The sequence below is a fragment of the Chryseobacterium daecheongense genome, from assembly GCA_027920525.1.
Lineage (GTDB): Bacteria > Bacteroidota > Bacteroidia > Flavobacteriales > Weeksellaceae > Chryseobacterium > Chryseobacterium proteolyticum.
This window is the reverse complement of record CP115858.1, coordinates 57672-115342: the sequence shown is the minus strand read 5'-3', so window position 1 is coordinate 115342 and position 57671 is coordinate 57672. Positions and strand designations below refer to the sequence as shown.

Sequence of the window (57671 nt, the reverse complement as noted above, 5' to 3'; positions counted from 1 at the left end):
ATGCATATGTTTTTCCTGTAACCGGATTCATAATTTCATCCAGCGTAAGTCCTACTGCAATTTTAGCCGCAATTTTAGCGATAGGATATCCTGTTGCCTTACTTGCTAAAGCTGATGATCTGGAAACCCTAGGGTTTACCTCGATGATATAATAATTGAATGAGTGAGGATCCAGGGCCAGCTGCACGTTACATCCCCCCTCAATTCCTAATGCTCTGATGATTTTCAGTGATGCATTTCTCAATAGTTGATACTCTCTGTCCGAAAGTGTCTGTGAAGGCGCCACAACAATTGAGTCTCCCGTGTGAACTCCTACAGGATCGATATTCTCCATGTTACAAACCACAATGGCATTGTCGTTCGCATCACGCATTACCTCATATTCAATCTCCTTGAAACCGGCAATTGATTTTTCGATAAGACACTGGGTAACCGGGCTGTATTTCAATCCTAATTCAGCAATCTCCTTCAATTCAGTCTCATTGGAAGCGATTCCACCTCCTGTTCCTCCCATCGTAAAGGCAGGACGAACAATTACAGGATATCCGATTTCTTCTGCAAAATTAAGGGCTCCTTCCACTGTATTTACAATATCAGATTCCGGAACCGGCTCGTTCAGCTCTCTCATCAACTCACGGAACAGATCTCTGTCCTCCGCTCTGTTGATCGCTGAAAGCTTAGTTCCAAGTACCTCAACTTTACATTCTTCAAGAATCCCTGATTTCTCTAATTCTACCGCCATATTCAATCCGGTTTGTCCTCCCAAAGTAGGAAGCAACGCATCCGGACGCTCTTTTCTGATGATATGACTTACAAACTGAAGGGATATCGGCTCGATATATACTTTATCAGCGATCTCCACATCCGTCATAATCGTTGCAGGATTTGAGTTGATCAAAATTACCCTGTAGCCTTCTTCTCTCAAAGACAAACAAGCCTGCGTTCCTGCGTAATCGAATTCGGCTGCCTGCCCAATGATGATAGGCCCGGAACCAATTACTAAAATTGTTTTTATATCTGTACGTTTTGCCATTTTCTTTTTTTAGATACAAGATGTTAGATGTCAGATTTCAGACTTCCAACATTGTGTTTTACTTTTTTAAATTAGATTTGAATGTATAAATCATTCTTTGAATTTCATTCAGTTGTGATATTAGACTGTCGACTTTTTCCACACTTAGCAATTCCAGTTCTCTTGTTAATATTAGCTGTGTCTGTAGCTCAAAAGAAGAGGCATTTGCAATACCCAGAAAATGATAAAATTCTCTATCATTATTTCTTCCCGCTCCCTCCGCAATATTAGATGGAATTGAGACTACAGATCTTTTAATTTGAGAAATCAAACCAAATTTCTCATCCTTCGGTAAATCAACACAAACCAGGTAAACTTCTTTTGCAAGTTGAATTGATTTCTGCCAGAAAAGTAATTTTTCAAAGTTGTGCATATTTACTTTATTAAAGTCTGAAGTCTAGTGTCTGATATCTGATGTCTATATTATTACTTCTTAAATTTCTCCATTAAATCAATAAACTCATCAAACAAGTAGTTCGCATCTTCCGGGCCTGGGCTTGCTTCCGGGTGATACTGAACAGAGAAACAAGGGTGGATTTTGTGTTTTAATCCTTCATTTGTTCTGTCGTTCAGGGCGATGTGTGTTTCGATAAGATCGGTTCCTTTAAGGCTTTCCTGATCCACTGCATAACCGTGGTTCTGAGAAGTGATTGAAACTTTGTTTTTCTCTAAATCTAACACCGGGTGGTTACCTCCTCTGTGTCCGAACTTCAATTTGAATGTTTTGGCTCCGCAGGCTAATCCGATCAATTGGTGTCCGAGACAGATTCCAAAGATGGGAACTTTTCCTAAAAGGCCACGGATCATTTCCAAAGCTTTAGGATTATCTTCAGGGTCACCAGGACCGTTTGAAAGCATAATTCCATCCGGATTCATTAATAAAATTTCTTCGGCTGTAGTATCGTGTGATACAACAATAATATCACAGTTTCTTTGGGAAAGTTCTCTGATGATTCCCAGTTTGGAACCGAAATCTACCAGCACCACTTTAAACCCTCTTCCCGGATTAGCATATGGTGTTTTTGTAGAAACCGTTTCTACCTGGTTGGTAGGGAAAGTTGTTGATTTTAATTCCTGTACGATTGTGTTTTCATCTGCATCGGCGTTCACGATTTTCCCTTTTACAACTCCTGAATTACGAAGAATCCTTGTCAGTCTTCTTGTGTCAATTCCTGAAATTCCTGAAAGGTTTTTCTTTTTGAATAATTCATCTAAAGTAATCTGCGTACGGAAATTTGATGGTAAATCGCAAATTTCTTTTACAATAAGTCCTTTAATAGCCGGCTCAATACTTTCATAATCATCACGGTTGATCCCGTAATTTCCGATCAGCGGATACGTCATACATACAATCTGACCACAATAAGATGGGTCGGAAATCAATTCTTGATATCCCGTCATTCCGGTATTGAAAACCACTTCTCCTGCAGTTTCCAATTCTGCTCCGAAACCTTCTCCGTAAAAAACCTCTCCGGATTCTAATATTAATTTCTTTTTCATTTTTATTTTTGTTGTATAATGTATTCATGTATTAACGTATTAACGATTTTCATGAATACCTTTTACATTAATACTTTTTACAATAATTATTTAAATTTAAATCCTTTTTCTTCCAATGCATTTTTCAGTATGGCCATCCTTGCAAAAACCCCGTTCTGCATTTGTTTGAAGATCCTTGAACGTTCACATTCCACAAGATCTGTGTCAATCTCCACTCCTCTGTTGATCGGTGCCGGATGCATAATAATAGCTCCTTTCTTCATTGCCTGCTCCCTTTCTTTTGTTAATCCGTATTTTCTATGGTACTCGGATGCTGAAAAGCTCATTTTAGCATCGTGTCTTTCGTGCTGAATTCTCAACAGCATCAGGACATCCACTTCATGGATCAGCTCGTCTACCGATTGGTATGTTCCGTTGATTAAGGCTCCCTCATCAAACCATTGCTCAGGCCCAGAAAAATATACTTTGGCACCTAACCTTCTTAATGCCTCAGCATTCGAGTTGGCTACCCTGCTGTGTTTCACATCTCCTACGATTCCTATTTTCAGTCCTTCGAATTTCCCAAACTCCTGGTAGATGGTCATGAGATCCAGCATACATTGTGACGGATGGTTTCCGGTTCCGTCTCCCCCGTTGATCACAGGGATGTTGATATTTTTCAATTCTTCGAAGAACCCGTCTTTTTTGTCTCTTATTACGACTAAGTTTACTCCTATACTTTCGATCGTCTTCACAGTGTCATATAAACTTTCGCCTTTATTTACTGAACTGTGAGAAGCATCAAAAGGAACCACCTGCAATCCCAGTTTTCTTTCAGCCACATCGAAGCTTGTTTTTGTTCTGGTGCTGTCTTCAAAAAACAGATTTGAGCAAAAAACCTCACCGTCAATTTTAGCTGTTTTTCCTTCAGCAAAAGCCAGCGCTTCTGTTAGTATACTGTTGATTTTCTCTGTACTTAGTTCTGCAATCGTAAACATAATATCTTATTTTTTTTACATAAAAAAAGCGAAGACAAAATCTTCGCTTAATAACAATAAATATCGTAAAGGGCGCTTTCGCCCGGTAAATCTAATGATATAAATACTCTTTTATTCATTAGGTGCAAAGATATAACAATTAACCGAATTGACAAAACTAAAGTTCTAAAAAAATTAAAAAACTTTAATCACACCTTATTCTCATTTTTTCTTAATATTTTTGTTAAAATTCAAATTGCTCATATGGACGCCAAAGACAAAATGATTCTCAGTATTATCCAGGAAGACTCTACCTTATCTGTAAAAGAAATCTCCGAGAAGATAGGTCTTACTTTTACTCCTACTTATGAGCGTATCAAACAGCTGGAGAAACAGGGTGTCATTGAAAAATACGTAGGCCTTCTGAATCGTGAAAAACTAGGCCTTAATATTGTGGTGTATTGTAATGTCCGACTCAAAGAGCAATCCAAGAAAGTATTGGAGACTTTTGAGAAAAACATCAGCAAATATGACGAGGTTCAGGAAATCATAAGTCTTTCCGGAGAATATGATTATATGTTAAAGATCATCGCTAAAGACATCAACTCTTATAATGATTTTGCCGTAAGCGTGATTTCAAACATTCCTAATATTGGTCAGTACCACAGCTCCATCGTTCTGCATGAGGTTAAAAAATCCACCAAATTTAAAATTGACCTGGACTAATTTCTTTTAGCAGAAAGGCATAATGACCATTATACGATTGGGCAATTCAGCTATTCTACCTTTTTGCCGGATTGGAAATCCAATGTACTGATTTACCCTACTATCTTATTCTTTAATTTATTGAACTGGTAGCTTACTTTATCCAGACAAAGGTTTCCAATACTTCCCTGGTGAGAATGATGAAGGTCTGTAATTTCATAATCAAACTCATTATTCTCAATTTCCTGTCCTACCTTTATATATGCATCACGGAAAGAACTTCCTTTTTTAACCTCTTCATTGATCTTCTCTACACTGAACAGATATTTATATTTCTCGTCTTCAAGAATACCATCCTTTACTTTAATATGTGGTAAAGTGTAGTTCAGGATTTCAAGACATTCCTTCAAAGAGTCAATCGCAGGAAATAAGATTTCTTTTGTGAGCTGCACATCTCTGTGATATCCCGACGGAAGATTATTCGTTAATAAGATAAGCTCATTGGGTAGCGATTGAATTCTGTTGCATCGTGCCCGTACCAGTTCGAAAATATCGGGATTCTTTTTATGAGGCATAATACTGCTTCCGGTAGTAAATTCTTTAGGAAAGCTTATGAAATCAAAATTCTGACTTAAATACAAACATACATCATACGAAAATTTCCCAAGGGTCCCAGCCATTGTTGCCATTGCCATTGCAAGCATTTTTTCAGATTTACCACGGGTCATCTGTGCATATACTGCATTGTAATTCATTGTCTGGAAACCCAAATTATAGGTGGTACTTTCGCGATCTATAGGAAAAGAGGAACCATAACCCGCAGCAGACCCTAACGGATTTTTATTAATGATGTTTTTTACTGAAAATAACATTTCAAGGTCGTCCAATAAAGCTTCTGCATAGGCTCCGAACCATAGTCCGAAGGAAGATGGCATTGCAATCTGTAAATGGGTATACCCGGGAAGCAATACATTTTTATGCTGGTCTGCCAGCTGGATAAGCAATTGGAAAAACCCATCCGTAAGACCTGCTATTTCACGGATCTCATCCAAAAGGTATAGTTTTATATCCAGTAAAACCTGGTCATTACGGGATCTTGCCGTATGAATTTTTTTACCGGTATCTCCTAATTTTTCAATCAGGATGGCTTCAACCTGTGAGTGGATATCTTCTGCCTGGGTATCGATTTCGAAATCTCCGTTTTCTATATCTTTTAATATCATCGACAGAACAGAGGTCATCTGTTCAGCTTCTTCATGGGAAATAATTCCAACCTCTGCAAGCATCTTACAATGCGCCAAAGAACCTTTAACATCATATTTCGCCAGACGTTCATCAAAATCAAGGTCTTTACCGACAGTAAACTTATTGACTAATATATTGGTGGCAAGATCATCTTTCTGCCATATCTTTTTCATAATTGTTTGTTTAAAATATTATTAATTGATTTTAGGTTGTTTTTTTACCCAGCATGCTCTTTCCGTCTTCCTGAACTGAACATCTTCCACATTCAACAAAGTCTTTTATTTTTAATTGTCATTTTGCATAAATCTTATTAAAAACGATACTCTTCATTATGATCATGCTGGGTGTCAAAACATTTTCTTTAGATTTCAGATGTCAGATATTTAATGCTTTCAAATAATTCTGATACCTGCTGTCTTTTACAAAACCCTTTCTAAAATCCGGATATAAATATCAATCCCTTCTTTTATCTCATGGAGTTCTATAAATTCATCAGCCGTATGAGAGCGCCTACTGTCTCCGGGACCGATCTTAACAGAAGTACATGGGATAATTGCCTGATCCGAAGATGTCGGGGAACCGTAAGTCGACCTTCCAATAGCCAGTCCTGCCTGTACAAAAGGATGGTCAGGTTCTATTTTTGAAGAATTCAGCCTGAAAGACCTTGCCGTAAGGTTGGATTTCATTTGGGACTGAATGATATCAAAAGCCTCTTCATTCGTATACTCATCCGTCACCCTCACATCCAATGTAAACTGGCAGGATTCGGGAACTACATTGTGCTGAACTCCTGCATGAATACCGGATAGGGTAATTTTAACCTCTCCGAGATAATCAGATACCTTTGGGAATTTAAAATGGGTGATATGCTGCAGATCCTCCATACATTTTACAATGGCATTATCATCATTGGGATGGGCAGCATGGGAAGCAGTTCCTTTCATTTCACCGTCAATGACCAGAAGTCCTTTTTCTGCTATCGCCAGATTCATCTGTGTGGGTTCTCCAACAATAGCCAGCTCCACATTAGGTAATTGTGGAAAAAGAGCTTCAATTCCATCAAATCCTGAAATTTCCTCCTCTGCCGTCAGGGCAATAATTAAATTATATTTTAAATCGTCTCTATTATAAAAATGTAAAAAGGTTTGTGCTAAAGAAACCAAGGATGCTCCTGCGTCATTGCTTCCCAAACCATACAGTTTTCCATCTTTTTCAATCGCCGTAAATGGATCCAGTGTATACGCTTTATTAGGTTTCACCGTATCATGATGGGTGTTCAATAACACAGAAGGTTTGGATGCGTCAAAATATTTATTGACAGCCCAGATGTTATTTTTAAAACGTTTTACCGGGATCAGATGCTTCTGAAAAAAGTTTTCAATAGCTACAGATGTATTGTACTCATCCTTGCTGAATGAAGGAATTTCAATCAGTTTTTTCAGCAGTTCAGTCGCATTATCGAACAATTCTTCTTGACTATAAACAGATTTCAGTGCCTCCATGATGGTTTTCTATATGGTTTTTTAATTGAGTTTCTTTTATTAAGAATACCTTATTTACATTGTTTTTAATCGCACCCAGTGCGTTTTCAAGTTTTGGCAATATGCCTTTATGCAGTTTTCCTTCTTCTTTCAGGGTTGAAAAATCTTCGGACGATACACTTTTAATTACAGAATCAGGATCATCCACATTTTCCAATACTCCTTCTTTATCAAAACAATAGAGCAATTCCACATCGTATTTCTTCGATAAGGCCTGTGCAATCACCGAAGCTATTGTATCTGCATTGGTATTGAAAAGATTTCCTTTTTTATCATGCGTAATAGCCGAAAATACAGGAACAAGCTCAAGCTTAATTAATTTGGATATCAATTTATTATTGACGCTTTTCTTCTCAATGTCTCCTACAAATCCAAAATCAATTTCTGCATGTTCTCTTTTCTTGGCTTTAATCAAATTGGCATCAGCTCCTGAAAACCCTATTGCCTTACATTTTTTCTGCTGAAGTTTTGCGACAATATTTTTATTAATTCCACCTGCATACACCATTGCCACAATATCAAGAGTCTCCTTATCAGTAATTCTACGCCCGTTGACGAGCTTCTGCTCAACTCCCAATTTATCAGCCAAATCAGTAGCAAGTTTTCCGCCACCATGAACAAGAATTTTCTTTTCTTTGATTTGAGAAAATTGCTCTAAAAACTGATCCAATAACTCTTCGTCATCAATTAAGGCACCTCCTATTTTTACAACAAAAAGCTTGTCCATAATCTCCTGTTATTTACTTTGGTTAATTTCATCCAGGATTTCACTGAATACTGCCTGAGCAGAAAAAATCCGGTTTTTAGCCTGTTGGTAAATAATAGAATTTTCACCATCCATCACTTCGTCACTCAATTCTACATTCCGGCGAACCGGAAGACAATGCATTACTTTTCCGTTATTGGTTTGCGCTAACTTCTCAGCTGTCAACATCCAGTTTTCCTTCACTTCAGGCATTGCAGCATATTCATCAAAAGATGACCAGTTTTTAACATAGATAAAATCCGCATCTTTTAAAGCTTCATCCTGGTTATGAATGATTTTCGTCTGTTTTGTGAAGTTTGAGTCCAAATCATACCCTTCAGGATTGGTAATAACAAAATCCACATCCATTTCCTGCATCCATTCCGTAAAGGAATTCGCAACTGCCTGAGCGATCGGCTTGATATGAGGAGCCCAAGTAAGGACTACTTTAGGCTTACGTTCTTCTTTCCAGTTTTCACTAATGGTTATACAATCCGCTAAACTCTGCAGAGGATGACGTGTTGCCGACTCCAAAGAAATTACAGGAACCTTCGCGTGTTGCTGAAACTGGCTTAGAATACTTTCATTCACATCATCTTCTTTACTTTTCATTCCCGCAAAGCAACGAACCGCAATGATATCGCAGTATTGATTCAATACTTCTATCGCATCTTTAATATGTTCTACAGTATCTCCGTTCATTACAGCTCCGTCGGCAAATTCAAGATTCCAGGCTTCTTGTGCAGCATTTAATGTTAAGATATTAAGTCCCAGGTTCTGTGCAGCGATCTGGCTGCTTAAACGGGTTCTCAGACTTGAGTTAAGAAATACCAATCCAATGGTTTTTCCCTTTCCTTTTTCGGTTTCAGAATGGGGATTTTCTTTTATATATAAGGCTTTTTTTATAATTTCCTGTAAGTTTTCAATATCGCTTACAGCAGTAAAGTTTTTCATTGTATAAATTTTATTTAATGGTCAACAGACTCTTATTTCTATATTTTTAAAACCATTAGAGACATCTCTATAGTTCTACCCTTTTACGATCCTGCAATTTTACGCTTAGCAATCTATCATTTTCGTTTTTGCAATTCCGCAATTTTCACTCTTACAATTTCGTCAGTACTTCCCTCAATGCACCAATGAAAAGATCTGTTTCCTCTTTCCTGATATTGAGTGCAGGAAGGATCCTCAGCACCGTTTTATCATTAGAATTTCCGGTAAAAATATGATGATCGTAAAGCAGGCTTTTCCTTACCTCTGCACAATCCCTGTCCAGCTCTATCCCTATCATCAGACCCTTCCTTCGTATAGAGTTGATATGTGGTAAATCTTCAATTTCTTTTTCGATATAGCTTCCCATATGCTCAGCATTATCAATAAGGCTTTCATCCCTGATAACATCTAAAACAGCAATTGCTGCAGCACATGCCAGATGATTACCTCCAAAAGTAGTTCCCAGCAAACCATGGCTTGCTTCAAATGTAGGATGGATCAGGACTCCACCAATCGGAAAGCCATTTCCCATTCCTTTTGCGGTTGTAATTATATCAGGCTGGATACCGAACTCCTGGTGAGCAAAGAAATAACCCGTTCTACCATATCCTGACTGAACCTCATCTAAGATCAAAACAGCATTATATTGATCGCATAGCCCTTTAATTTTAGATAAAAACTCCGGCGTTGGAATCATAATTCCACCCACTCCCTGAATCCCTTCAATAATCACCGAAGAAATTGAATCTCCCTGAGTTCTGAAAACTTCATCTAATTGCTCTACATTATTCCACTCCGACTTTATGAAACGTTCGGAATAATTGACAGGTGCTAAAATTTTCGGATTATCCGTTACGGAAACTGCCGCAGAGGTTCTTCCATGAAAAGAGCCGGAAAAATAAAGCACTTTACTTTTTCCATTATGAAAAGAAGCAAGTTTTAACGCATTTTCATTGGCTTCAGCTCCGGAATTACACAGGAAAAGATCATAGTCTTCGTATCCTGATATCTCTCCAAGTTTCGATGCCAGTTCAGTTTGCAATTCGTTTTGTACTGAATTGGAGTAAAAAGAAATTTTTTCTAACTGATCCCTTAATTTCTCCTGATAATAAGGATGATTATGACCTATAGAGATCACTGCATGGCCTCCATAAAAATCAAGGTACTTTTCTCCCTTATCATCCCAAAGAAATGATCCCTTTGCTTTGACAGGATTTATATTGAATAATGGATATACGTTAAATAAGTTCATTTTTTTTAATTGAAGTTGAAAATTTTTAGTTACCGGTTTCGGGTTATTGTTTTACAATTCCACCCTTCCCCATTTTACTTTTATAAGAATGTATTTAAAAACCTATTGGTTTCAAATCCAGTCCCAGGTTTTCCTCCCATCCCATAGCAATATTCATATTCTGAACAGCCTGTCCGGAAGCTCCTTTTAACAAATTATCAATCGCTGAGTGAATAACAACAACATTATTATTCTTTTCAATATGAATCACACAGCGATTGGTATTGATAACCTGTTTGAGATCAATTGCTTTCTCACTCACCTTTACAAAAGGTGCATCTTCATAAAACTTCCTGTACAATGTCTCAATATCTGAAAGCTCCAGGTCTGATTTAACCGTTGAGCTGGTAAAAATCCCTCTTGTAAAATCTCCCCTCCAGGGAACAAAATTCAGGCTTACGTCTTTATTGTTAAAAGAATTCACTTGTTGCAAAATTTCATCTACATGCTGATGGGTAAGTGTTTTATATGCAGAAATATTATCATTTCTCCAGGTAAAATGAGTGGTTGCCTGTAAAGACTGCCCGGCTCCTGTCGATCCGGTAATTCCTGTTGTATACACATCATGCAAAAGTCCTTTTTCAGCCAATGGCAATAGAGCCAGCTGGATAGCAGTTGCAAAACATCCCGGGTTGGCAATACTTTTTACCCCTAAAAGATTTTTTTTATTGATTTCCGGAAGCCCGTAGATAAAATTTCTGTTTCCGAAAGCACCTTCCAAACGAAAATCATTTCCCAGGTCAATCACCAACGTCTCATCTGTAGCAGCATTCTGACTCAGCCAATTCTGGCTTTCCTTATGAGGAAGACACAAAAAAAGAATATCTACAGCCGACGGCTTGTCCGTTAAAACCATTTCACAAACCGTCGCTAAATCCGGGTACAGATCAGAAATCTTTGTACCCGAATTAGAACGACTATATAAAAAACTCAATTCAATATTGGGATGAAAAGCCAACAGGCGCACCAATTCACTACCGGTATATCCGTTAGCTCCTACAATTCCTACCGTTTTCATATTTTCACGCCGTTAATCTGGTGATAAATATTCAGGGAATTGCTTACAATTTTTGTGTACCCTTTTACATCGTCTCCGCTCCATGCTCTGTTTGCCTCTCCGTAACTTCCAAATTGATCAGACATCAGATCATGTTCAGATTCAATACCGTTCAAAACAAATCTGTAAGGATAAAGAGTAATGAAAACTTTTCCTGTTACCATTTTCTGAGAGTCAGTAAGGAAAGATTCTATATTTCTCATCACAGGATCTAAAAACAATGCCTCATGCAACCAGTTCCCATACCAGTCGGACAATTGTGACTTCATCATTTGCTGGTATTTCGATAAAGTATGTTTTTCCAATAAATGATGGGACTTGATGATCACAGATGCAGCCGCCGCCTCGAATCCTACTCTTCCTTTAATTCCGACAATAGTATCTCCTACGTGAATATCCCTTCCGATACCGTAAGCAGAAGCCAATTGTTCTATTTTCTGGATAGCATACACAGGATGGTTGAAGTCCTCCCCATTTACTGCTGTAATTTCACCGTTTTTAAATTCGATTTCCAGTTCAGATGACTGAGTTTCTTTGATCTGCGACGGAAAGGCCTCTTCCGGAAGGTTATTTCTGGAAGTCAGCGTCTCCTTTCCACCCACAGAAGTCCCCCACAACCCCTTATTAACAGAATACTGAGCCTTTTGAAACTCCATATCATATCCGTGGCTTTTCAGGAATTCAATCTCCTCTTCTCTCGAAAGTGCCATATCACGGATCGGCGTGATAATCTCAACATGCGGAGCCATTACCTGGAAAATCAGATCAAAACGAACCTGGTCATTTCCCGCTCCTGTGCTTCCATGAGCAATAGCATCCGCCCCTTTTTCCAGTGCATATTTTGCAATTTCCTGAGCCTGAATGGTACGCTCAGCGCTTACGGAAAGCGGATAAGTATTATTTTTCAATACATTTCCGAAGATCAGATACTTCACACATGAATTATAGTAATCTTCCTGAGCGTCAATACACCTGTATTCCTTTACCCCTAATTTCAGGGCTCTGTTTTCAAGTTCTTTTTCTTCTTCTTTTGAAAAACCTCCTGTATTCACAGTTACTGCATACACCTCATATCCCAGACTTTCACTAAGATATTTGGCACAGTAAGAGGTATCCAAACCACCACTAAACGCTAAGATTACTTTCTTTTTCATCGATCTTCTTTTTCGTATTATTGTTCGTATAATGTAATCCACCGGATGTAATCTGCCCCGAAGACAAAAGCCCATCCTGATTTACTTCATCATTATCCTTATTTTGAGGTTCATTATTTTTCACCTCCTTTATATCATTGTTGGAAGGAATAAAAAGCATTGCTGTACATAAGCAGTTCTTTCTTTCCTTTTTCATTAAAATTTCGTAATTCACACAGTTTTTACAACCATTCCAAAATTCCTCATCCTGGGTAAGCTCAGAATAAATAACGGGCTTATAACCTAAATCGCTGTTGATTTTCATGACAGCCAACCCGGTTGTTAATCCAAAAACCTTAGCCGCAGGAAATTTATCCCTTGATAACTGGAAAACTTTATTTTTAATCAGGGTCGCAACACCCCTGTTCCTGTATTTTGGCGAAACGATCAGCCCCGAATTGGCCACAAACTGACCGTGGGACCAGGTCTCTATATAGCAGAAACCTACCCATTCCCCGTTTTCAGTAGCAACAACGGCATTGCCTTCTGAAATCTTCTTACTTAAATATTCTATGGAACGTTTTGCGATCCCCGTTCCTCTCCGTTGTGCAGAATCATACATTTCCTGCTGTATTTCACTCACATACATTAAATGTTCGCATGAGGAAATTTCTATTTCCATTTATTTATCTGAATTTTTTGGCAAATTTAAAGCATAATAACTTTAATAACCAAATTAAAAAGATATTTTTTTTGTTTAAATGATTATTACAAGATAATATATCTTATTTGAAATATATAATTTTGCTAAATTATTATATATTTGCTAAAATATTATATATGGAAAATAAATGCCCTAAATGCAATAGCTCCTATCTTGTAAAAAGTGGGGTGATCAACCAGAAACAAAGATTTCATTGCAAATCCTGCAATTATTATTTCACCGTAAAAAAAATAGGCAAGCAGATCGATGACTACTACGTTACCAAAGCCCTTCAGCTTTACCTCGAAGGATTAAGCTTCCGCGAAATAGAAAGGATTATCGGGGTCTCACATGTAACCATAAGCTCATGGATCAAGAAATACAATATCACCCGGCCGCCGCATTCAGAATTCCATCCCGTATATAAAATCCTGAAGCAAAACGAATTGATCGAATACATGTCCAATGAAGACAATATTAAAAACTCAGGATTGATCATCACACAGTTCGCAGATAAATACATGTTGATCAAGTGGGAACGTTTTAAAAAGTAAACAGACAGAAAGAAGGAATCATAAAATCACCTATTTGCAAAATCAGGAAATGAAACTCTCTATTCCGAGCTTCAGCTTCAACTAACAAACAGGTACTTATAACAAAACTATATACTTACCATTAATATATATTAAATTTCTCTAAATAAATTATTAATTCCAATTTGGCTTTCACAAAATTAACGCCAAAAAATTGATAATTTATGAAGAAAATACTCACTTTTATTGGATTAGCTTTAATCAGCAATACATTATACTCCCAGGGATCTCCCGACTACGGAAACGGATTAAAAATAAACCTTAATCCTGAAGGAGATAAATTCGTCAGATTTATTTTATGGGATCAGTTCTGGTTAAGGAACTCACAAATGAATCCGGGAAGTATGGTCGGAGGAGAACCCACAGACAATACCTGGAATGTAGGGAACCGCAGACTCCGTGCTTTAACGTACGCCCAGGTTACTAAGCGATATATGATCCTCCTTCACTTCGGCATCAATAACCAAACCTTCATCAATGGAGGAGCGCCTGGTACAACAGGAACAGGAGGAAACGGAAATGGCAAAAAAACACAGCTTTTTTTCCATGATGCATGGAATGAATATGCAGTACTGATGCCGGGAGAAGCAGGAAAATTCACTTTAACATTAGGTGCTGGACTGCATTATTATATGGGACTCTCCAGAATGACTATGGCCTCCACCCTCAATTTTTTAACCCTCGATTCTCCCATATTTTCGTGGCCATTAATCGATAGCTCTGATCAGTTCGCAAGACAACTGGGTATGTTTGCCAAAGGAAAGTATGGAAAACTTGAATACCGCCTCAGCTTAAACAAACCCTTCGCTACAGATCTGGCTCCTGTAAATGTAACCGATCCCTCAAAAGCTGTTGCTGTGGATAATAACGGAAATCCAAGTTTTTCCAAAGCCGGATACGTAGAATATCAGTTTCTGGACGAAGAGTCCAATACTCTTCCTTTCAAAGTTGGATCATATCTGGGAACAAAGAAAGTGTTTAATGTAGGAGCCGGCTTTTATCATCAGGCGGACGGAACCAGAACTTCCGTAAACTCAAATATCGAAAAGCACGACATTACTCTTCTAGCTGTTGATGCTTTTGCAGATATCCCTTTGGGAAATGCCAAACATAAAATGGCAGTTTCTGCCTACGCAGGATATTATAATTATCAGTTCGGCCCCAATTATATCCGAAATCTGGGGACTATGAATATCGCAGCAGCTGATCCTAACTTTACAGGACAAAAGGCAATTGCCGGACCTGGAAACTTACAGCCAACGATCGGAACAGGTAATATTATCTATGCACAAGCCGGATTATTACTTCCTAACGAAGCAGAAAAACCTAAAATCAGAATTCAGCCGTTTGCAGCATATACCCATAAAAACTTTGAAGCCTTCGACAAGTCGTCTTCACAGTTTGACGTTGGAGCCAACTGGTTTATAGACGGACATCACGCCAAAATAACAACCCAATACTCCACCAGACCGGTTTATACCAACCCTACCGAGCGTCCAAAATCCAAAGGCGAGTTCATTGTTCAGTTTCAGATTTATTTATAATGACAGACTCGTTTAAACCCGTATAAAAAAAATTAATTAACATCAAAATCAAGTGATATGAGCGAAAACCATCATGAAAGCTATGAAAATATGACCGACAAGCAGAAGAACAGAACCATATGGAGCGTTATTACTGCATCTTCACTCGGTACACTGATAGAATGGTACGATTTCTATATTTTCGGAAGTTTAGCTGTTGTGCTGGCAACAAAATTCTTTCCGGCAGACAACCCTACCGCAGCATTTTTATCTACCCTGGCCACTTTTGCCGCAGGATTTGTTGTACGACCTTTCGGAGCCCTGTTCTTCGGAAGATTAGGAGATATTATCGGACGAAAATACACCTTCCTGGTCACCCTGCTAATCATGGGATTTTCCACTTTCCTTATCGGATGTATTCCTAGTTATGAAACCATTGGATTTATGGCTCCGGTTCTGGTTCTGATCCTGAGATTATTACAAGGACTGGCCCTGGGAGGAGAATATGGAGGTGCAGCAACTTACGTTGCAGAATACGCACAACCCCACAGGAGAGGCTATTGGACTTCATGGATCCAGACCACCGCTACCGCCGGACTTTTTATCTCATTGATTGTTATTTTAATAACAAAAAACACCCTTTCTGCAGAGGAATTCGACGGCTGGGGATGGAGAGTTCCTTTCTGGATTTCTATTTTAATGGTGGGCGTCTCTTACATCATCAGAAAAAACATGAAGGAATCACCGCTTTTTGCTAAAGCCAAAAGTGAAGGTAAAACATCAAAAAATCCATTAAAAGAAAGTTTCGGAAATAAATACAACTTCAAATTCGTCCTGCTGGCATTGTTCGGAGCCGCAATGGGACAAGGTGTCATCTGGTATACAGGACAGTTTTATGCCATGAGCTTTTTGCAAAAAGTAATGAATGTAGAATCTGCTCAGGTTGATTCATTAATGGCCACCGCTTTATTTTTAGGCACACCATTCTTCGTATTTTTCGGATGGCTTTCGGATAAACTGGGCAGAAAAGCCGTTATGATGACCGGGATGCTGGTTGCCATTTTAGCTTACCGCCCGATTTATAACAGCATGTACAAGAGTGTTAATCTCGAAAATAAAACCATAGCTGCCAACGGCATCAGTGAAAAGAGAACGGCAAAAATCCATAAAGATATTGCCAGCGACAGCCTGATCACTTTCCATAAGGAAACCCTCTTTACGGATGGAACTTTAATAAAAAAAGACAGCATCATACACTGGTCGGCAAACGGCCCCGTTATAAAAGACGGAAAGATCGAGGAACCTAAGGTGTCACAGTCCTTAAAGCTCAGTGATGATACCAAATGGTACCTGATATTCCTGGTGTTCATTCAGGTGATCTTCGTAACGATGGTGTATGGTCCTATCGCAGCATTCCTGGTAGAAATGTTCCCGGTAAGAATACGCTATACTTCCATGTCATTGCCTTACCACATTGGTAATGGTGTATTTGGAGGACTATTACCTGCAGTAGCCACTTACCTCGTAACCACAGGAAAAGAGGCAGGACATCCTTCATGGTATCTTCAGGGACTGTGGTATCCTATCGGTGTTGCAGCCGTGTGTTTACTCATTGGATTATTTTATCTTAAGAGCAAGAACAATAATATCCACGATTAACCACTGAATCAGTCAAATTTTTATTAATTTTAAAACTACTAAAATGAACGGACTAAAAAAAATATTAGGTATCCTCTGGATTTTAATTGCTTTGGTTGTAGGATATTTCGGGATCACCGTTTTGGGTATTCCAAAAATCACTTCAGGAAAGCAGGAAGACCTTGTTTTTGGCATCATCATCCTTTTTGTTTTGATGCCAATTATTTCCGGAGGACTGGCAGTCTTTGGATATTACGCCTTAACCGGAGAATATTCTGACGACAAAATATAATTATTAATGATGAATGATAATTGGTGAACAATCTGTACAAAGGATCTGTTCATCAATTGTCTTTTATCCATCATCATGTATGAAAAAAAGACACGAACAAAAACTGATCATACTAAGCATTGGATTAGTCATTCTCTTCAGCATTCCTATTTCATTGTTATTCAACAGTGAAAAAGATACTTTTGGCTATCCCGTGATTTTGATCTACATCTTCGCCGTCTGGATGATTTCGATCATCATATCGTTTATAATCGTGAAAAAATATGATGAGTAGTTTTGCTTTATTTGTTGTTGTCCTGCTTTACCTGGCCCTTCTATTTGTGGTCGCCCACCTGGCAGAAAAGAAAAAAAGCAAGTTATGGATCAACAATCCTTACATCTATGCGTTATCCTTAGCAGTATACTGTACAGCCTGGACTTATTACGGGAGTATTGGCGTTGCTGCCACTAGCGGGCTCAACTATCTTCCCATCTACGTAGGACCTATTGTCATTATTCCTGCATGGATATTTATCAACACAAGAATCGTAAGAATTTCACGAATCAATAAAATAAGCAGTCTCGCCGATTTTATTTCGCTGCGCTACGGAAACAGCAGAAGCTTTAGTGCCGTTATTACCATCGTTTGCCTTTTAGCAATCGTCCCTTATATAGGTTTACAGATTAAAGCCATATCAGAAACCTTCCATTTGGTTACGAAAACTCCAGTATCTCAAAATATTTTAACCGATAATGCAACCTTCGTAGTGGTTTTGATTGCTTTATTTTCCTCCTACTACGGAACAAGATATGTGGATGCTTCAGAAAAGCGCCTTGGAATCATATCCGCTATTGCCCTGGAAAGTTTTCTAAAGCTGTTTTTCATTATCATCCTTGGATTATTTGTGATTTATTTTGCCTTTGACGGATTTTCAGACATTTATGAAAAGGCAAGCAAATTCGAAGATTTCAAACAAAAGAATACATTCAATGGTATTGAAGGTGCTTTGAACTGGATGATCTTATGTATGATCTCTGCAACAGCTATTTGTATCCTTCCAAGACAGTTTCATACAGCCATCGTAGAAAACAGGCAGGAAAAACACATCAAAACCGCCATTTGGTTTTTCCCTCTCTATCTTTTAATTTTTACCATTTTCATTTTTCCAATTGCCTGGGGAGGCAGGCTTTTATTTAACGGACAGAATGTAAATCCTGAATTCTATTCGATCCTGATCCCTCAATATTTTGACAACACTTTAATCACAGTATTTGTTTTCCTTGGAGGACTGAGTTCTTGTATTTCAATGATCATTATATCTGCGATCACATTATCCATCATGCTTTCCAATAACCTCATCATTCCTTACGGTTTACTGGGAAAATTTAAATCTGAAAATGAAATTCAAAACACAAGAAGCATAACGAATATCAGGAAGATAAGTATTTTTGCCCTCATCATAATGGCTTTTGCCTTTTACAAGTATTTTATCCTTAAAACATCCCTGGATTCAGTGGGCCTGATCTCTTTTGTTGTTATTGCCCAACTGGCACCTGCCTTTTTCGGAGCTTTATTCTGGAGAAGAGGAACCTATAAAGGTGCAGTAATAGGGCTTCTTGCCGGGCTGGCCATTTGTTATTTCGGTCTGATTATCCCACAGTATTATTTTTCTTACAATCAGGAATTCAAAGGAGTATTGAGAGATATGTATACTGTTTTTGATTTTTTCAGGATTCCTTACTTAAGTAAGATCCCGGAAATTTTCTTTTGGTCAATCTTAGTAAACACCGGGCTATTTACTACAATTTCAGTCAGCGTAAAAGGAAATTACAGGGAACGAAACTTTGCCGAGCTGTATGTGGATGTTGATAAATATATTCAAAACCATGAAAACGCCTTTATCTGGCGGGGTACGGCTTATGTTTCGGATATAAAAAACATCCTGGAACGATTTTTAGGAAAAAAGAAAACAGAACAGGCACTGCGGATATTTAATTTAAAATACAACATCGATTCTCAAACCGAAACAGCAGATTCGAGGTTTATAAAATTCTCTGAAAACCTTCTGGCAGGAAGAATAGGAACCGCTTCTGCCAAGATTCTCATCGAAGGTGTAACGAAAGAAGATAAAATTTCTTTAAAGGAAGTTCTGAACATCCTCGAAGAATCAAAAGAGAATATTACACTCAACAAAAAACTGACTGAAAAATCCAAAGAACTTAAACAACTTTCTGAAGAACTTACCGTAGCTAATGAAAGTTTAATAATTAAAGACCGTCAAAAGGACGATTTCCTGGATTCCGTCGCACATGAACTGAGAACTCCTATAACGGCCATCCGTTCTGCGGGAGAGATTCTAGCCGATGACGATGATATCCCTTCGGACATCAAAAGAGAATTTTTAAACAATATTATTACGGAATCCGATCGTTTAAGTGAGATCATCAATGACATTCTTTATCTTGATAAGCTGGAACATGGAGAAATTGCCCTTACGATAAAGAAAAACGACATCACAGAAACCTACAGGAAGGCATTAAATCCTATCCTCCACCTGATCCAGCAGAAAGATATCCAGGTTAGTGAAACCAATCTTCTCACAGAAAGCGTATTTGAATACGATGAAGCAAGAATGATCCAATTGTTTCAGAATATCCTTGGAAATGCTTTGAAATTTGCAGATGAGCAGGGAGAGATACAAACCCGTTTTTTAAAAAATGAAAATGCCTTAAATATCACTATCTTCAATACGGGTAAACCTATTCCTGAAGATGATCTGGAAATGATTTTTAATAAATTTTATCAGTCTAAAAATCAGAATATTTTAAAACCAACAGGAAGCGGGCTTGGGCTTGCCATCTCAAAGCAGATTATTGAGGCCCACGGAGGTATAATCTACGCTGAAAACAAAAGCTCAGGAGTAATATTTACCATAAGCCTTCCGGAAAATATATATAAAAAAGATGAAGTCGAACAGTACTAAAAACACATTATGAAAAAAATAATCATTGCAGATGATGAACATAAAATATTGATGTCCTTGGAATATAGTTTCAAAAAAAACGGCTATGACGTATTTATCGCCAGAGACGGTACTGAGGTATTGGATTTTCTTAAAACTATGGTTCCCGATGTTATCCTTCTGGATATTATGATGCCGAATCTTGACGGATACAGCACCCTGGAAGCCATTAAAGAACAGGAACAGCTGAAACATACAAAAGTTATTTTCCTGAGCGCCAAAAACAATCCAAAAGACATTGAAAAAGGCCTCGAAATGGGAGCTGATGCCTATGTTACGAAACCCTACTCTATCAAGAAGCTGATACAGCAGATTGAGGAATTATTTGATAACTGAGAATAAAAGCTTGGAGAAGCCAGATACAAGACTGCGGACTATCACAAAACAAAAAAAACACGAAATACTATTATTAATATGAATGCAGAAGATTTATTTAAAAGAAGTATCGAAGACAAAGAAAATTTCTGGAAGGAACAAGCCCGGGAAATAAGCTGGTATACATTTCCTCAACAAATTCTTTCGCGAGATACAGACCGCTATCCGGAATGGTATCCGGATGGGCAGCTTAATATGTCTTATCTGTGTATAGATCAACATATTGAAGATGGTTTTGGAGATCAGATCGCTATCATTTATGACTCTCCTGTTACAGACCAGAAAAAAACATACACATTCAGGCAACTGCAGGAAGAGGTTTCAAAATTTGCCGGCGGACTTGCTTCTTTAGGATTAAAAAAAGGAGATACCGCTGTAATTTATATGCCGATGATCCCACAAACCCTTTTTGCAATGCTGGCCTGTGCCCGGATTGGAGTAATTCACAATGTTGTTTTCGGAGGATTTGCCCCGCATGAACTTGTGGTAAGAATTGATGATTGCAAGCCTAAAGCTTTGATTACCGCTACTGCAGGAATAGAAATTGCCAAAAGAATTCCTTATCTGCCATTGGTAGAAAAAGCAATTGAGCTGGCTCAGGACAAAGTGGATCACATCATTGTTTATAACCGTAAGCTGGTCGATAATAAAGATGAAATGTTTGATGGTCTGATCGATTATGAAGAACTCACTCAGAAGTCTTCCCCGGTTTCTCCTGTTCCGGTGGAGTCTACCCACCCACTCTATCTTCTTTATACTTCAGGAACAACAGGAAAACCCAAAGGAATAACAAGAGATACGGGAGGCTACGCAACAGCCCTGAAGTTCTCAATGAAATATATTTATGGGATTGAGCCTGGAGAAACCTACTGGGCTGCTTCCGATTTCGGATGGGCGGTGGGACATAGTTTTTCCGTCTATGGACCTTTAATAAACAGAAACACGACCATCATTTTTGAGGGCAAACCAATTATGACTCCGGATGCCGGAACTTTCTGGCGCATCATTTCAGAATATAAGGTTTCAGCCATGTTTACCGCTCCTACAGCCATCAGGGCCATAAAAAAAGAAGATCCGGACGGGGAGCTCGTCAAAAAGTACGATCTATCGCATTTTAAAAAGCAATTTTTGGCAGGCGAACGGTGTGATGTGGCTACCCTGGATTGGTTCAGTAAACACATTGGAGTACCCGCCATTGATCACTGGTGGCAGACGGAATCGGGGTGGCCAATGCTGGGACTGATGACTTTTGATCATCATTATACCATTAAAAGAGCCGCAGCAGGAAAGCCTATTCCGGGGTACGACATTAAAATATTCGATGAAAATGGTTTTGAACTCGATCCTCATCAGGAAGGCTATCTGGTGATCAAACTCCCCCTGCCTCCAGGTGCACTTTCCGGAATATGGAAAGATGAAGAACGTTTTCAGAACAGCTACTTATCACAATATAAAGGATATTACTTCTCCGGAGACGGAGCCATACAGGATGAGGACGGGTATTTTTTCATCACCGGAAGAGTGGATGACGTTATCAACGTTGCAGGACACAGGCTCTCCACTTCGGAAATGGAGGAAATTGTCGCTTCCCATCCGGAAGTGGCGGAATGTGCCGTAGTAGGAATCGATAATGAGCTGAAAGGACAAGTTCCTTTTGCCACTGTAGTATTAAAAAACGGTTCCACGATTTCAGAGGAAGATCTTGAAAAAGACATTGTACGAATGGTACGGGAGAAAATAGGAGCAGTCGCATTTTTAAAGAATGCCATGGTTGTAAAACGATTACCCAAAACACGCTCAGGAAAAATCCTGCGAAAACTTATCCGGACGCTTCTGGATGGAAAAGAATTTCAGGTTCCCTCAACGATAGACGACGATCAGATCATTGAGGAAATACAAGAAAAAATCGTTAATTACAGGGCAAAATTCACAAATTAGACATACATTTAATATCAATAAAATTCAAATTTCAAAAACAAAAGGGATATGAGAAATTACTTAATAGAAGATTTACCACATTATTTTGAGGAGTATAAAAAATCTATTAAAAATCCTAAAAAATTCTGGGATAAAATAGCCGATCAAAATTTTGTGTGGTATCAGAGATGGAGTAAGGTAGTTAAGTATGATATGAACGAGGCAAAAATCACCTGGTTTAAGAACGCAAAATTAAATATTACCAAAAACTGCATCGACAGGCACCTGAATGAAAGAGGAGATAAGACGGCTATTATCTGGGAACCCAACGATCCTAAAGAAAAAGCTGAGCATATTTCTTATAGTGAATTGTACGTAAGAGTTAACAAAACGGCTAACGTCCTAAGGGATATGGGCATTGAAAAAGGTGATCGTGTATGCATTTACCTTCCTATGATCCCTGAACTGGCAATCACAATGCTCGCCTGTGCAAAATTAGGAGCGGTACATTCAGTAATCTTTGCAGGATTTTCAGCCAATGCAGTAGCTTCAAGGATCAATGACTGTGAAGCGAAATTAGTAATTACCTCCGATGGCAGCTACAGAGGAAATAAAGTGCTAGACCTTAAAAGTATCGTTGATGAAGCTCTTGAAAAAACAACTACGGTTGAGAATGTCCTGGTCGTTAAAAGAACAAACAATGAGATCAAAATGAAGGAAGGCAGAGATCACTGGATGTCTGAATTGTATGAAAAAGCTTCTCCTGATTTTGTTACGGTAATCATGGATGCCGAAGATCCCCTTTTCATTCTTTATACTTCAGGTTCTACCGGAAAACCAAAAGGAATGCTCCATACCTGTGCAGGATATATGGTCTATACCGCGTATACTTTTAAAAATATTTTCAATTACCAGGAAAATGATATCTATTGGTGTACTGCAGATATCGGCTGGATCACGGGACATTCGTACATCCTTTACGGGCCTTTGCTAAACGGAGCCACTACAGTTATTTTTGAAGGTGTTCCTACATATCCTGAACCGGATAGATTCTGGGAGGTTATTGAGAAGCATAAAATCACCCAGTTTTACACAGCACCAACCGCTATTCGCTCCCTGGCCAAGGAAAGTGCCGAATGGGTAGATAAACATGACCTTAGTTCGTTAAAGGTGATCGGGTCGGTAGGAGAACCCATTAATGATGAGGCATGGCATTGGTTCAATGACCATGTGGGTAAAAAGAAGTGTCCTATTGTGGATACCTGGTGGCAGACCGAGACAGGAGGAATTATGATCTCTCCCCTACCTTTTATAACGCCTACCAAACCTACCTATGCAACGCTTCCCTTACCTGGCGTTCAACCGGTGCTGATGGATGATAAACGGAATGAAATCACAGGAAACCAGGTAACGGGAAATCTTTGTATCCGTTTTCCATGGCCTGGAATTGCAAGAACCATCTGGGGTGACCACCAGAGATACAAAGAAACTTATTTTACCGCTTTTCCCGGAAAATATTTCACTGGAGACGGTGCTTTAAGAGATGAAGTTGGATATTACAGAATTACAGGCCGGGTAGATGATGTAATCATTGTTTCCGGACATAATTTAGGTACGGCTCCTATTGAGGACAGCATCAACCAGCATCCTGCCGTTGCCGAATCTGCAATTGTGGGATATCCTCATGATATCAAAGGAAATGCTTTGTACGGGTATGTTGTTTTAAAAGAAACCGGAGAAAGCAGACAAAGGGAAAACCTTAAAAAAGAGATCAACCAGCTTATTGCCGATCAGATCGGACCGATCGCTAAACTTGATAAAATACAATTCGTTTCAGGATTGCCAAAAACACGTTCAGGAAAAATTATGCGTAGGATCCTTAGAAAAATTGCCGAAGGAGATTTCAGCAACTTCGGAGATATTTCTACGTTATTAAATCCGGAAATTGTGGACGAAATTAAAAATGAAAGAATAGACTAATCTTTATCATTAATAAGAAATAAGAAGGCGCAGGTAAATCCTGCGCCTTTTTTTATCAACTCTATTCTTTGATAATTTTTATAGCTTGTCTACCGAGGTTGGAATGTGCACTAAGCAGATAATTCCCTTTAGGATAATGAAAATCCAAAGAATATTTTTTCAGCCCTTTCCCACTGATATCATCTTTCAGAATTTCTGTAATGAACTTTCCTGATGTGTCATACAGCCCGATAATGATATGATCGGAATGTAAAAAATGAATACTGAGATTCAGCTTGTCTTTAACAGGGTTGGGAGCTACATCGATCTGAAGTTTCCTTTCCTGATTCTCTCTGGTAGTTTCCTGCGTTGCAAGATTACCGACAGTCATTTTATAAATACCGGTACCAGCAGCATATGCCACATTACTGTTAACAAAAAATATCCTGTTCAAAGTACCGCCTACTCCTGTGTCCGTCCAGGTTTCACCACCATTAAAGGTTTCATAAAATCCTGTATTATGACCACCCATCCACCCATGGTCTGGTGAAGTAAAGCCCACAGCCTGAACAAAAGTATCCGGAAAATCCTTTGTTTCCCAGGTAAGTCCGCCATTTAAAGATTTCAATAACCTTCCTGTGTTAGGAGATTCTGCTTCAATAGAGCAGAATATTTTATTATTATCCAGAAGCTGCATTTTCCAGACGTACTCAAAAGGAATATTACTGTTATATATTTTTGTCCAGCTTGCTCCTCCATCAGTCGTCTTAAGAATAACCGCACCGTCATCATCACTTCCGGATGCGAAACCAACGTTCTCATTGATAAAAGTAATTTCTACCAGGGCGGTAGCATACGCGGACATATCCATATACTGCCATGTAGTACCGCTATCTGTTGATTTGATAATATAAGCAGGATAAAACCATGCTCCGCAACCGTACACAGTAGATGTGCCCACACAATCCAGACCACAGATCCCTTGCGGGTATGGCGAAATATTATTAACTCTTTGCCATGTAGCTCCGCCGTCCGTTGTCTTATAAAAATTGTTATTCAATGTCCCTAGAAAACCTACATTTTCATTTAAAAATTCAATATTCCTATAGTATTCATTGGGTGTCGTGCTCACAATTTGCTGTGTCCAGCTGGTACCACCATTTGTTGTCTTAAAAACAGCTCCGTTGCCGCCCCGGGCCGCCCATCCTAAATTTTCATTGAGAAAGAACACATCATCATACCGCCCTCCCCCATTTCCGGGAGGATAAGAGAATGCGGTCCAGTTATATTGCTGAGCCTGCAGAAGGAATGATGATAGAATAAGAGTAAATAAAATTCTTTTCATAGGTATTAATTTTAAAAACAAATTTGAGGTTTTTGAGATAAGTATACAATAAACTTCTTAATAATTCATGATACTGTCTATCAACGACTAACGGACTTTTAAGTTCAAACATTTGATTGATAGAAATCATCAAATATTTTAACATTTAATTATAGATAAAACAATATAAATCAAATTTTATTGAATTTTATTCAAATAATTTGAAATTTAATTATTACCTTTAAGTACAAATTTAAAACACACGATCATGACAAAAATATTAGCCGGATTATTTCAATCTCACAGTGATTATAAGAAGCTTGAAACGGACCTGGAAAGCTCAGGCTTCGGAGATTCAGATTATATTGTTTATCTCAACGAGCATCAAAATTCACAATATCTTGCAAGTGTTGCAGTAAAAGATACAGATCAGGCAGATAATGCCAGGAACGTTTTTAATAAAAATGCTGTGGTAAAAACCTATTTATTTGAGAATATGGGAATAGAACAAGCAGACTACCATAACATAAAAAGATATATTGACGCACGAAATAAAGCTGAAATCCATAACAGTCCCGACGTTAAAATCAAGGGCTCAAGCAACGGCATGGATTCAGAAGTAAAATTCTAATAAAAACTAAAATCTAATAACCGGAAATCCGCAGATCTTTCTGCGGATTTTTTGTCATTGACAACTGGGAAAATTTTCGTATTTTCGTTTAATTATACGGGATTTACACAAATGAGCTACGACTTAGAACGGGAGAACAAAGAAATACTGGCAAGATATAAAGACCTGATTTCTAATACTTACAGGACTTTGGATGAAGAAAACAATAAACTCATCCGAAAAGCATTTGATATTGCATTAGATGCTCATAAAGATCAAAGGAGAAAATCCGGAGAACCCTATATCTACCATCCTATTGCCGTAGCTAAAATTGTTGCAACGGAAATAGGTCTTGGAGCTACATCAATAGCCTGTGCACTGCTGCATGATGTGATTGAAGATTCCGACTATACCTACGAAGATATCAAGAAGATCTTTGGGGAAAAAATAGCCAATATCGTGAATGGATTAACCAAAATATCCATCATGAATCATCAGAACATTTCCGTACAGTCTGAAAACTACAGAAAGTTATTGCTCACACTATCGGAAGATTTCAGGGTTATACTGATTAAAATCGCAGACCGCCTTCACAATATGCGGACACTGGAAAGCATGGCCCCGGATAAGCAAAAGAAAATTGCTTCTGAAACCGTGTACATCTACGCTCCCATGGCCCACCGTCTGGGATTATACAACATCAAATCCGAGCTTGAAGACCTTTCATTAAAGTATAATAATGCGGAAGTTTTCAATGAGATCACTGAAAAGTTAGAACTAGCCAAGGAAAACCGGGAAAAATACATTGAGGAATTCAAAAAAGAAGTTTCCGAAAGGCTCAAAGAGGAAGGATTAAACTTCAGTATAAAAGGCCGTGCAAAAGCAGTTTCTTCCATTTACCGGAAAATGCTCAAACAAGGAGTTTCTTTTGAGGAGGTATTTGATAATTATGCCATCAGGATCATTTACAAATCAGATGCAAAAAATGAAAAGTTTCTGGCTTGGAAAATTTATTCAATTGTAACGGATGTATACCACAGTAACCCTTCAAGAATGCGTGACTGGATCACACAGCCCCGTTCTACAGGATATGAAAGTTTACACCTTACTGTCCTTGGACCGGATAAAAAATGGATTGAAGTACAGATCCGTTCAGAAAGGATGGACGAAATTGCTGAAAAAGGGGTAGCCGCACATTATAAATACAAAGAAGGATACAAGCAAAGCAGTGAGGACAGAAATTTTGAAAGATGGGTAACAGAGATCCGGGATGTTTTAGAACAGCAGCAGAATCTTTCTACCTCCGAACTCCTGGATAATATTAAGCTCAATTTATACTCTAAAGAGGTTTTTGTTTTTACTCCCAAAGGAGAAATCAAAATTCTACCAACCAACGCTACGGCACTGGACTTCGCATTCTCTGTACACTCTGATTTGGGTATGAAATGCCTAGGAGCCAAGATCAATGGAAAACTGGTTCCTATCTCATATGTTCTTCAAAACGGAGACCAGGTAGATATCCTTTCTTCCCAGAATCAAAAGCCTAAATCGGACTGGCTCGAATTCGTAGTTACTTCCAAGGCAAAATCCAAGATTAAGAGTTATCTTAATTCACAAAAAAATCAGCTGGTAGAAGAAGGAAAAGAAATTTTACAAAGAAAGCTTCGTCATGCTAAAATTAATTTTAACGATGAGGAAGTCAATAAACTTCAGAAGTTTTTCAACTTAAAAACATCACAGGAACTGTTTTTAAAATTCCAGAGCAATGAACTGGATGTAAGCAGTCTTAGAAAATATATCGAAAGTAAAAATGTATTCAATAATTTACTTTCAAGATTCAGGAAATCTCCTTCCAAAAACGTTCATTATGAAGAACCAAAGGAGCAAAACCTGGATATGATCGTCTTTGGAAAAGACGAAGAAAAGTTAAACTATAGTTATGCAAAATGCTGTACCGTAATTCCGGGAGATAAAATTTTTGGATTCATTACGATTTCAGACGGTATAAAAGTGCATAGTGATAATTGTCCGAATGCTATTAACCTGAGGGCACAGTATGATTACCGGGTTATTCCAGCCAAATGGGTTAATGCTGAAAGTTTTAAAAACAGGGTTAAAATTGAAATTGAAGGTTTAGACCGGATGGGAATGATTAATGACATTACCGCCGTAATCAGTGGCACTATGGGAATGGATATGAAAAGTCTTTCCATAGAATCCAATAATGGCGTCTTTATGGGTAACATTATTCTTGAGGTTAAAAATAAAGGTCAATTGGAAGAAACCTTTAAAAAACTTAAAAATATTAACGGAGTTTCAAGGGTGAGACGATTACAATCATAGGCATGAATTTATCTATTTATTTTAAAAAATTTTTCAACAGCAGTCAATCTTCAGGTATCATCCTTATTTTTTGTGTAGCGATTTCTTTATTAATTGCTAACTCGAGCTTAGGAGAAGGATTTCAGAATTTTCTCCACTATGAAATAGGCACTCATCTTTTTCACTTGAAATATCCGATCCATATCTGGATCAATGATGGTCTCATGGCTATTTTTTTCCTTTTGGTAGGCCTCGAAATAAAAAGAGAACTGGTGGAAGGTGAGCTTTCATCTTTTAAAAATGCTTCTCTTCCGATTTTTGCGGCAGTCGGAGGAATGCTTGTTCCCGCAACCATTTATACCCTATTCAACTCAGGAACAGAATTCAGCAATGGATGGGGAATTCCGATGGCTACAGACATAGCCTTCTCGCTTGCGTTGATTTCCATGCTAGGAAGTAAAATTCCTAATTCCATTAAAATTTTCCTAGCTGCTCTGGCTATTGTTGATGATCTGGGAGCGATTTTAGTTATCGCCATATTTTATACAGATCAGATTCAATGGATCTATTTGTTGATCTCTTTCGGAATTGTCGCTTTCTTGTTTCTTTTGAATTTTTTAAAAGTGACGAGGCTTATTTTCTATATTATCCCTGGATTATTTTTGTGGTATTTCCTTCACAATTCAGGAATTCACGCTACCATCGCAGGAGTATTACTGGCTTTGTCTATTCCTACCAATGCATCCAATGTTCAAATTTCTCCTTTGGAAAAATTAGAGCATCATCTTCATATACCTGTAAGCTTTCTAATCATGCCAATATTTGCCCTTACAAATACCAATATTGCCTTTCACAGCGGAATGGCAGAAGGGTTGATAAGTACTTTAGGATTAGGGATCATCGGTGGTTTAGTCCTGGGAAAACTAATCGGGATCAATTTATTTTCATTTATTGCCATTAAACTTAGAATAAGTTCACTTCCACACAATAGCACATGGTCGCATATGCTGGGGGTAGGCTTTCTTGCAGGAATTGGTTTTACGATGTCTATTTTTATAGCATTACTATCCTTTAAAGAGCAATTTGAAATCCAGGATGAAGCCAAATTTGCAATTCTGATTGCATCGTTTTTATCAGCTATTTTAGGCGTAATTATATTAAGCCTCAGTGCTAAAAAGAATAAATTTATTGACGACGATAGTGATGAATAATTGCTAACTATAAAAATAAAAAAGAGCACCTTTCAGTGCTCTTTTTTATTGTATTACGGGCAAATGTAAGTGGATATCTTACATAGTCCGTTACAGCAGTAGGTCGTTCCCGGACAATAATCATCCCCGGTTCTGCATGCTAATCCTCCTTTTACGATTTTCAAATCGTTTCTCGTTAATTTTTTGATGTTTTTCATAATAAATTAATTTGGTATTTGTACAAGAATTTCAAATTCTTACTAGTCACTAAATTACCATAAAAATGAATACGAAAAAATATAATCAGGTATTTTTAATTGACCCATAAATAAAATATTAGCTGAATCAATACAATATTGATTGAAGAGAATTCAGATTAGTCTTTTTCGTTCGGGGAATGATCTGCCTGCACTTCTTTTCGGAGTTCATCAGCCAGTAATTTTTCTATCCTGAGTTTTCTGATAGCCATATTAAGTTCATTACCAAATAATAGCAGATAAACATTCACATTTACCCATACCATTAAAAGAATCATACTTCCAATGGACCCGTACAGAACATTATAACGGGCGATATCTTTTACATAAATAGCAAATATGTAAGTAGTAAGAACAAAAAGAACAGTCGTTAAAATAGCCCCAGGAACCGCTTGCCTGAACCTGGCAATCTTCACTGTTCCCAACCAGTAAAACATCGCTAATAAAATAAAATAAAAAAGAGGAAAAGACACAAATCCAATAATCTTAGAAAGGTTATTCACCAGCCAGGAAACATTATGGATAGGTGTAAATAGTTTTAAAACTACTTCTACATAATAGACTCCGAAAAGAGCTAAAAAAACTATAGTGATAAAGCCTATGGTAATAAAAAAAGAAAGAATAAACTCTTTTACGTCACTCAGCTTTTCTTCGGAATTTTCATTGAATCCATTGATAAGGGAAAAAGTCCCGTTTGTAGCAAAAACAAGGGCAAGAATAATGGTTAGATTACTGATTCCCCTCATATTGGGAATGATACTTTTCTCAATATAGCCTCTAACATCAGTTTCCATATTGGAAGGAAAAACATTGTGAATCAGCACTTCAAAAATATAAAAATGAAGCTTATCATAATGCGGCATATAAGGTAAAACGGAAAGCAAGAAAAGAAGAAAAGGAAATAAACTGATGGTAAAGCTCCATGAAATAGCGGCTGCCTTTCTTCCTATCTTATCCTTAAAAATACCCGAAATATAAATCTGAAACATTTGCCACAGTGATATTCCCAGGAGCGGGATATGGATATCATCTAAGAATTCCTGAATCTTCAGGATAAAATTAGGAGTTTTTATATTCATAATTATTTCAGGATATTATCTATTTTATCAAAATTTCTGTTGACTATTTGTGGTGCATTAAACCTCAGACCAATTCCAGCCCTGAATTGCCATTGTGTAGATGAATACAAATTGGAATTTGAACTATTTACCCAGTTAAGCTGAGTACCGGCTCCAACAAACCATTTTCCGTTATCATATCCGATCCTTACATTGGAATTCATTCCCATATTAAATTCATGAAAGTCTTCATCAATCAGCTTTGAATAATAAAGCTGAGGATAAAATTCAACCACCGCATACCAATTACTATCGATCACTCTTTGTATTCCTGCACCTGTTCTTAATGCCAGCCTTATATCTTTCGTGGCAGAACCTTCTTCCCCGCTTCCTATCACTTCTCCCTTGTATATTGCCCTATCGGAATCTTTCAATATATTATACTGATAAAACAGACCTGTAATAACGACAAAATCATTTTTAGCAGGCTTATAAGTCATATTAGTATAGCTTCTGTAGTTCTCTTTATTTCCGACCCATAAATAACTTGTCTCCCCTTTAAAAGACCTGTAATTAGCATCCGGAAACTGAATATATGCATCCGTGATACTTTCGTCTGAACCATTTAACAAAAGATCTATATACTTCCTGGTATCCCGGAAATACAACCCTTTGATCTGATTATAACCTATCATTTGTCGTAGCTTTGGATTCAGGAAAAAAGCAAAATTCACATTGAAATATTTCGTTTTCCCCTTGATATCATCATCATTATTTATTTTAATCAGTTTAGGTGTAAATGAAATACTGGTATCCAGCCATCTGTACCTTAGAAAAAGCTCAGTGTAAAAAGAATCATTTGGTTTTAGCCTGAAAATTTCTCTTTCATAGCGAAGTCCAAAGGAATTGTTAAGGTAGCTTACGCCTGCAACGAGAGAAATTGTATTATTATCTTCGCTGTACTTCTTATTATACTCATTAACTTCCTGACCATAAGAAGCTAACGGAAAATATAAAAATAAGTAAGGAATAGATTGTATTTTCATCGTGTGATATTGGCTCCGTAAAAATACAGATTTTTTTAGACTTGATAATGAACCGGAAAATTACACCGGTAGGCAACGACGGGTAAAATGTATCATAAGAACCCGGGAAAATTCCTTAATTTATGAATATCTTTGTCATCCTAAATGTGATTATATCCTATGCGAATAAGTTTACTTTGTATCGGTAAAACAGATGATAAAGAAATTAATTCTTTGATCAATTATTATATTCCCCGCCTTCCTAAACATTGGAATTTTGAAATAACAGAAATCCCTGATGTTAAGAATGCCAAAAATCTCTCTTCAGATCTTCTGAAGAAAGAAGAGGCAAAGCTTTTTATGAATTATATAGATAAAAATGATCTCGTTATTATTCTCGATGAAAAAGGAAAACAGTTTACCAGCAGGGAATTCTCCCAGAAAATAGATGCATGGATGAATTTGTCGGTAAAAAAAATCCACATACTAATCGGAGGAGCCTACGGGTTTTCTGAGGAAATATATACCAGAGCCAACGAAAAAATGTCATTATCTAAAATGACATTTACCCACCAGATGATCCGGTTATTTATCGTTGAACAATTATATCGTGCAGATCAGATTCTACAGGGAAAACCTTATCATAACGATTAAGTTTACTTGGCAGGAGGACATTTTGCAAAATGATCTGCAAGAATTGCTTTTTCGTATCCCAAAGCAACAGCTTTCTCCAGATTGACACAAGCTTCTTTCGGCTTGGCACCGTCAAACAAAATCAGAGATTTTGTTACATAGGACTGAGCAAATTTCGGATCTATGGAAATAGCTTTATTGATATCAGTCAAAGCCTCCTTCTGTTTTTTCATTTTTAAATAGACTTCCGCACGTCCGTTGTATAACAAAGACTCCGGTTTTTCAGAAATGAGCTGATTATAATCTTTTAATGCTCCGTCAAGATCGCCATTATTCTTCTTTAAATTAGCCAATCCCGTTCTTGCAAAAATATTTTCCGGAGCAAAAGATAAAATCTGGTTCAGATCTTTAATAGCCAGTTCTTTCTTTCCCTGGCTGTCATAAATTTTAGACCTTGTCAAATACATATCTACATTTTCAGCATCAATCTGTAATCCTTTATCAATGTATTCAAGGGCTTTCTGTTTATTTCCTTTTTGGCTGTTTACCGATGCCAGATTAGCATATACTGGTGCCGACATTGGATTTGCCCGCAGAGCTGCTTCATACGATTTAAGAGCAAGGCTCGTTTTACCCAATCTCCTTTGGGAAGTCCCCAGATTATTGTAGTACTCCGACTGGTATTTCTGAATCTGTTCTTTTTCGGCTAATTTAGCGTACTGCTCTTCGGCGCACTTATAATCTGCTTTTTTAAAGCATTCTTCCGCTGTTTTTGCGTCCTGGGAATAAAGATTAGCAAATGTAAATGCTAATACTACAAGTAATAAATGTTTTTTCATGAGGTTATCGTTTGTTTGTTGATGACTTTTTTCGCGAGTGCACTAAATATCACTCCCAATAAAAGTCCAACAAACGCCCCCACCAAAATATCTATCGGGAAATGCACTCCTAAATATATACGGCTGTAAGAAACCACTGCAGCCCATACAAATATAGCATAAGGAAACCATCTGAGTTTTTTTCCTAATAAAACACTCAGATATGTAGCTAAAAAGAAAGTATTCGATGCATGAGCAGAATAAAATCCAAATTGTCCGCCACATTTTACGATCCTCATATAATGTTCAAGAGAAGGATCATGGCAAGGTCTTAATCTTTGTACTCCATGCTTAAAGATGCCAGCGACCTGATCGGACACGGTTGTTCCTATAAGTATAAATAAAAGAATAAAAACTAAGGATTTTAACTGGTAATTTTTATAAAGAAAATACAGAAAAATAATATAAAGCGGAACCCAAATCCATGTACTGGAGATAAGCATCCAAAACTGATCAAACGAAGAACTCCCCAAATTATTGAGAAATAAAAAGACATTTTTATCTTCCTGAATGATTTCTTCCATCAGTTATCTGCTTACAGGTCCTTCATAGGTTTCATCTTCAGAAGGCTTTGGCTTTGCAGGCTCAGAAGAAGGTTCGGTAAGAATATCTTTTTCAATATTCTTCATTGGGTTAAAATCTTTAGCAGCATCTTTCACCTTTTCGATCTCACGTTTGATTTCAGAAACAGGGTTATCCGTCTCTTTCATGATCTCGGTTTTAATGTCTTCTACCGCTCCACGCATCTTTCTTACGCCTGCTCCTAAGTCACGCGCTATCTGAGGGAGTTTATCCGGACCGAATAATACAACGATTGCGACTGCAATCAATGCCATTTCTCCAATGCTTAATTCCATGAGGTAAAATTACAAAAGATTATACATATATAATGTAGAAACATAAAATTTAAACAAATTTTAAGATTTTCCATTTCAAAGCTTTAAATATTTTCAATTCAGGCTTATTAATCCTCTTAATATTCCGGTCTTTTTAAATTAATCAATAATTAATTCTCTCATTAAAGAATTATATTAAATTTTTCATTATTTTTATTTCTACACAAACATTAAATATATACTTATGAAAAAATTAGTAACTCCCTTCAAGGTTTTTGCCTTGGCAATGGTGCTGTCTTTAACAAGCTGCCAAAATGAAACAACTGAAGTACTTCAGGAAAATACCGCAAAAAAAGAATCGGTTTCCGATTTGAAAAAATTATTAACTCCCTCTTCTCAAACACTCCCCGATATTGTTCAAACACAATTGAATGATTCAAAGAAAAATCTGGAACAATACCTTAAAAATGATCTTCAGATTACCGGAGTTTCAGTTTTAGGAAAGCTGTCTGATGCAAATGGAATTTCCATTTCCCAAAACCTCATTTCAGATAAAAATACTTATGTGGCGTTTGGTAATATTACAGACCCGGCATCAGTAAAAATAGGCAAAATGACAAATTTTAATTCAGGAGATGAACTATCAGTTGCCCAACAAAGCCTGAAGGATGTCATTAGTCAGGAGGTAAAACCAAATACAGAAGTACTTGAAATTACATGGAATCATAAGGGAGAGCAATTTACTTCATTATGTTTCTACAATACCAACGGAATTATCTGGGATAATGTGTTAGGAGGCCTGGTAATGATGGATAGAGGAAGTAACGTAGAAGCCTCTAATGACAATCAGGCAAAGGTACTTTCGAAGTGGTATAAAGAATGGTGGACGGCAAAATGGCTATGGGGATCCAAGAGAGGAGAAATCGGATATAAGATCACGATTTATTATAATGGATCTACCGTATCTAATACTGATGTAAGTGATTGGGGCAATATCAGTTTAGGAAAAGCAAAAAGCGAAAGCAAAATATTAAAGAGAACCGGAGCTTACGGACAATGCAGATATGCACTTGGATTATGTACACCGACAGGTTCTTTAAGCTTTAATTCAAGTAACTTTACGGTATCATTTTCCGGTTTGGGAAGTAATATCGTAAGTAACGGAACAAAGTCCCTTTATCCTTAATCAATACATAGACTAAAAAATAAAGCAGGATATCAATAATGATATCCTGCTTTTTTATTTAAAATAATTTACTTTTTAATTTCTCTATTTTTCTCGAATGCATAATATGAAATAACCACACTTACAGCCATGAGAAGGAAAGCTAAAAAGAAAGGTGCTCCTGAAAACTTAAATGGCGCCTCATCATGGGTAAAGTAATAAAACAGGTTTGTCATCATAGGAGGGCCTACAATTGCCGTAGCACTCATCAGGCTTGTTAAAGCGCCCTGCAATTCTCCTTGTTCATTAGAAGGGACACTTTTTGTAATCACAGATTGAAGTGCAGGACCACAAATTCCTCCTAAACAATAAGGAATAAGGAATGCAAACATCATCCACCCTTCTGTAGCAAATGCAAACAATAACATTCCGATGGCATACAAGGCCAATCCGTAATAAATACTTTTCTGCTCTCCTAATCTTGGAGTTGTCCAACGGATCAAACCTCCCTGTACAAGTCCGACCAATAATCCTACTGCTCCCAGAGATAATCCAACCATCCTTTCCGTCCAGCTGAATTTATACATCGTATAAAAACTCCAGTTGCTCTGTACAGCATGACCTGCAATATAAATCAAAATTAAAGACACGATCAATCCAGAAATTTCAGGATGCTTACCTAAAAACTTAAATGATCCCACAGGGTTGGCACGCTTCCAACTGAATTCTCTTCTCTTATCTTTATCTAAACTTTCTGGAAGAATAAAATATCCGTAAAGAAAATTGAGCAGGCATAAACCGGCCGCAGCGTAGAATGGAACTCTTGAGCCATAATGCCCCAGAACACCTCCCAGCACAGGTCCAATAATGAATCCCAAACCAAAAGCTGCTCCTATCAGGCCAAAGTTTTTAGCCCTGTCCGCGTCAGTAGAGATATCAGCGATGTATGCACTTGCAGTGGTTACGCTCGCTCCTGTGATTCCGGCTATAATTCTTCCCAGGAATAACCACCAGATACTTGGAGCTAAAGCCAGTAAAACATAATCTATTGAAAATCCAAAAAGCGAAATGAGGATAATGGGTCTTCTTCCGTATTTATCACTGAGATTTCCTACTACCGGGGAAAATATAAACTGTGTAAACGCATAGGCGAAACCAAGCCAGCCACCATATTTTGCGGCCTCACTGATGTCTGCATGAATCAGTTCCTCAATTAATTTAGGAACAACGGGAATAATGATCCCCCATCCGGTGATATCAATCAGGAGCGTTATAAAAATAAAGCTCATGGCGGCTTTTTTCCTTGAATTTTCCATAATTGTGCAAAATTAATGAAATATAGAAGTATAATGATTCTAAATTGTGAAGATTTAATAATGATAATTGATTATCAAGGATTGAATAGTAGGTCGGACTTACAGCTTAACATTTAATTATTCAAACAATTTTCTTTCCTTAGATTTAAACCAATAAAAAAATAGCCTTTCGAAATGAAAGGCTATTTTTTTATTTATTGTAGTATAATTATTTTGAAGCAAGGACTTCTTTATTCGAAGTCGTTTTTCCATGTACTCCTTCTTCTTTCCCTGACTTAAGGAAGTCATAAGCAATAGCCGAAGCAACAAATATGGATGAATAGGTACCGAAACCAATACCAATTAGCATCGCAAACATAAATCCTCTCAGATTATCTCCACCAAAGATAAAGATTGCTAAAATTACAAGGATTGTTGTAAATGAGGTATTGAATGTTCTACCCAATGTACTTGAAATTGAATCATCAAATAAACCTGCCAATGTTAAAGATTTCTTCTCTCTCAGATATTCCCTGATTCTATCGAAGATAATCACGGTGTCATTGATTGAGTACCCTAATACGGTAAGGATTGCAGCAATGAAATCCTGGTTGATTTCCATATTGAAAGGCATGAATTTATGCAGCAATGAATAAGCTCCCAGAATGATAATCGCATCGTGGAACAATGCAGCAACAGCACCCAGAGAGAATTGCCATTTTCTAAATCTGATAAGGATATAGATAAAGATACCTCCTAAAGCAGCAACAACTGCAAGAATACCGTGGGTTTTGATGTCATCTGCTACAGTAGGACCTACTTTCTCAGAAGAGATAATTCCGGCATGGTCTTTATCCGCAGATTTAAAATCGTGAAGCGAGATATTAGCCGGTAAATTCCCTTTTAATCCTTCATATAATTTTTGCTCAACAGTCTGGTCAGCCTTAAGCGATTCATCATCAATAAGGTAATCTGTAGAGATTTTCAATTGTTTAGAGTTACCAAAGGTTTTAGCCTCAACAGAAGAGTTCTTACCATCTTCCGTTTTAAACATTTTTACCAGGTTCTGCTCGATATCTTCAGCATTTACATCTTTATCAAACCTTACCACGTAGTTTCTACCACCAGTGAAATCAATTCCATACTTAAATCCTTGAGTTGCAATAGATCCGATGCAGATTACAGTTAATATAGCAGAAATGATATACGCATATTTTCTTTTCCCAATAAAATCAATCCACGTATTTCTGAACAGATTTTTCGTCGGAGCTGTCCATACAGAAAGGTGTTTTCCTTTATTCAGTCTGTTGAAGATCATTACTCTTGAAAGCAATACAGAAGTAAATAAAGTCATTGCAATACCAATCATTAGTGTTAAAGCAAATCCTTTAATAGGTCCCGTTCCGAAGAAGAATAACACTACTGCCGTTAGGAATGTTGTCGAGTGACCATCAATAATGGCATTCAATGCATGTTTGAAACCATCTTTGTAAGCCTCCAAGATACTTTTCCCGGCAAATAGTTCTTCTTTTGTTCTTTCGTAGATAATTACGTTCGTATCCACAGCCATTGCCATTGTAAGAACGATACCTGCAATACCTGGAAGAGTAAGCGTAAAGTCTCCGGAATCCATAATTCCGAAAATGTAGAATAAGTTAATAACCATTGCGATTACAGCGTATACTCCAGCACCACCATAATAGAAAATGATATAAACGATGATGATTAAAAATGCAATAGCGAATGAGATCATCCCTGCATTAATAGATTCCTGTCCTAGAGACGGTCCTACCTGTGTAGCCTGAACTACTTTAGCTCCTGCCGGTAATTTACCTGCTCCTAAAACGTCTACCAGTTCTTTAGCTTCCTCCTGAGAGAAGTTACCGGAGATCTGAGTTCTACCGTTAGGAATAGCATTTACTACGTTCGGTGCAGTATATACCCTGTTATCAAGAGTTACAGCAACCGGTTTATTAACGTTTTTCTCTGTTAATGTTTTCCATTCTTTAGCCCCTTTAGAATCCATCTGCATATCAACTACTACTCTTCCCAGCTCATCATAGCTGATGTTAGCGGTTTCAACAGCTCCGTCTACTGGTGCTTTTTGGTTGATGTTTCCTCTTATGGCATACAATACCAGGCTCTCAGCATCTGTAGCTTCTGGTTTGTACCCCCACATGAATTGGGTATATTTAATGTTAGCCGGACGTAATGCCTGAGCCACTTTGCTGTTTAAAATTTTATTTACAACTGCAGTATCAGACAATTTAATGTTAGCAACTCCGTTGGTTCTTAACTTGTCTAAATGTAAAAGGTTCATGAAGTTCACATTCTTTGCAACTCCCATAGAATCTCCTTTTGCTGCAACCACACTTGTTAAAGTCTGAAAATAAGGTGCAATTTCAGGAACCTGCTGTACTTCCCAAAACTGAAGTTTTGCTGAAGTCTGAAGCATTTTCTTTACTTTATCGATGTCTTTCATACCAGGCATTTCAACAGAAATTCTCGCTGTTCCCGGTACTCTCTGAACATTCGGCTGTACAGCTCCCATTTTATCAATTCTGGTTCTGATAACCTCAAAAGCAGTACCTACAGAAGCATCAATTCTTCTTTTAACGATACTTTTTACCTGCTCATCAGTAGTATTATACTTAATCTCAGTAAGATTAGTGTTTCCGAATATTTCCGGATCTGCAAGTTTAAGATTGGTTCCTTTTGCTTTGTTTATGGCATCAAACTGATCGAAAAAATTATCTACATAAGATTTAGTAGAATTCTTCTGAACCTCATCAGTTTTATTTAAAGCTTCGATTAGAACAGGATTAGAAGAGTAATTCGTTAAATCACTCACCAAATCTCTTTGGTTGATCTCCAAAAGAACGTTGATCCCTCCTTTCAAGTCAAGACCAAGTTTCATTTCTTTGTCTTTCGCTTTAGAATAATAAAGCTTCGTATAACCAAGATTAAGAGTATCTTCCTTTATTCGTTTGATCTCTTTCTCGTTTCCGTTCGCAGCTTCAATCTGCGATTCAATTTTGCTGGCGTACCAGGTTGGTATAAGCTCATTTAAGCAAATCAACCCCAGTACAATAGCAACAATTGTAATAAGTCCTTTTCCTTGCATTTTGTTATAACTACGTTAAATTAAGTCGGCAAATATAATGATTTTCTTTATATTTTATGAACTTTCAATAACAGAAATGGTTTATTTTCAGATATATCGACAATATGACTTCCATTTAAGATTTATCAATTTTAAAAGCTTATTTTAATGAAGTTTATAAAGTTTAATTGGTATGAAATTTTCATTATGAATACAATACACTAAATATCAAAATATTATGAAAATTTTACTTTTTGTGATAGGGATTTTTTCTTCCCTATTTCTTAATTCCCAGACAATTAATCTGGTAGAATTTGCCACCGGGCTCACGAGTCCGGTCGAAATTACAAATGCCAATGATAGCAGGCTTTTCGTAGTACAACAGAACGGAATCATTAAAATTATTCAACCTTCCGGGACTATTAATGCGACTAACTTCTTAAACATTAGCAGCAAAGTTTTGTATGGTGGAGAAAGAGGACTTTTAGGATTGGCTTTCCATCCCCAGTATGCAACAAACGGTTATTTCTTTGTATATTACAACAATGCAACCAACGGAAACATTACTGTTGCCAGATATACCGTAAGCAGCACTGATCCGAATGTAGCCGATGCAAGCTCTGAAAAAATAATACTCAATATCCCAAAGCCTTTCGATAATCATAATGGAGGAAGCGTTCATTTTGCGCCTGACGGCAAATTATGGGTGGTAACCGGAGACGGAGGTAGCGGTGGAGACCCCAACAACAATGCACAAAACAAAAACTCCCTGCTGGGTAAAATGCTGCGTCTTGACATTAACTCTACCAATGCTTATAATATACCTCCTGACAATCCATTTGTAGGTATTGACGGAGCAGATGAAATATGGGCATATGGACTTCGGAACGCCTGGAAGTTTTCCTTTGATCTCACCACAGGAAATGCCATGATTGCAGATGTGGGTCAGGGACAGATTGAAGAAATCAACAAAAATCCGATTACCCAGGCCGGAATTAATTATGGATGGAGATGTTATGAAGGAAATACGGCCTATAATACCGGTGGATGCGCAGCCACTTCAACAATGACTTTTCCGGTTGCCGTATATGACCACTCTGGTGGAAAATGCTCTATAACCGGAGGTTATGTTTACCGTGGAACTCTTTACCCTGCATTACAGGGAAAATATTTTTTCGCAGATTATTGCTCCAACCAGATCGGAATGTTGAGCTCTGATAATTCCATAACCTGGACGACGTCCTACTCTGGAAATGGTTTCTCAACTTTTGGACAAGATAACCAGAATGGTCTATATGTTGCCGGTGTTAATAGCGGAAAGATTTACAAAATTACAAGCGGAACACTCTCAACACAGGAAAATAATAATTTAGCCAAAATAAGGGTATATCCAAATCCTGCTTCTAAAAAAGTATTCATTGACGGTATTAAAGAACAGAAACTTTCAGTAGAGATCATTAACTCTGAAGGCAGGCTAATGAATCAGCTAAAAATTGGTAATGATAACAGTATTGATATTTCATGTCTTAGCCCGGGAGTATACTACATCAATTTAAAGTCAGGAGAATTAAAATCCTATAGTCAAAAGCTAATTATTCAATAATGTTAACGAAAGCCTCAATATCATTACATTGGGGCTTTCTTATAAAAACACGCAGTTCCTAAAGCTAGAAGTGGAATTAAAATCAGCAGTCTCTGAACTAAAGAAAAACGCTCCACTTCATCATCCAGTAATTGACTCGGAACTAACGATACCAATGCAATTGCAAGAGCAGCAAGCAAAATTTCAGGTAAGGATAATTTTTCAGAAACATCGACTGTAACATTGTACCCGGAATTGAGAATCCAATAACCCAGAAACAAAATCATGAAAGGAAATGACCATATCCTGTAAGTGTCATAGGCAATAGCATGAAGCCCTAAGGGAATTAGAATAACAATAGCAAACAATAGCAAAAGATACTTGTTGGCCTTTTCAAACTTCCTGTAAACAACATACATCATAAAGAGAATGGGAATCCCAAAAAATATTGAGCATTTGGAAACAAATACCCTTTGAAAGAAATGCGGACTCTCATCTTGTATATAGTCTGTAAATTTTACAGTATAAGCAGATGCTACAGAATCGGCAACTTTTGCGTTTATAAATTCTAAATGATCCAGATAATTAAAAATCATTTTATGATAGTTTGACCCGCTCATTTCCTGGTAGGCTGACACTCCAAAAGTAACAGCAAGCGGTAATATAAGAAAGAAGCTGATCCTCTTTATTAAATGGGAATTTAAGGTGTCTTTGAAAGAAATTCCTTCTCCACTTACTCCATCCACCATCAAAGCAAAGCAACAGATAGGGAGCATCAGGAAAAATGAAACCTCATGTATAAGAATGCTAATAGAAGCAACTAATGATGCCAGCAGAATCTTTTTCTTCCTGAGAAGCCATATAACCAAAATGGTTAGTAAAAAGATGATATGATCCAAATACCCTATAAGATGGGCTGTAAATATGATATATTGAGATAAAAAAAAGGTGAGATAAAATACGAGAGTGTAAACATCTCCTTTGTTACGGATTGTTTCTTTACTGGCCATAAACAACAACAATCCATATAGCAACAATATTATAAAAACAGATAAAACAAATATGTTCTGTTCATTTTTCTCTACAAATAATCCCAAAAAACCTCCGGCAAATCCTCTTTTTATAAACCCGAATCTATAATCGAGCATCCAGTGAGCAACGGACCATTGATTGGGAAACCTTATCGTTTTTAAGACACTAAAAACAAGTGCATATGTATAGATAATAATGAAAAGAACTTTTCTATTCATCTACTAAATAGTCATAGAGAAAATCCTGGTTTCAGGTTTATTTCGCATCATTCTAAGATCAAACACCATGGCTACATTTCTTGTAAACGCTCTTCCCTTTTCTGTAATCTTGATCTGATGATCTCTGATTTCAACCAGTTCATCTCTTTCCATTTCCTTAAGCATCTCCAAAGCATTTTCCAGTTCCGGGAAAGAGTTTTGGATATCCCATGTCGTTTCCAGCTGACACATAAGGTTCAAAATATGTCTTCTTATAATTAAATCTTCATGATTAAGGATGTGACCTTTTACCACCGGAATCTCTCCCTCTTCAATGATTTTCTGGTATTCTTCAACCGTTTTTACATTTTGAGCGAAAGCATACCAGGAATCTGAAATTGAAGACATTCCAAGTCCCACCATCAATTGCGTTTTGCTTGAAGTATATCCCATAAAATTCCTATGCAGCTTTTTCTGAATTAAAGACTGATAAAGGTCATCATGCTCCAGGGCAAAATGATCCATCCCAACCTCTATATATCCAAGTTCCTGCAATAAGCTTTTACCATCTTCGTAGAGTTTTCTTTTTTCCTCTCCGCTTGGCAGGTCATTTTCATCAAAACCTCTCTGTCCTACTCCTTTTACCCACGGAACATGCGCATAGGAATAAAAAGCCAGTCTGTCAGGCTTCAGTTCCAGTGTTTTACGGATCGTATATTCCATTGCATCCCAATGCTGGTGAGGCAGTCCAAAAACCAAATCGTGGCTTATTCCTCCATATCCTATCTCACGGGCTAATTCGGTTACTTCCTTTACTTTTTCAAAAGGCTGGATCCTGTTGATTGCTTTCTGAACTTTCGGATCGTAATCCTGCACGCCGAAACTTACTCTTCGGAAGCCAAGATCATACAAAGTCTGAAGATGCTCTCTTGTTGTATTATTAGGATGTCCTTCAAATGAAAACTCGGGATGTTCTGCAATATCTACCGTAGCAAATATTCCTTCCAGTAATGTCTTTAAATTCTTAGGAGAAAAAAAAGTAGGCGTTCCCCCTCCTAAATGAAGTTCTTTTAATTTAGGTTTTTCATCAAAAAGCTCAAGATAAAGCTTCCACTCTTTTAAAACACTTTCAAGATAAGGTGTCTCAACACTATGCTGCTTTGTAATACGTTTATGACATGCACAGAAAGTACATAATGCTTCACAAAACGGCAAATGGATATAAATAGAAATTCCCTCACCTGAGTTACTTTCATGGAAAGATCTTACCACACTCTCCTTCCATTTTTCAGGAGAAAAGGTGCTTTCGTCCCAATATGGAACAGTAGGATAAGACGTGTAACGTGGTCCGGGAATATTATATTTATCGATTAAAGAGTTCATCTAAAAATTTTAAATTTTTATAAATTGAATAAAATTCACATAAGAATTTCATTCTGCAAAATTAGCTATAACTTATGAATTTTAAATCATGAATTATATTAGGGTTCGTTTTCGAAATTTATAATCAGTCTAAATACCCTTCACAGGCTCTAAATACAAAAAATAAAGCCTTAAAATATTCAATAACCTAATTGTATCCAAAATCACTCAAAGGTATACCGAAGAAAATTATAATGGGTAATAAAACTACAGATATCCTCTATACCAAAAATTTAAAATTTTAATTTCATCAGCTGGATCTTGTCTTTACCCGCAAAGGCAACGGAATTTTGATCAATCCACTCACACACGTATAAGTTTTTTTCATCAGAAATTTTCCTCCAAGTTTTTCCAAAATCTGAAGAATAACTGATATGCTGATCTCCTACTGCTATCATTTCTTTTCCTTTGGATCCCGGTCTAATTTTTACACAGGTAGTATAGCCTGCGTTCGCACCTGACGCCTGAATCTGCCAGGTTTTTCCCCCGTCATTAGTCGTCGCTATGTTATTGATATTCTCTTTCTGTTTGGTATAATCTCCTCCGACTGCCACTCCAAACCGGTCATCATAAAAATCTATAGAATACATTCCCTGCGATGGCTCGCCCTGAATAAATGGTGTAGTAAAAACATCAAACTTCTCCGTTTTAAGATCTAACCTCAGAATTCGGGAAGCTTTACCTCCTGTTGCGATCCACATGTATTTTTTAGTTGAAGCAATGTTTGTATTACTTGCTGCAAAAGCTGCTTCCCCACTGTTTAATGAAATTTCATTCTTTAGCAAATCCCATTTCCCATTTTTAAAAGCAACCAATTTAAGGCGATTACTTGAATCCGAATCACTGAAAGTAAAAGCAAGATGATCGTTCACAAAGTGTAAAGCATCATAAAATGCAGTTTTCACCGTATCCTTATACACTGTTTTTGACTGCATATCCTTTTTATCAATTTTAAAGAAATAAGCAGGACTTCCAACATTAATAGCATAAAAATCATTATTGTTCTGAGCCAATGTTCTGAACTCTAACTTCTGATCCGATAATGAAATCTGTTTTTGATTTTTAAAATTTTTAAGATCAACAAAACCAAATTTGGAATCCGTACCCGCATACCAGATTTTATGATCCCAGACCTGGAGCGCTCTTATGCTAATTTTATCATTAAAAATTGTTTCCATGTTTACTTCCTGGGAAAATGTCAATATTCCCAAAAAACAAAATACACATGCTAGAATATTTTTCATAAAAATTTAATTTGGTGAAAGACAAAAATAAAAAATCCACAACATTCTGTGGATTTTTTATTTTTATTTTTATTCTTACAAATCTAGATCAGGTTTTTCCAGTGGCTCTTGTTCCGCTTTAAAGGTTTCTCCGTATCCTCCGTTTTGTAATTTGGAATTTCTTTTACTATAAAGGAAGTAAATAATAAATCCGATGATCAACCATGCGAAAGAATACATTTTAGCCTCTCTACTTAAATTAAAAATCAGATAAACATTAATTAAAATTCCAAGACAAGCGATTAATGGCAATGCCGGAACTTTAAAGTTTCTCTGCAGATTAGGTTCTTTAACCCTCAACACCCAAACAGCTACACAAACCATAGTGAAAGCAAATAAAGTCCCGAAGCTCGTCATGTGAGCAAGATCATTGATCGGTGTTAAAGAGGCAACTACAGAAATTAAAATTCCCAAGATGATTAAGTTCTTGGTTGGTACTCCTGTTTTTGGATTTACTTTTGAAAAAGTTGCTGGGATCAATCCATCTTTAGACATTCCAAGGAAAATTCTTGATTGTCCCATGATCATTACCATCAATACTGAAATCAATCCAACAGTTGCTGCAATTGTAATGATGTAACCAGCCCAGGCCTGACCAGCAATATCAAATGCATAGGCAACAGGAGCTTTGATCGCATCAGGATATTTCCCTAAAGGATTGAAATCCGTATAATGCATCATACCCGTTAATACAAGAGACACCAATATATATAAAAGTGTACAAATGATCAAAGAAGCAATAATTGCAAAAGGAACATCTTTTTTAGGATTGATTGCCTCTCCTGCCTGTGTCGACACCGCATCGAATCCTACATAAGCAAAGAAAATTGCAGAGGCTCCTGCAACAACTCCTCCTATACCATACGCAGAATGGGAAACCCCATTTTCAGTAATAGTAGTCGCTTCAGGAATGAAAGGAACCCAGTTATCCGTATTGATAAAGAAAATACCGGCAATAATAACAAAAATGATTGCTGATACTTTAAGCATTACAATAAAGTTATTCGCTTTTGCAGCTCCCTTTGTTCCTCTCACCAAAATAGATATAACAAATAATACAATCAAAAATGCAGGTAGGTTCATAGAAAAACCGGAATTTCCGGCTGCCCAATAAGTCTGGGGGTCAGTAGTAAGCCATGTAGGCAAATGCAATCCGAACATTTTAAGGAGTTTTCCAAAATAACCGGACCAGGATACGGCGACCGTCATAGATCCCATTGCATATTCTAAAATCAATCCCCACCCGATAATCCAGGCAAAAATTTCCCCTACTGTTCCATAAGCATAAGCATAAGCCGAACCTTCTACAGGAAGTATGGACGCAAATTCAGCATAACATAAAGCTGCAAATACACAGGCAATTCCTGCAATTACAAAGGAAAGTGCTAATGCAGGTCCTGCATTATAATAAGCTCCTGTCCCGGTAAGTACAAAAATTCCTCCTCCGATAATTGCTCCGATTCCAATAGCTGTAAGACTCCATTTTCCTAAAACGCGTTTCAGCTCACTTTTTTTAATATCAGCTTCATAAGCGCTCATTGGTTTCTTAACCCAAATTTTTGACATATTTTATTGTTTATTTAAGATTTACGAAAGTATAAAAAATTTACAAATACTAACAATTATTGACAAACTTTCATTATTAAATTTATATTTAAGGATATAAAAAACTGATTAACATGTCATTCAACTCATTTTTCATCAATATTGAATTTTTGCTTATTTTTGAACACATTTGAACATATGAACCTATATGACCTCTTTGTAAAACCGTATGAAGACTATACAACCTTACAAATTATGCTGGAAAGCGCAGGAACTTTTTTCGGCATCCTCAGTGTCTATTTCTCCATCAAAAAAAATATTTGGGTATACCCCACTGGTATTATTTCGACCCTTATTTATGTTTATATTCTTTTTAACTTCGGATTGCTGGGCGATTGTATGATCAACATCTACTACACTGCTATGAGTGTTTACGGATGGATTTTATGGGCAAAAAATTCAGAAGATAATGTTCATGTGGAAGTTTCATGGGCAACCAAAAAAGAATGGATCTTTGCCAGCATCCTGTTTGCAGTTAGCTTACTACTCGTTACTTTTATATATTATTACAAGCCTTACATAGATAATCATTTTTCCATGGCAGGTGCTAATTTAGGATTGTATCATCTTGATTGGGCAAATTGGCTGGATGTATTTACCACATCCATTTTTTTAGTAGGCATGTGGTTTATGGCCAAACAACGTATTGAGAACTGGATTTTCTGGATCATCGGAGATTTTATTTGCATGCCTATGATGATTTTTAAAGGACTTGGAATCACTTCGGTTCAATATTTGGTATTTACTATAATGGCGATCATAGGATTCGTCAAATGGAAAAAAAGTTATAAAGAAAAAAGAAAGATAAAGTCATGAAAAATTTATTAAAATTAACGTTTAGTTTTTTCACTATAGTTAGTTTAACTTCTTGTTTGGCATATTCTGACGGATATGCTGGTGGTTATGGAGATCCGTATTATAATAACGGGTATTATTATGCTCCATCAGGATACTACGGAAGTGGCGGATATTATGGCAATGATGGATATTACTATAGAAATGATATAAATTATTATTACGATAACGGTGCTCCTTATTATTACTATGGGAACAATAATAACAGAAGAAGGGTTTATGTAGAAAGAAGAAGCTCTACAATTACTTCTCAGAGACCTAATAACGGATTACAAAATACGCGTACCAATAACAGTAATTATAACAATAGTAATTACAATAACAATAACGGATATAATAACAGAAACAACGGAAATAGCGGTTTCAGAAATAACAACTCCAATAGTCAGAGCAATCAGGGCAGCGGATATAGAAATGTTCCTCAGCAAAATACTCAAAGACCTCAAAATAACAGCGGTTTCAGAAGTAACAGTTCATCCAACTCTAATAGTCCAATAAATACAAATAACGGAAGTGGATTTAGAAGTAATAATACTCAGCAAGATAACTCTAATCGATCAGGCGGAAGCGGATTCAGAAGATAATCATTCTAAATAATAAAAAACGGGCAGTATTTACTGCCCGTTTTTTATTTTAATGTACTAATTTTGTTTGTTTATTTTAATGTAAAGAAAGTATGGAATTTTATAAATATCAAGGCACTGGAAACGATTTCGTAATGGTAGATAACAGAGATCTGCAATTTCCAAAAGACAAAGCAATTATCGAAAAGCTTTGCGACCGACGTTTTGGAATTGGAGCGGATGGTCTTATTCTTTTGGAAAATGATGAAAAGTATGATTTCAAAATGGTGTATTACAATTCCGATGGTGGAGAAAGTACCATGTGTGGAAACGGTGGTAGATGTCTTGTTGCGTTTGCTTTTTTCCTTGATATCTTTGAAGCCAAATGTAAATTTATTGCTATAGATGGAGAACATGAAGCAGAAATCCATAATGGTATCATCAAATTAAAAATGATCGATGTTACCGACATTTCCAATGACGGAGCAGATTCTGTAATGGATACCGGATCTCCACATTATGTAAAATACGTCGAAGATTTGGTTACCTACAATGTTTTTGCAGAAGGAAACGGGATCAGAAATTCAGAAAACTATAAAGAAAAAGGCATCAACGTCAATTTTGTTGAAAAAATTACCGATGATGAAATTTTCGTAAGAACCTATGAACGAGGCGTTGAGGATGAAACATACAGTTGCGGAACAGGCGTTACTGCATCTGCTTTAACCTTTCTACAAAAAAACAATCTAATCTCTGTAAAAGTTAAAACTTTAGGTGGAAGCCTTAAAGTGTATGCTGAAAAAAACGGAAATTCTTTCCAGAATATCTGGTTGGAAGGACCGGCAAAACAAGTTTTTAGAGGTAAGGTTGACTTGGTTTAAAAAAACAAACAACTTTTAATCAACTATTAAATAATGAAAAAAACTATTCTCATTATCATACTGCTTGTTGTAGCGGTAGCAGGATTTTTTGGGTTAAGATTTTATAATACATATTACGGTAACAACATAGAAAAAGAAGGATATGTTTTAATCCCTCATGGAGCAAGCTTTAAGCAGGTCCTTGATTCTATCGGACCGTATATACAAAATAAAGAGTCGTTTGAAAGAGTAGCAAAGGATAAGGATCTGGAACAACATCTCAAACCGGGTCGTTACCACATCCAGAATGGAACAGGAAATACGAATATTGTCAATATGATCAAAGCGGGAAACCAGACTGAGAATACCTTTAGAATAGGAGATTTTGGTGATATGTATCAAATGATCGGTAAAGTCACAAAAAAAACGGAGCTGGATTCACTCAGATTTGTAAAAGATTTTAATACGATTGCAACTGAAAAAGGATATACCAGCGCCGAAGACCTGAAAAAGTATTTTTTTATCGATTCATATAACTTTTTCTGGACAGTAAGTCCTAAAGATTTTTTTAAAAGATTTGAGGATCAATATAATGGTTTCTGGACAAGTGAAAGAAAAAACAAAGAACAGCAGTCCGGGCTAACAAGAGATCAGATTTATGCACTTGCCTCTATTGTCTATAAAGAATCCGGTGGAAAAAAAGATGAAATGGAAACTATCGCAGGACTATATTTAAACCGATACAGAAAAGGAATGAAATTACAATCTGATCCTACGGTGATCTATGCTATTAATAAGCAGACAAATTTTAAAGAGCCAATCAAAAGGGTTTTATATAAACATCTGTCTACGCCCTCTCCTTACAATACATACGCTAATCCCGGTATTCCTCCCGGCCCGATATGTATTGTAGATAAGAACTCTGTAGATGCTGTGCTTAACGCAGAAAACAACAATTATATATATATGTGCGCTGATCCGGCAAGGTTTGGCTATCACAAATTCACGGCAAGTGCTGAAGAGCATGCAATTAATGCAAAAGCTTATCAAAACTGGCTTAATTCAAAAAATATAAAATAAAAAGCAAATTTAACTTTATTTTAACAATTTCATAATTAACATCCAGCCTTAAAAAGCGACATATCTATTACAAACAATAAATTAATCGTAATATTTTGAAATTTAACCCATTAATAATTTCACAATATTAGGAGTTATCCCTTCACGATTTTACACAAACAATACCTTATGAATCAGACGGAAATTATTAACCTTTTTACAAAAAAAACCTTAGGGCTTACTTTTGTTCTTTCGGCGGCAGCATTTGCTTTCGGACAGGAAAAAGCAGCTATATCAGGGACAATTGTTAGTAAAAACAATCAGCCTGTTCCTTATGCCTCAGTCACCTTCAGCAATAAAGAAAATAAATTACTTAGTGATGCTGCTCTTACTGATGAAAAAGGACAGTATAAACTTGATCTTGCTCCCGGGAATTACGACATCACCGTTGAAGCAATTGATTACAAAAAAAGTGTAGTTAATAAACAAATTGCAGCTGCAGGAAATATTGGCGCCTTATCCATTGAGCCTGAAAAAAGTGCAACCAACCTTAAAACGGGAGATATACAAGGTGTAACGATTACGGTACAAGCGAAGCCATATAAAGTGGAACTTGACAAAAGAACATATGACCCCTCTCAGGATATTGTAAGTAAGGGAGGAAATCTTCAGGATGTATTATCCAATGTTCCTTCTGTTTCTGTTGAAACGGACGGTACAGTTTCTATGAGGGGAAGTTCTAATGTGAAGTTTTTAATTAATGGAAAACCTTCTGCATTACTTGGTATTGATGATGGTGCCAATGCTTTGCAAAGTATTCCTGCAGATCAGATCGATCGAATCGAGGTTATTACAAACCCTTCTTCGAAATTTGAAGCCAGCGGTACTGCAGGTATTTTAAATATTATTTTAAAGAAAAATAAGAAAACAGGTTTTAACGGTAGTGTTGTTGGAACTTTAGGATATCTTCCACAAACTTCTCTCAATACCAACTTAAGTTGGAGAAAAGGAAAATTCAATTGGTTTTTAAATGGAGGTGGTGGATACCGCGAGTCTAAAAATACAAGCAGAAACAATTCAATATTTTCAAGTGGTACAACAAGCCAGATTGACAACGAGTCCATTACAAAGAGTAAAAATGATAATTATAACGCTTCTGCGGGGGTAGTTTATGATATCAATGACAAAACCTCCGTAAACGCATCCGGTACTGTAAGAACTTTTGACAACAACAGCAACGGGAACGTAACCTATTATGATTACTTCACCAATAATACAACAGGTTTCAGACAAAGATCGAATACAGGAAATGGCAATAACTTAGCATTTCAGGGAGATTTCGGACTTGATCACAAATTTGATGATAAAGGCCAGAATTTATCCCTCTCAGCAAGTTTGCAAAGGAACCGATCTAATAATGATACCAATATATATGATACCAACAATAACGTTTTCCAGCTTGAAGATTTTGTAGCACAGAAAACACTTAACCGATCATTTATAGGAAAAGCTGATTATGAACTTCCGATTGGTGAAAATTCTAAGATTGAAGCCGGTTATAGATTAGATATCAATAAAAATGACTATAATAACATGGTCATGGAAAGCACAGCATCCCATCCTTTGCTATCTTATCTTGAAGATTACTCATACAACGCGACTTACAAAGAAATGTTTAATGCATTTTATCTTCAGTTTAAAAGCAAAATCGGAAAGCTCGGGTATCAACTGGGTTTAAGGGACGAAATTTCCAAAGTAGATATTGATTATTTAAATCTTGCCGGAGGAGCTCAAAAAACAACCAAAAACTATAATAACCTTTTCCCTAGTGTATTTCTAAGCTATGAAATAGCAAAAGACAATCAGTTTTTAGTAAATTATTCAAGAAGGATTGATCGTCCACGTTCATTCTTTATGATCCCAAATCCAAGTTATAATGACAATCAAAACATTTTTGACGGGAATATTGATCTGAATCCATCTTATGTCGATTCTTACGAAGTAGGATACAGCATTTCTAAAAAAAGCTTTACCATCAACCCTACGCTTTACTACAGACACTCAAGTGATGATGTTAAAATGCTGGTGTACAAAACAGTTGATGATAACGATATTACAACATTTCATACAAAGCCAATCAACTTAGGAAATGACGATCGCTATGGTCTAGATCTAAATTTTAATTGGGACGCAACCAAATGGTTAAAATTTATGGGAAATGTTGACCTGTTTGGCTATAAGACTACCGGTAGTTATTACGATCCTAAAACCATGGATAAACCAATGTCATTTGATGGAAGTGGCTTTTCTACAAGAGCCAGATTAACATCTACCTTTAAAGTTGATAAAACTTTTAATTTCCAGCTACAAGGTTTCTATAGAGGAGCACAAAAGACCCAGAGCCAGGACAGAAAAGATATGTATGCAATAAGTTTAGGAGTTTCCAAAACGATATGGGATGGCAATGGTACGATAGGTTTCAATATTCAGGATATTTTCAATACCAGAGCAATGAGATCCACAACTTATGGTACTGATTTCACCAGAGATTCTTACATGCAATGGCAACCAAGACAGTTTGCTCTATCTTTAACTTACAGATTCAAACAAGGGGAAAAAGTAGACCAACCTAAAAAGAAAAAAGACATTAACGCTAATGCTGCCGGAGATGACCAGCAGGCACCAATGTAATACAAAAAAAATCCCGATTATTAATCGGGATTTTTTATTTTGCATTTACGGGTACTTTACTTTTCTCCGCTTCGAAAATTCTTTTTCTTAAATCGCTGGAGGAAAACCGGTGGTCCCTTTTATTATAATAAATTTCTATTCCTTTTTGCTCGCAGTATTTTTTTCCTGTAAAATCACGGTCCATATAATCGTCTCCAATAATTCTTACGTCTATTACAAAAGATTTCAAAATGTCTTCCAGATCTTCTTCTGTATAGTAAGGAATGATTTCATCTACAGCACTCACTGCCTTAAGCTGAATATATCTTTCTACAATGGTCTGAGTAGGCTTATTTTTATTAGGGCGATCATGGGAGGGGTCAATCTGTAAACCTACAATCAGATAATCACAAACGGTTTTTGCTTCTTCTAACATTTTTATATGTCCCGCATGAAGTAAGTCAAATGAAGAGAATGTAATCCCTATTTTTTCTGTTTTCATATTAGTCTATTTAAAACTTCACTAAGATAGAAATCTTTTATTTAATTCCTTTCATAGAGAAATATTTTGTTAATCATTTAATTTAAATTTCTTGACTTCAGATATTTTTGCCATTCCCAAACCGTTTTTAATGCTTCCTGCAAACTGGTTTCAGCCTTCCATCCAAGTTCATGTTCAGCTTTGTCAGCATTGGCATATGCAACCGTAATATCTCCCTCTCTTCTATCACAGATCTGATAAGCAACCTTCACATTATTTGCCATTTCAAAAGCATCCACCACTTCTAAAACTGAGAATCCTTTTCCGGTTCCTAAATTATAAATATCAATAACGGTATTGTTACTAGAATCTGACATTAATTTTTTTAATGCTGCAACATGAGCCTTTGCAAGATCAACAACATAAATGTAATCGCGGATTGGTGTTCCGTCCTCCGTGTCGTAATCATTCCCCCAAATATTTAATTTTTCACGAATTCCTGCTGCCGTCTGCATCACATAAGGAACAAGATTATTTGGAACTCCAATAGGCAATTCGCCTAATTTACCCGAAGGATGTGCTCCAATAGGATTGAAATATCTTAATAAGGAAATCTTTCTTTTATATGCATTGGCAAAATCTTTAAGGATCTCTTCACCCATTTGTTTAGTTTTACCATAAACACTCTCCGGCATTTTTAATGGGGTATTTTCATCAATGGGCATTACATCCGCCTGCCCGTAAACCGTACATGAAGAACTGAAAATAAAATTAGAGAGATCTCTCTTTTTAAATTCCTGAAGAATATTGATCAGAGAAAATAAATTATTCTCATAATAATCAACAGGTATAACCTGACTTTCGCCAACTGCCTTAGAAGCAGCAAAGTTGATACATCCGTCAATCTGATGAGCATCAAAAACCTGACTTAAAAGCTCCTTTCTTTTTAGATCAAAGGGATAAAAAACAGGTTTCTTTCCGGTAATCTCTTCTATATTATTTAAAATAAATCTTTCAGAGTTAGACAAATCATCTACAATAACAACATCAAAGTTATTATTAAGTAATTCCACTACGGTATGGGAACCTATATATCCAAGACCTCCGGTTACGAGTATTGCCATTTATGTTTATGTTTTGATTTTTATTCTTCTTTTTGTCCTATAAATTCAATGTTATCACATTTTACCTCTTTATATCTGTACTTGTTAATTAGTATGATCAGCCATGTTGTAACACAAATAAATCCAAACAACATTACATATTCAAATAAAGGAATATCTTCTTCCATCTTACCAAATTCTTGTATAAACACAGTAGTCAAAACCCCTAAAAACATTACAATAAGAAGTCCGTAAAATAAGTTTAAAAAAAATAAACTTTTCGATAATTTTAACAAAACCAGGATTAAGCTTACAAAGCTAAATAAAAAGCCAAATGCTAAGATCAACAGCGCAAAATATTTTCCACTGGAAATGCTATCAGACTCACTTTTAAAAAGATTATAAACATCAAAAGTGGTAAAACCAAATATAAAAAGTATACAAAAATTGAATACAATTACAAGAGCATTTAACCACTTATATTTGAATAATCTTTTTTTCATTCTATCCCATAAATTCAAGCACAGCATCCGTAATATACTTCAACTGTTCTTCATCCAATTCTGTATGCATCGGAAGAGAAATCACCTGATCCAATAATTTATCCGTATTTACAAAATCTGCATCATTACTTTCCTGGAAATAAGCTTTTTGCTTTCTTAATGCTACCGGATAATAGATCATCGCAGGAATTTCTTTTTCTGCAAGGAATTTTTGTAACTCATTACGTTTTCCGTTTACTATTCTTAAAGTATACTGATGAAATACGTGGGTTGTGTTTTCGGCTCTTTTTGGTGTTAATATGTTTGGGTTTCCTGCAAAAGCCTCATCGTAATAATCAGCAGCTTTTCTTCTCGCTTCATTATAGGAATCAAGATTAGGAAGTTTTTTCCTTAAAATAGCAGCCTGAATACTGTCTAAGCGAGAGTTCACTCCTACTTCATCATGATAGTACCTTTCATACATTCCATGATTAACAATTCCTCTTAAACGGTGTGCCAGTTCATCGTTATTGGTAAAGATAGCTCCTCCGTCTCCATAGCAACCTAAATTTTTAGAAGGAAAGAATGAAGTGGTACCTACCGTAGACATCGTACCTGCCTGTTTTACAGTTCCATCGGAAAACGTATAGTCTGAACCAATTGCTTGCGCATTGTCTTCAATAACGAATAAGTTATTCTCTTCAGCAATTTTCAGAATTTCTTCCATATTAGCACATTGTCCGAAAATGTGTACGGGAATGATCGCTTTCGTTCTTGGAGTAATTGCTTTTTTAATCTGTTCCGTAGAAATTGTGAATGTATCGTAATCTACATCTACCAAAACAGATTTAAGTTTCAATAAATGAATAACTTCTACAGTAGCTGCAAAAGTAAAATCAGCAGTGATCACCTCATCTCCTTCTTTAAGGTCTAAAGCCATCAAAGCAATCTGTAAAGCATCAGTTCCGTTTGCACAAGGAATAACATGCTTTACGTCTAAATAAGATTCCAATTCATTCTGGAAGGACTTCACTTCTGGGCCGTTTATAAAAGCCGCAGAATCCATTACATTTAATACTGCATTATCTACATCATTCTTTATCTTGTAATACTGACTTTGCAAGTCAACCATCTGAATTTTTTTCATAAATAAATATTTCCGTAAAAATAAGGAATTTAAAATCCATTCAAAAATTTTATTGATTTTGTTTTACCTTTATACAAAATAACTCCATGAAGAAAACTCTACTCTTTTGTTTCTTAACCGGTTACTCTCTGGCTTTTGCACAAACAGCACTGGTATTCGTGTATTTCACTGATAAGCCTAATAAGTCAGCATTTTATGCTAATCCCCTTTCTGAGCTTAGCCAGAAATCATTGAACAGACGCACGGCTTTGGGAATTCCCCTGAATGATCAGGATGCTCCCATTGAGCAATCTTATATTCAGAATATCCAAAACCTTGGTTTTACAGTTACCGATTACTCAAAATGGCTTAACGGAGTAGCCGTAAATGCTACTTCAGCCCAGATTGCAGCACTTCAGTCACAACCCTATGTCCAGTCGGTAGAAAGTTTTGCAAGAAATGCTTCTGCAGGGACCAAACAGACCAACCCTAATAAATGGGAAAATTTTGACAATACAAATAAAAACCTGACCACATTTGATTATGGTTCAGGCTCAGAACAAATTGATCAGATCAATCTAAGACCTCTTCATCTTGCAGGCTTTACGGGAAATGGTGTAACCATCGCAGTTATAGACACCGGATTTCCGACAGTAAACACAGGCTCTGCTTTTGCCAGATTATGGACCAATAATAAAATAAAGGGAGGGTTTGATTTTGTTACTAAAACGAATGATATTTATAACCCCTCACTCAATGTCCATGGCTCTGTTGTTTTAGGTGCAATTGGAGGTTATATTCAGGATATATTTGTCGGTTCGGCACCTGATGCTGATTTCTATCTTTACCGCAGCGAAAATTCCCTTATAGAAATTCCTGAAGAAGAATTATACTGGATTGAAGCAGCAGAGGAAGCTGATCGAAAAGGGGTCGACCTTATTACTACATCTCTGGGATATACCACATTTGATGATACACGATATAATTATCAGTATTCTGATATGAATGGAAGCACATCTTTTATAGCCAGAGCCGCCGGGATTGCAACAACCAAAGGTATTTTTGTATTAATTGCAGCAGGAAACTCGGGACAGCTTCCCTGGCATTATATCAGCACTCCTGCAGATAATCCCCAGGTGTTTACGATAGGCTCAGTAGATTCTTCCGGAATCTCATCCGGATTTTCATCTTTCGGGCCTAATGCGTTGGGTGTAATAAAGCCAGACGGCAGTACAAGAGGTACTGCATCTGCTACTGTTTTCAATAATTCAATAACTTCTGCTACAGGAACCTCAATTGCAACACCAATTGCTGCAGGTGGAGTAGCTTGCTTAATTCAGGCTTTTTCCAATATGAACCGAGATCTGATGAAAAACAAATTACGACAAACGGCCTCATTATATCCTTCCTACATA

Annotated in this window: 51 protein-coding genes (2 of these 51 cut by a window edge); 22 read left to right on the top strand and 29 right to left on the bottom strand. The window is 36.8% G+C overall.

Annotated features, from left to right (window positions below; genetic code table 11):
• The 4 genes from carB to PFY10_00475 form a co-directional block, all read right to left on the bottom strand.
• Window positions 1-1033 carry the beginning of a carbamoyl-phosphate synthase large subunit gene (carB, locus tag PFY10_00490; GenBank protein ID WBV56917.1) on the bottom strand. Its footprint begins 2150 nt before the window's first position, so the window shows 1033 of its 3183 coding nt (coding positions 1-1033); it begins with the start codon at window positions 1031-1033; its stop codon lies off the left edge, out of view.
• 58 nt (window positions 1034-1091) lie between these two features.
• Window positions 1092-1445 carry a four helix bundle protein gene (locus tag PFY10_00485; GenBank protein ID WBV56916.1) on the bottom strand — a complete coding sequence of 118 codons (354 nt, stop codon included), beginning with the start codon at window positions 1443-1445 and terminating at the stop codon, window positions 1092-1094.
• A gap of 53 nt (window positions 1446-1498) precedes the next feature.
• On the bottom strand, window positions 1499-2572 hold the full coding sequence (locus PFY10_00480) for a carbamoyl phosphate synthase small subunit (GenBank protein ID WBV56915.1): 1074 nt from the start codon (window positions 2570-2572) through the stop codon (window positions 1499-1501).
• A gap of 86 nt (window positions 2573-2658) precedes the next feature.
• Window positions 2659-3549: an aspartate carbamoyltransferase catalytic subunit gene (locus tag PFY10_00475; protein WBV56914.1), complete on the bottom strand. Its 891-nt coding sequence runs from the start codon at window positions 3547-3549 to the stop codon at window positions 2659-2661.
• A 243-nt stretch (window positions 3550-3792) separates the two neighbouring features.
• On the opposite strand from PFY10_00475, the gene PFY10_00470 reads away from it, so the two are divergent.
• Window positions 3793-4254 carry an Lrp/AsnC family transcriptional regulator gene (locus tag PFY10_00470; GenBank protein ID WBV56913.1) on the top strand — a complete coding sequence of 154 codons (462 nt, stop codon included), beginning with the start codon at window positions 3793-3795 and terminating at the stop codon, window positions 4252-4254.
• A gap of 92 nt (window positions 4255-4346) precedes the next feature.
• Here PFY10_00470 and argH read toward each other — a convergent pair whose 3' ends face one another.
• From argH to PFY10_00430, 8 genes are all read right to left on the bottom strand, one after another.
• The gene (gene argH, locus PFY10_00465) at window positions 4347-5651 is read right to left on the bottom strand and encodes an argininosuccinate lyase (GenBank protein WBV56912.1); all 1305 of its coding nucleotides are present in this window, start codon (window positions 5649-5651) and stop codon (window positions 4347-4349) included.
• A gap of 246 nt (window positions 5652-5897) precedes the next feature.
• Window positions 5898-6980, bottom strand: coding sequence for a M20 family metallo-hydrolase (locus PFY10_00460; GenBank protein WBV56911.1), 1083 nt, complete (start codon window positions 6978-6980; stop codon window positions 5898-5900).
• On the bottom strand, window positions 6955-7746 hold the full coding sequence (gene argB / locus PFY10_00455) for an acetylglutamate kinase (GenBank protein ID WBV56910.1): 792 nt from the start codon (window positions 7744-7746) through the stop codon (window positions 6955-6957). Before argB ends, PFY10_00460 begins: the two co-directional genes overlap by 26 nt.
• A 9-nt stretch (window positions 7747-7755) precedes the next feature.
• Complete coding sequence (locus PFY10_00450) at window positions 7756-8718, bottom strand: N-acetylornithine carbamoyltransferase (GenBank protein WBV56909.1); 963 nt, start codon at window positions 8716-8718, stop codon at window positions 7756-7758.
• Between the two features lie 151 nt (window positions 8719-8869).
• Window positions 8870-10009 carry an aminotransferase class III-fold pyridoxal phosphate-dependent enzyme gene (locus tag PFY10_00445; protein WBV56908.1) on the bottom strand — a complete coding sequence of 380 codons (1140 nt, stop codon included), beginning with the start codon at window positions 10007-10009 and terminating at the stop codon, window positions 8870-8872.
• A 94-nt stretch (window positions 10010-10103) separates the two neighbouring features.
• Complete coding sequence (gene argC / locus PFY10_00440; protein WBV56907.1) at window positions 10104-11066, bottom strand: N-acetyl-gamma-glutamyl-phosphate reductase; 963 nt, start codon at window positions 11064-11066, stop codon at window positions 10104-10106.
• The gene (argG, locus tag PFY10_00435; GenBank protein ID WBV56906.1) at window positions 11063-12259 is read right to left on the bottom strand and encodes an argininosuccinate synthase; all 1197 of its coding nucleotides are present in this window, start codon (window positions 12257-12259) and stop codon (window positions 11063-11065) included. The genes argC and argG overlap by 4 nt, the downstream gene beginning before the upstream one ends.
• Window positions 12231-12920: a GNAT family N-acetyltransferase gene (locus PFY10_00430; protein ID WBV56905.1), complete on the bottom strand. Its 690-nt coding sequence runs from the start codon at window positions 12918-12920 to the stop codon at window positions 12231-12233. The genes argG and PFY10_00430 overlap by 29 nt, the downstream gene beginning before the upstream one ends.
• A gap of 158 nt (window positions 12921-13078) precedes the next feature.
• Between PFY10_00430 and PFY10_00425 the strand changes: the two genes are divergently transcribed.
• The 9 genes from PFY10_00425 (at window position 13079) to acs (ending at window position 24261) form a co-directional block, all read left to right on the top strand.
• Window positions 13079-13495 carry a helix-turn-helix domain-containing protein gene (locus PFY10_00425; GenBank protein ID WBV56904.1) on the top strand — a complete coding sequence of 139 codons (417 nt, stop codon included), beginning with the start codon at window positions 13079-13081 and terminating at the stop codon, window positions 13493-13495.
• 203 nt (window positions 13496-13698) lie between these two features.
• The gene (locus tag PFY10_00420) at window positions 13699-15078 is read left to right on the top strand and encodes a porin (protein ID WBV56903.1); all 1380 of its coding nucleotides are present in this window, start codon (window positions 13699-13701) and stop codon (window positions 15076-15078) included.
• A gap of 57 nt (window positions 15079-15135) precedes the next feature.
• On the top strand, window positions 15136-16716 hold the full coding sequence (locus tag PFY10_00415; GenBank protein WBV56902.1) for an MFS transporter: 1581 nt from the start codon (window positions 15136-15138) through the stop codon (window positions 16714-16716).
• Window positions 16717-16759: 43 nt separating this feature from the next.
• Complete coding sequence (locus tag PFY10_00410) at window positions 16760-16987, top strand: hypothetical protein (GenBank protein ID WBV56901.1); 228 nt, start codon at window positions 16760-16762, stop codon at window positions 16985-16987.
• A gap of 79 nt (window positions 16988-17066) precedes the next feature.
• Window positions 17067-17261 (top strand): hypothetical protein, encoded by a 195-nt coding sequence (locus PFY10_00405; GenBank protein WBV56900.1) that lies wholly within the window; start codon window positions 17067-17069, stop codon window positions 17259-17261.
• Window positions 17251-19950 (top strand): ATP-binding protein, encoded by a 2700-nt coding sequence (locus tag PFY10_00400; GenBank protein ID WBV56899.1) that lies wholly within the window; start codon window positions 17251-17253, stop codon window positions 19948-19950. The genes PFY10_00405 and PFY10_00400 overlap by 11 nt, the downstream gene beginning before the upstream one ends.
• Window positions 19951-19959: 9 nt before the next feature.
• Entirely contained in the window at window positions 19960-20325 is a 366-nt protein-coding gene (locus PFY10_00395; protein WBV56898.1) for a response regulator, read from the top strand.
• A gap of 78 nt (window positions 20326-20403) precedes the next feature.
• On the top strand, window positions 20404-22302 hold the full coding sequence (locus PFY10_00390) for an AMP-binding protein (GenBank protein WBV56897.1): 1899 nt from the start codon (window positions 20404-20406) through the stop codon (window positions 22300-22302).
• Between the two features lie 48 nt (window positions 22303-22350).
• On the top strand, window positions 22351-24261 hold the full coding sequence (gene acs, locus PFY10_00385) for an acetate--CoA ligase (GenBank protein ID WBV56896.1): 1911 nt from the start codon (window positions 22351-22353) through the stop codon (window positions 24259-24261).
• 61 nt (window positions 24262-24322) lie between these two features.
• On the opposite strand, the gene PFY10_00380 is transcribed toward acs, so the two are convergent.
• Window positions 24323-25585 carry a photosystem II stability/assembly factor-like protein gene (locus PFY10_00380; protein ID WBV56895.1) on the bottom strand — a complete coding sequence of 421 codons (1263 nt, stop codon included), beginning with the start codon at window positions 25583-25585 and terminating at the stop codon, window positions 24323-24325.
• Window positions 25586-25832: 247 nt separating this feature from the next.
• On the opposite strand from PFY10_00380, the gene PFY10_00375 reads away from it, so the two are divergent.
• From PFY10_00375 to nhaA, 3 genes are all read left to right on the top strand, one after another.
• Window positions 25833-26195 carry a hypothetical protein gene (locus PFY10_00375; GenBank protein WBV56894.1) on the top strand — a complete coding sequence of 121 codons (363 nt, stop codon included), beginning with the start codon at window positions 25833-25835 and terminating at the stop codon, window positions 26193-26195.
• Window positions 26196-26306: 111 nt separating this feature from the next.
• Window positions 26307-28517, top strand: coding sequence for a RelA/SpoT family protein (locus tag PFY10_00370; GenBank protein WBV56893.1), 2211 nt, complete (start codon window positions 26307-26309; stop codon window positions 28515-28517).
• 2 nt (window positions 28518-28519) lie between these two features.
• Window positions 28520-29707 carry a Na+/H+ antiporter NhaA gene (nhaA, locus tag PFY10_00365; protein WBV56892.1) on the top strand — a complete coding sequence of 396 codons (1188 nt, stop codon included), beginning with the start codon at window positions 28520-28522 and terminating at the stop codon, window positions 29705-29707.
• 53 nt (window positions 29708-29760) lie between these two features.
• On the opposite strand, the gene PFY10_00360 is transcribed toward nhaA, so the two are convergent.
• From PFY10_00360 to PFY10_00350, 3 genes are all read right to left on the bottom strand, one after another.
• The gene (locus PFY10_00360) at window positions 29761-29904 is read right to left on the bottom strand and encodes a hypothetical protein (protein ID WBV56891.1); all 144 of its coding nucleotides are present in this window, start codon (window positions 29902-29904) and stop codon (window positions 29761-29763) included.
• A gap of 158 nt (window positions 29905-30062) precedes the next feature.
• On the bottom strand, window positions 30063-31022 hold the full coding sequence (locus tag PFY10_00355; GenBank protein WBV56890.1) for a YihY/virulence factor BrkB family protein: 960 nt from the start codon (window positions 31020-31022) through the stop codon (window positions 30063-30065).
• Window positions 31023-31024: 2 nt separating this feature from the next.
• The gene (locus PFY10_00350) at window positions 31025-32047 is read right to left on the bottom strand and encodes a DUF4421 family protein (protein WBV56889.1); all 1023 of its coding nucleotides are present in this window, start codon (window positions 32045-32047) and stop codon (window positions 31025-31027) included.
• A gap of 159 nt (window positions 32048-32206) precedes the next feature.
• On the opposite strand from PFY10_00350, the gene PFY10_00345 reads away from it, so the two are divergent.
• Window positions 32207-32680 (top strand): 23S rRNA (pseudouridine(1915)-N(3))-methyltransferase RlmH, encoded by a 474-nt coding sequence (locus PFY10_00345; GenBank protein ID WBV56888.1) that lies wholly within the window; start codon window positions 32207-32209, stop codon window positions 32678-32680.
• A gap of 2 nt (window positions 32681-32682) precedes the next feature.
• Here the strand turns inward: PFY10_00345 and PFY10_00340 are convergent, their stop codons facing one another.
• The 3 genes from PFY10_00340 to PFY10_00330 are packed head-to-tail and all read right to left on the bottom strand — an operon-like array spanning window position 32683 to window position 34394.
• Window positions 32683-33498 (bottom strand): tetratricopeptide repeat protein, encoded by an 816-nt coding sequence (locus tag PFY10_00340; protein WBV56887.1) that lies wholly within the window; start codon window positions 33496-33498, stop codon window positions 32683-32685.
• On the bottom strand, window positions 33495-34061 hold the full coding sequence (locus PFY10_00335; GenBank protein WBV56886.1) for a phosphatase PAP2 family protein: 567 nt from the start codon (window positions 34059-34061) through the stop codon (window positions 33495-33497). Before PFY10_00335 ends, PFY10_00340 begins: the two co-directional genes overlap by 4 nt.
• A 3-nt stretch (window positions 34062-34064) precedes the next feature.
• Window positions 34065-34394: a twin-arginine translocase TatA/TatE family subunit gene (locus PFY10_00330; GenBank protein WBV56885.1), complete on the bottom strand. Its 330-nt coding sequence runs from the start codon at window positions 34392-34394 to the stop codon at window positions 34065-34067.
• Window positions 34395-34617: 223 nt separating this feature from the next.
• On the opposite strand from PFY10_00330, the gene PFY10_00325 reads away from it, so the two are divergent.
• Window positions 34618-35559, top strand: coding sequence for a hypothetical protein (locus PFY10_00325; GenBank protein ID WBV56884.1), 942 nt, complete (start codon window positions 34618-34620; stop codon window positions 35557-35559).
• A 68-nt stretch (window positions 35560-35627) separates the two neighbouring features.
• Here PFY10_00325 and PFY10_00320 read toward each other — a convergent pair whose 3' ends face one another.
• Window positions 35628-36854 (bottom strand): TCR/Tet family MFS transporter, encoded by a 1227-nt coding sequence (locus tag PFY10_00320; protein ID WBV56883.1) that lies wholly within the window; start codon window positions 36852-36854, stop codon window positions 35628-35630.
• Between the two features lie 208 nt (window positions 36855-37062).
• Window positions 37063-39957 carry a protein translocase subunit SecD gene (gene secD, locus PFY10_00315; GenBank protein WBV56882.1) on the bottom strand — a complete coding sequence of 965 codons (2895 nt, stop codon included), beginning with the start codon at window positions 39955-39957 and terminating at the stop codon, window positions 37063-37065.
• Window positions 39958-40174: 217 nt separating this feature from the next.
• Here secD and PFY10_00310 point away from each other — a divergent pair, with 217 nt between their 5' ends.
• Window positions 40175-41539 (top strand): PQQ-dependent sugar dehydrogenase, encoded by a 1365-nt coding sequence (locus tag PFY10_00310; protein WBV56881.1) that lies wholly within the window; start codon window positions 40175-40177, stop codon window positions 41537-41539.
• A gap of 23 nt (window positions 41540-41562) precedes the next feature.
• On the opposite strand, the gene PFY10_00305 is transcribed toward PFY10_00310, so the two are convergent.
• From PFY10_00305 to PFY10_00290, 4 genes are all read right to left on the bottom strand, one after another.
• Window positions 41563-42768, bottom strand: a complete 1206-nt coding sequence (locus PFY10_00305) for a hypothetical protein (GenBank protein ID WBV56880.1) — start codon at window positions 42766-42768, stop codon at window positions 41563-41565.
• A gap of 3 nt (window positions 42769-42771) precedes the next feature.
• Complete coding sequence (hemN, locus tag PFY10_00300) at window positions 42772-44130, bottom strand: oxygen-independent coproporphyrinogen III oxidase (protein WBV56879.1); 1359 nt, start codon at window positions 44128-44130, stop codon at window positions 42772-42774.
• A gap of 272 nt (window positions 44131-44402) precedes the next feature.
• Window positions 44403-45413, bottom strand: a complete 1011-nt coding sequence (locus PFY10_00295) for a glycosyl hydrolase (GenBank protein WBV56878.1) — start codon at window positions 45411-45413, stop codon at window positions 44403-44405.
• 75 nt (window positions 45414-45488) lie between these two features.
• Window positions 45489-47018 (bottom strand): amino acid permease, encoded by a 1530-nt coding sequence (locus PFY10_00290; protein ID WBV56877.1) that lies wholly within the window; start codon window positions 47016-47018, stop codon window positions 45489-45491.
• Between the two features lie 177 nt (window positions 47019-47195).
• On the opposite strand from PFY10_00290, the gene pnuC reads away from it, so the two are divergent.
• From pnuC to PFY10_00265, 5 genes are all read left to right on the top strand, one after another.
• A complete protein-coding gene (gene pnuC / locus PFY10_00285) occupies window positions 47196-47873 on the top strand; it encodes a nicotinamide riboside transporter PnuC (protein ID WBV56876.1) in 678 nt (225 codons plus the stop codon).
• Entirely contained in the window at window positions 47870-48496 is a 627-nt protein-coding gene (locus PFY10_00280) for a hypothetical protein (protein WBV56875.1), read from the top strand. The genes pnuC and PFY10_00280 overlap by 4 nt, the downstream gene beginning before the upstream one ends.
• 92 nt (window positions 48497-48588) lie before the next feature.
• Window positions 48589-49356 carry a diaminopimelate epimerase gene (dapF, locus tag PFY10_00275; GenBank protein ID WBV56874.1) on the top strand — a complete coding sequence of 256 codons (768 nt, stop codon included), beginning with the start codon at window positions 48589-48591 and terminating at the stop codon, window positions 49354-49356.
• Between the two features lie 33 nt (window positions 49357-49389).
• Window positions 49390-50415, top strand: coding sequence for an endolytic transglycosylase MltG (gene mltG, locus PFY10_00270; protein ID WBV56873.1), 1026 nt, complete (start codon window positions 49390-49392; stop codon window positions 50413-50415).
• A gap of 168 nt (window positions 50416-50583) precedes the next feature.
• Window positions 50584-53085: a TonB-dependent receptor gene (locus PFY10_00265; protein WBV56872.1), complete on the top strand. Its 2502-nt coding sequence runs from the start codon at window positions 50584-50586 to the stop codon at window positions 53083-53085.
• A gap of 34 nt (window positions 53086-53119) precedes the next feature.
• On the opposite strand, the gene PFY10_00260 is transcribed toward PFY10_00265, so the two are convergent.
• The 4 genes from PFY10_00260 to PFY10_00245 form a co-directional block, all read right to left on the bottom strand.
• Window positions 53120-53566, bottom strand: coding sequence for an adenylyltransferase/cytidyltransferase family protein (locus tag PFY10_00260; protein WBV56871.1), 447 nt, complete (start codon window positions 53564-53566; stop codon window positions 53120-53122).
• A gap of 77 nt (window positions 53567-53643) precedes the next feature.
• Window positions 53644-54669: a UDP-glucose 4-epimerase GalE gene (gene galE / locus PFY10_00255; protein ID WBV56870.1), complete on the bottom strand. Its 1026-nt coding sequence runs from the start codon at window positions 54667-54669 to the stop codon at window positions 53644-53646.
• A 20-nt stretch (window positions 54670-54689) separates the two neighbouring features.
• A complete protein-coding gene (locus PFY10_00250; protein WBV56869.1) occupies window positions 54690-55151 on the bottom strand; it encodes a hypothetical protein in 462 nt (153 codons plus the stop codon).
• Between the two features lies 1 nt (window position 55152).
• Entirely contained in the window at window positions 55153-56277 is a 1125-nt protein-coding gene (locus PFY10_00245; protein WBV56868.1) for a DegT/DnrJ/EryC1/StrS family aminotransferase, read from the bottom strand.
• Between the two features lie 86 nt (window positions 56278-56363).
• On the opposite strand from PFY10_00245, the gene PFY10_00240 reads away from it, so the two are divergent.
• On the top strand, window positions 56364-57671 hold the 5' portion of the coding sequence (locus tag PFY10_00240) for a S8 family peptidase (protein ID WBV56867.1). Its footprint extends 297 nt past the window's final position; only the first 1308 of its 1605 coding nucleotides appear in the window; the start codon lies at window positions 56364-56366; its stop codon lies beyond the right edge, outside the window.

Bases quoted from the DNA above. Each gene is read 5' to 3' on its own strand.
- PFY10_00325 (WBV56884.1), top strand. From the start codon at position 34,618: ATGAAAAAATTAGTAACTCCCTTCAAGGTTTTTGCCTTGGCAATGGTG.
- nhaA (WBV56892.1), top strand. From the start codon at position 28,520: ATGAATTTATCTATTTATTTTAAAAAATTTTTCAACAGCAGTCAATCT.
- PFY10_00395 (WBV56898.1), top strand. From the start codon at position 19,960: ATGAAAAAAATAATCATTGCAGATGATGAACATAAAATATTGATGTCC.
- PFY10_00460 (WBV56911.1), bottom strand. From the start codon at position 6,980: ATGGAGGCACTGAAATCTGTTTATAGTCAAGAAGAATTGTTCGATAAT.
- acs (WBV56896.1), top strand. From the start codon at position 22,351: ATGAGAAATTACTTAATAGAAGATTTACCACATTATTTTGAGGAGTAT.
- PFY10_00410 (WBV56901.1), top strand. From the start codon at position 16,760: ATGAACGGACTAAAAAAAATATTAGGTATCCTCTGGATTTTAATTGCT.
- PFY10_00340 (WBV56887.1), bottom strand. From the start codon at position 33,498: ATGAAAAAACATTTATTACTTGTAGTATTAGCATTTACATTTGCTAAT.
- PFY10_00425 (WBV56904.1), top strand. From the start codon at position 13,079: ATGGAAAATAAATGCCCTAAATGCAATAGCTCCTATCTTGTAAAAAGT.
- hemN (WBV56879.1), bottom strand. From the start codon at position 44,130: ATGAACTCTTTAATCGATAAATATAATATTCCCGGACCACGTTACACG.
- PFY10_00390 (WBV56897.1), top strand. From the start codon at position 20,404: ATGAATGCAGAAGATTTATTTAAAAGAAGTATCGAAGACAAAGAAAAT.
- PFY10_00430 (WBV56905.1), bottom strand. From the start codon at position 12,920: ATGGAAATAGAAATTTCCTCATGCGAACATTTAATGTATGTGAGTGAA.
- PFY10_00350 (WBV56889.1), bottom strand. From the start codon at position 32,047: ATGAAAATACAATCTATTCCTTACTTATTTTTATATTTTCCGTTAGCT.
- PFY10_00375 (WBV56894.1), top strand. From the start codon at position 25,833: ATGACAAAAATATTAGCCGGATTATTTCAATCTCACAGTGATTATAAG.
- PFY10_00485 (WBV56916.1), bottom strand. From the start codon at position 1,445: ATGCACAACTTTGAAAAATTACTTTTCTGGCAGAAATCAATTCAACTT.
- argG (WBV56906.1), bottom strand. From the start codon at position 12,259: ATGAAAAAGAAAGTAATCTTAGCGTTTAGTGGTGGTTTGGATACCTCT.
- PFY10_00450 (WBV56909.1), bottom strand. From the start codon at position 8,718: ATGAAAAACTTTACTGCTGTAAGCGATATTGAAAACTTACAGGAAATT.
- PFY10_00470 (WBV56913.1), top strand. From the start codon at position 3,793: ATGGACGCCAAAGACAAAATGATTCTCAGTATTATCCAGGAAGACTCT.
- PFY10_00380 (WBV56895.1), bottom strand. From the start codon at position 25,585: ATGAAAAGAATTTTATTTACTCTTATTCTATCATCATTCCTTCTGCAG.
- PFY10_00475 (WBV56914.1), bottom strand. From the start codon at position 3,549: ATGTTTACGATTGCAGAACTAAGTACAGAGAAAATCAACAGTATACTA.
- PFY10_00245 (WBV56868.1), bottom strand. From the start codon at position 56,277: ATGAAAAAAATTCAGATGGTTGACTTGCAAAGTCAGTATTACAAGATA.
- PFY10_00260 (WBV56871.1), bottom strand. From the start codon at position 53,566: ATGAAAACAGAAAAAATAGGGATTACATTCTCTTCATTTGACTTACTT.
- pnuC (WBV56876.1), top strand. From the start codon at position 47,196: ATGAACCTATATGACCTCTTTGTAAAACCGTATGAAGACTATACAACC.
- PFY10_00370 (WBV56893.1), top strand. From the start codon at position 26,307: ATGAGCTACGACTTAGAACGGGAGAACAAAGAAATACTGGCAAGATAT.
- PFY10_00265 (WBV56872.1), top strand. From the start codon at position 50,584: ATGAATCAGACGGAAATTATTAACCTTTTTACAAAAAAAACCTTAGGG.
- argH (WBV56912.1), bottom strand. From the start codon at position 5,651: ATGAAAAAGATATGGCAGAAAGATGATCTTGCCACCAATATATTAGTC.
- PFY10_00415 (WBV56902.1), top strand. From the start codon at position 15,136: ATGAGCGAAAACCATCATGAAAGCTATGAAAATATGACCGACAAGCAG.
- galE (WBV56870.1), bottom strand. From the start codon at position 54,669: ATGGCAATACTCGTAACCGGAGGTCTTGGATATATAGGTTCCCATACC.
- PFY10_00405 (WBV56900.1), top strand. From the start codon at position 17,067: ATGAAAAAAAGACACGAACAAAAACTGATCATACTAAGCATTGGATTA.
- PFY10_00480 (WBV56915.1), bottom strand. From the start codon at position 2,572: ATGAAAAAGAAATTAATATTAGAATCCGGAGAGGTTTTTTACGGAGAA.
- PFY10_00295 (WBV56878.1), bottom strand. From the start codon at position 45,413: ATGAAAAATATTCTAGCATGTGTATTTTGTTTTTTGGGAATATTGACA.
- PFY10_00420 (WBV56903.1), top strand. From the start codon at position 13,699: ATGAAGAAAATACTCACTTTTATTGGATTAGCTTTAATCAGCAATACA.
- secD (WBV56882.1), bottom strand. From the start codon at position 39,957: ATGCAAGGAAAAGGACTTATTACAATTGTTGCTATTGTACTGGGGTTG.
- PFY10_00335 (WBV56886.1), bottom strand. From the start codon at position 34,061: ATGGAAGAAATCATTCAGGAAGATAAAAATGTCTTTTTATTTCTCAAT.
- argC (WBV56907.1), bottom strand. From the start codon at position 11,066: ATGAAAACGGTAGGAATTGTAGGAGCTAACGGATATACCGGTAGTGAA.
- PFY10_00445 (WBV56908.1), bottom strand. From the start codon at position 10,009: ATGAACTTATTTAACGTATATCCATTATTCAATATAAATCCTGTCAAA.
- dapF (WBV56874.1), top strand. From the start codon at position 48,589: ATGGAATTTTATAAATATCAAGGCACTGGAAACGATTTCGTAATGGTA.
- PFY10_00400 (WBV56899.1), top strand. From the start codon at position 17,251: ATGATGAGTAGTTTTGCTTTATTTGTTGTTGTCCTGCTTTACCTGGCC.
- PFY10_00250 (WBV56869.1), bottom strand. From the start codon at position 55,151: ATGAAAAAAAGATTATTCAAATATAAGTGGTTAAATGCTCTTGTAATT.
- PFY10_00345 (WBV56888.1), top strand. From the start codon at position 32,207: ATGCGAATAAGTTTACTTTGTATCGGTAAAACAGATGATAAAGAAATT.
- argB (WBV56910.1), bottom strand. From the start codon at position 7,746: ATGGACAAGCTTTTTGTTGTAAAAATAGGAGGTGCCTTAATTGATGAC.
- PFY10_00290 (WBV56877.1), bottom strand. From the start codon at position 47,018: ATGTCAAAAATTTGGGTTAAGAAACCAATGAGCGCTTATGAAGCTGAT.
- PFY10_00360 (WBV56891.1), bottom strand. From the start codon at position 29,904: ATGAAAAACATCAAAAAATTAACGAGAAACGATTTGAAAATCGTAAAA.
- PFY10_00310 (WBV56881.1), top strand. From the start codon at position 40,175: ATGAAAATTTTACTTTTTGTGATAGGGATTTTTTCTTCCCTATTTCTT.
- PFY10_00280 (WBV56875.1), top strand. From the start codon at position 47,870: ATGAAAAATTTATTAAAATTAACGTTTAGTTTTTTCACTATAGTTAGT.
- PFY10_00305 (WBV56880.1), bottom strand. From the start codon at position 42,768: ATGAATAGAAAAGTTCTTTTCATTATTATCTATACATATGCACTTGTT.
- PFY10_00330 (WBV56885.1), bottom strand. From the start codon at position 34,394: ATGGAATTAAGCATTGGAGAAATGGCATTGATTGCAGTCGCAATCGTT.
- PFY10_00320 (WBV56883.1), bottom strand. From the start codon at position 36,854: ATGGAAAATTCAAGGAAAAAAGCCGCCATGAGCTTTATTTTTATAACG.
- PFY10_00355 (WBV56890.1), bottom strand. From the start codon at position 31,022: ATGAATATAAAAACTCCTAATTTTATCCTGAAGATTCAGGAATTCTTA.
- mltG (WBV56873.1), top strand. From the start codon at position 49,390: ATGAAAAAAACTATTCTCATTATCATACTGCTTGTTGTAGCGGTAGCA.